Origin of the sequence: Pseudoalteromonas luteoviolacea (assembly GCF_021654285.1) — a bacterium.
Taxonomy (GTDB): domain Bacteria; phylum Pseudomonadota; class Gammaproteobacteria; order Enterobacterales; family Alteromonadaceae; genus Pseudoalteromonas; species Pseudoalteromonas luteoviolacea_J.
In genome coordinates, this window is record NZ_JAKFZS010000001.1 from 288,358 (window position 1) to 328,940 (window position 40,583).

General features: G+C 40.3%; 43 protein-coding genes (1 of these 43 running past the window's edge). 23 read left to right on the forward strand and 20 right to left on the reverse strand.

The window, feature by feature from the left end; all coding sequences use genetic code 11:
* From L1077_RS01075 to ruvX, 6 genes are all read left to right on the forward strand, one after another.
* Nucleotides 1-166, forward strand: partial view of a DUF350 domain-containing protein gene (locus L1077_RS01075; protein WP_237135266.1) — the 3' end only. 728 nt of this gene lie to the left of the window's left edge; the window shows 166 of its 894 coding nt (coding positions 729-894); the start codon falls outside the window, past its left edge; the stop codon is at nucleotides 164-166.
* A 46-nt stretch (nucleotides 167-212) separates the two neighbouring features.
* A complete protein-coding gene (locus L1077_RS01080) occupies nucleotides 213-689 on the forward strand; it encodes a hypothetical protein (protein WP_063360756.1) in 477 nt (158 codons plus the stop codon).
* A 97-nt stretch (nucleotides 690-786) separates the two neighbouring features.
* Nucleotides 787-1,521, forward strand: coding sequence for a 16S rRNA (uracil(1498)-N(3))-methyltransferase (rsmE, locus tag L1077_RS01085; RefSeq protein ID WP_237135267.1), 735 nt, complete (start codon nucleotides 787-789; stop codon nucleotides 1,519-1,521).
* 107 nt (nucleotides 1,522-1,628) lie between these two features.
* On the forward strand, nucleotides 1,629-2,588 hold the full coding sequence (gshB, locus tag L1077_RS01090; protein WP_237135232.1) for a glutathione synthase: 960 nt from the start codon (nucleotides 1,629-1,631) through the stop codon (nucleotides 2,586-2,588).
* 19 nt (nucleotides 2,589-2,607) lie between these two features.
* Entirely contained in the window at nucleotides 2,608-3,165 is a 558-nt protein-coding gene (locus L1077_RS01095) for a YqgE/AlgH family protein (RefSeq protein ID WP_063360759.1), read from the forward strand.
* Between the two features lie 4 nt (nucleotides 3,166-3,169).
* Entirely contained in the window at nucleotides 3,170-3,625 is a 456-nt protein-coding gene (gene ruvX / locus L1077_RS01100; protein WP_237135233.1) for a Holliday junction resolvase RuvX, read from the forward strand.
* Between the two features lies 1 nt (nucleotide 3,626).
* Here the strand turns inward: ruvX and L1077_RS01105 are convergent, their stop codons facing one another.
* From L1077_RS01105 to L1077_RS01115, 3 genes are read right to left on the reverse strand one after another with little or no spacing between them, the layout of a single operon-like run.
* A complete protein-coding gene (locus tag L1077_RS01105) occupies nucleotides 3,627-4,520 on the reverse strand; it encodes a hypothetical protein (protein ID WP_237135234.1) in 894 nt (297 codons plus the stop codon).
* Nucleotides 4,495-5,619 carry a PilT/PilU family type 4a pilus ATPase gene (locus L1077_RS01110; RefSeq protein ID WP_211036195.1) on the reverse strand — a complete coding sequence of 375 codons (1,125 nt, stop codon included), beginning with the start codon at nucleotides 5,617-5,619 and terminating at the stop codon, nucleotides 4,495-4,497. The genes L1077_RS01105 and L1077_RS01110 overlap by 26 nt, the downstream gene beginning before the upstream one ends.
* Before the next feature lie 3 nt (nucleotides 5,620-5,622).
* Nucleotides 5,623-6,672, reverse strand: a complete 1,050-nt coding sequence (locus L1077_RS01115) for a type IV pilus twitching motility protein PilT (protein ID WP_237135235.1) — start codon at nucleotides 6,670-6,672, stop codon at nucleotides 5,623-5,625.
* 2 nt (nucleotides 6,673-6,674) lie between these two features.
* Here L1077_RS01115 and L1077_RS01120 point away from each other — a divergent pair, with 2 nt between their 5' ends.
* The 7 genes from L1077_RS01120 (at nucleotide 6,675) to L1077_RS01150 (ending at nucleotide 12,952) form a co-directional block, all read left to right on the forward strand.
* A complete protein-coding gene (locus tag L1077_RS01120) occupies nucleotides 6,675-7,385 on the forward strand; it encodes a YggS family pyridoxal phosphate-dependent enzyme (protein WP_237135236.1) in 711 nt (236 codons plus the stop codon).
* 16 nt (nucleotides 7,386-7,401) lie between these two features.
* Nucleotides 7,402-8,223, forward strand: a complete 822-nt coding sequence (proC, locus tag L1077_RS01125; RefSeq protein WP_237135237.1) for a pyrroline-5-carboxylate reductase — start codon at nucleotides 7,402-7,404, stop codon at nucleotides 8,221-8,223.
* Nucleotides 8,224-8,234: 11 nt separating this feature from the next.
* Nucleotides 8,235-8,768, forward strand: coding sequence for a YggT family protein (locus L1077_RS01130; RefSeq protein WP_237135238.1), 534 nt, complete (start codon nucleotides 8,235-8,237; stop codon nucleotides 8,766-8,768).
* A 20-nt stretch (nucleotides 8,769-8,788) separates the two neighbouring features.
* The gene (locus L1077_RS01135) at nucleotides 8,789-9,229 is read left to right on the forward strand and encodes a DUF4426 domain-containing protein (protein ID WP_237135239.1); all 441 of its coding nucleotides are present in this window, start codon (nucleotides 8,789-8,791) and stop codon (nucleotides 9,227-9,229) included.
* Nucleotides 9,230-9,234: 5 nt separating this feature from the next.
* Nucleotides 9,235-9,828 carry an XTP/dITP diphosphatase gene (locus L1077_RS01140; RefSeq protein ID WP_237135240.1) on the forward strand — a complete coding sequence of 198 codons (594 nt, stop codon included), beginning with the start codon at nucleotides 9,235-9,237 and terminating at the stop codon, nucleotides 9,826-9,828.
* Complete coding sequence (hemW, locus tag L1077_RS01145; protein WP_237135241.1) at nucleotides 9,825-10,961, forward strand: radical SAM family heme chaperone HemW; 1,137 nt, start codon at nucleotides 9,825-9,827, stop codon at nucleotides 10,959-10,961. Before L1077_RS01140 ends, hemW begins: the two co-directional genes overlap by 4 nt.
* A gap of 161 nt (nucleotides 10,962-11,122) precedes the next feature.
* Complete coding sequence (locus L1077_RS01150; protein WP_237135242.1) at nucleotides 11,123-12,952, forward strand: DUF885 domain-containing protein; 1,830 nt, start codon at nucleotides 11,123-11,125, stop codon at nucleotides 12,950-12,952.
* On the opposite strand, the gene L1077_RS27535 is transcribed toward L1077_RS01150, so the two are convergent.
* Nucleotides 12,949-14,757: a sensor histidine kinase gene (locus L1077_RS27535; RefSeq protein WP_237135243.1), complete on the reverse strand. Its 1,809-nt coding sequence runs from the start codon at nucleotides 14,755-14,757 to the stop codon at nucleotides 12,949-12,951. The genes L1077_RS01150 and L1077_RS27535 overlap by 4 nt on opposite strands.
* 175 nt (nucleotides 14,758-14,932) lie before the next feature.
* Between L1077_RS27535 and L1077_RS01160 the strand changes: the two genes are divergently transcribed.
* Together L1077_RS01160 and L1077_RS01165 are read left to right on the forward strand one after the other, a co-directional pair.
* Nucleotides 14,933-15,175: a hypothetical protein gene (locus tag L1077_RS01160; protein ID WP_063360770.1), complete on the forward strand. Its 243-nt coding sequence runs from the start codon at nucleotides 14,933-14,935 to the stop codon at nucleotides 15,173-15,175.
* Between the two features lie 280 nt (nucleotides 15,176-15,455).
* On the forward strand, nucleotides 15,456-16,820 hold the full coding sequence (locus tag L1077_RS01165) for a tyrosine-type recombinase/integrase (protein WP_237135244.1): 1,365 nt from the start codon (nucleotides 15,456-15,458) through the stop codon (nucleotides 16,818-16,820).
* A gap of 109 nt (nucleotides 16,821-16,929) precedes the next feature.
* Here L1077_RS01165 and L1077_RS01170 read toward each other — a convergent pair whose 3' ends face one another.
* Both L1077_RS01170 and L1077_RS01175 read right to left on the reverse strand, forming a co-directional pair.
* Nucleotides 16,930-17,415: a hypothetical protein gene (locus tag L1077_RS01170; protein WP_237135245.1), complete on the reverse strand. Its 486-nt coding sequence runs from the start codon at nucleotides 17,413-17,415 to the stop codon at nucleotides 16,930-16,932.
* A complete protein-coding gene (locus tag L1077_RS01175; RefSeq protein ID WP_237135246.1) occupies nucleotides 17,412-18,125 on the reverse strand; it encodes a hypothetical protein in 714 nt (237 codons plus the stop codon). The genes L1077_RS01170 and L1077_RS01175 overlap by 4 nt, the downstream gene beginning before the upstream one ends.
* Nucleotides 18,126-18,611: 486 nt before the next feature.
* Between L1077_RS01175 and L1077_RS01180 the strand changes: the two genes are divergently transcribed.
* Entirely contained in the window at nucleotides 18,612-19,355 is a 744-nt protein-coding gene (locus L1077_RS01180) for a replication/maintenance protein RepL (protein ID WP_237135247.1), read from the forward strand.
* 129 nt (nucleotides 19,356-19,484) lie between these two features.
* Here L1077_RS01180 and L1077_RS01185 read toward each other — a convergent pair whose 3' ends face one another.
* Together L1077_RS01185 and L1077_RS01190 are read right to left on the reverse strand one after the other, a co-directional pair.
* Nucleotides 19,485-20,228: a SinI family restriction endonuclease gene (locus tag L1077_RS01185; RefSeq protein ID WP_237135248.1), complete on the reverse strand. Its 744-nt coding sequence runs from the start codon at nucleotides 20,226-20,228 to the stop codon at nucleotides 19,485-19,487.
* Between the two features lie 74 nt (nucleotides 20,229-20,302).
* A complete protein-coding gene (locus tag L1077_RS01190; protein WP_237135249.1) occupies nucleotides 20,303-21,727 on the reverse strand; it encodes a DNA cytosine methyltransferase in 1,425 nt (474 codons plus the stop codon).
* Between the two features lie 1,032 nt (nucleotides 21,728-22,759).
* Between L1077_RS01190 and L1077_RS01195 the strand changes: the two genes are divergently transcribed.
* A complete protein-coding gene (locus L1077_RS01195) occupies nucleotides 22,760-23,257 on the forward strand; it encodes an RDD family protein (protein WP_237135250.1) in 498 nt (165 codons plus the stop codon).
* A gap of 30 nt (nucleotides 23,258-23,287) precedes the next feature.
* Here L1077_RS01195 and lptG read toward each other — a convergent pair whose 3' ends face one another.
* Complete coding sequence (gene lptG, locus L1077_RS01200; protein ID WP_237135251.1) at nucleotides 23,288-24,355, reverse strand: LPS export ABC transporter permease LptG; 1,068 nt, start codon at nucleotides 24,353-24,355, stop codon at nucleotides 23,288-23,290.
* Nucleotides 24,352-25,464, reverse strand: a complete 1,113-nt coding sequence (gene lptF, locus L1077_RS01205) for an LPS export ABC transporter permease LptF (protein ID WP_237135252.1) — start codon at nucleotides 25,462-25,464, stop codon at nucleotides 24,352-24,354. Before lptF ends, lptG begins: the two co-directional genes overlap by 4 nt.
* 195 nt (nucleotides 25,465-25,659) lie before the next feature.
* Here lptF and pepA point away from each other — a divergent pair, with 195 nt between their 5' ends.
* The 3 genes from pepA (at nucleotide 25,660) to L1077_RS01220 (ending at nucleotide 30,669) form a co-directional block, all read left to right on the forward strand.
* A complete protein-coding gene (gene pepA, locus L1077_RS01210) occupies nucleotides 25,660-27,171 on the forward strand; it encodes a leucyl aminopeptidase (protein WP_063360774.1) in 1,512 nt (503 codons plus the stop codon).
* 181 nt (nucleotides 27,172-27,352) lie between these two features.
* Nucleotides 27,353-27,799 (forward strand): DNA polymerase III subunit chi, encoded by a 447-nt coding sequence (locus L1077_RS01215; RefSeq protein ID WP_063360802.1) that lies wholly within the window; start codon nucleotides 27,353-27,355, stop codon nucleotides 27,797-27,799.
* 23 nt (nucleotides 27,800-27,822) lie between these two features.
* Entirely contained in the window at nucleotides 27,823-30,669 is a 2,847-nt protein-coding gene (locus L1077_RS01220) for a valine--tRNA ligase (protein WP_237135253.1), read from the forward strand.
* 164 nt (nucleotides 30,670-30,833) lie between these two features.
* On the opposite strand, the gene rpoS is transcribed toward L1077_RS01220, so the two are convergent.
* From rpoS to L1077_RS01270, 10 genes are all read right to left on the reverse strand, one after another.
* Nucleotides 30,834-31,817 carry an RNA polymerase sigma factor RpoS gene (gene rpoS, locus L1077_RS01225; RefSeq protein ID WP_211036168.1) on the reverse strand — a complete coding sequence of 328 codons (984 nt, stop codon included), beginning with the start codon at nucleotides 31,815-31,817 and terminating at the stop codon, nucleotides 30,834-30,836.
* A gap of 52 nt (nucleotides 31,818-31,869) precedes the next feature.
* Nucleotides 31,870-32,697: a peptidoglycan DD-metalloendopeptidase family protein gene (locus L1077_RS01230; protein WP_237135254.1), complete on the reverse strand. Its 828-nt coding sequence runs from the start codon at nucleotides 32,695-32,697 to the stop codon at nucleotides 31,870-31,872.
* 98 nt (nucleotides 32,698-32,795) lie between these two features.
* The gene (locus tag L1077_RS01235) at nucleotides 32,796-33,434 is read right to left on the reverse strand and encodes a protein-L-isoaspartate(D-aspartate) O-methyltransferase (protein ID WP_237135268.1); all 639 of its coding nucleotides are present in this window, start codon (nucleotides 33,432-33,434) and stop codon (nucleotides 32,796-32,798) included.
* A 5-nt stretch (nucleotides 33,435-33,439) separates the two neighbouring features.
* Nucleotides 33,440-34,189, reverse strand: coding sequence for a 5'/3'-nucleotidase SurE (surE, locus tag L1077_RS01240; RefSeq protein WP_063360778.1), 750 nt, complete (start codon nucleotides 34,187-34,189; stop codon nucleotides 33,440-33,442).
* A gap of 2 nt (nucleotides 34,190-34,191) precedes the next feature.
* On the reverse strand, nucleotides 34,192-35,223 hold the full coding sequence (truD, locus tag L1077_RS01245; protein WP_237135269.1) for a tRNA pseudouridine(13) synthase TruD: 1,032 nt from the start codon (nucleotides 35,221-35,223) through the stop codon (nucleotides 34,192-34,194).
* Nucleotides 35,224-35,239: 16 nt separating this feature from the next.
* Nucleotides 35,240-35,716, reverse strand: coding sequence for a 2-C-methyl-D-erythritol 2,4-cyclodiphosphate synthase (ispF, locus tag L1077_RS01250; protein WP_237135255.1), 477 nt, complete (start codon nucleotides 35,714-35,716; stop codon nucleotides 35,240-35,242).
* Nucleotides 35,709-36,413: a 2-C-methyl-D-erythritol 4-phosphate cytidylyltransferase gene (gene ispD / locus L1077_RS01255; RefSeq protein ID WP_237135256.1), complete on the reverse strand. Its 705-nt coding sequence runs from the start codon at nucleotides 36,411-36,413 to the stop codon at nucleotides 35,709-35,711. Before ispD ends, ispF begins: the two co-directional genes overlap by 8 nt.
* The gene (gene ftsB, locus L1077_RS01260) at nucleotides 36,406-36,690 is read right to left on the reverse strand and encodes a cell division protein FtsB (protein ID WP_063369019.1); all 285 of its coding nucleotides are present in this window, start codon (nucleotides 36,688-36,690) and stop codon (nucleotides 36,406-36,408) included. Before ftsB ends, ispD begins: the two co-directional genes overlap by 8 nt.
* 53 nt (nucleotides 36,691-36,743) lie before the next feature.
* A complete protein-coding gene (locus tag L1077_RS01265; RefSeq protein WP_237135257.1) occupies nucleotides 36,744-37,373 on the reverse strand; it encodes a hypothetical protein in 630 nt (209 codons plus the stop codon).
* An 84-nt stretch (nucleotides 37,374-37,457) separates the two neighbouring features.
* The gene (locus L1077_RS01270; RefSeq protein WP_237135258.1) at nucleotides 37,458-37,934 is read right to left on the reverse strand and encodes a DUF2947 family protein; all 477 of its coding nucleotides are present in this window, start codon (nucleotides 37,932-37,934) and stop codon (nucleotides 37,458-37,460) included.
* Between the two features lie 87 nt (nucleotides 37,935-38,021).
* On the opposite strand from L1077_RS01270, the gene L1077_RS01275 reads away from it, so the two are divergent.
* The 3 genes from L1077_RS01275 (at nucleotide 38,022) to L1077_RS01285 (ending at nucleotide 40,326) form a co-directional block, all read left to right on the forward strand.
* Complete coding sequence (locus tag L1077_RS01275) at nucleotides 38,022-38,243, forward strand: DUF1653 domain-containing protein (RefSeq protein ID WP_200890437.1); 222 nt, start codon at nucleotides 38,022-38,024, stop codon at nucleotides 38,241-38,243.
* Between the two features lie 65 nt (nucleotides 38,244-38,308).
* Nucleotides 38,309-39,142: an AAA family ATPase gene (locus L1077_RS01280; protein WP_063360784.1), complete on the forward strand. Its 834-nt coding sequence runs from the start codon at nucleotides 38,309-38,311 to the stop codon at nucleotides 39,140-39,142.
* Nucleotides 39,142-40,326, forward strand: a complete 1,185-nt coding sequence (locus L1077_RS01285; protein ID WP_237135259.1) for a vWA domain-containing protein — start codon at nucleotides 39,142-39,144, stop codon at nucleotides 40,324-40,326. Before L1077_RS01280 ends, L1077_RS01285 begins: the two co-directional genes overlap by 1 nt.
* Nucleotides 40,327-40,583: the final 257 nt, after the last annotated feature.

The following is a 40,583-nucleotide window of genomic DNA, read 5'->3' on the forward strand; positions in this document are numbered from 1 at the left end:
GTGGTTTTTATTGTACGTATTTAGCCGTTTAATGGTCGTCATTGTGCTGCCAAAAGTAGATATAGGTTTAGAGGTTGACCACCAAGATAATATTGGGATTGCCTGCTTAGAATTTGCTGTTTTTTGTAGCATGGGCTATTTACTAATAAACATGTTTTCAATTTAAACGCCTAACTAGATTATGGATATCTTAATTCTGGAGACTTACGTCCTTGAAATTAGATAACTTTTTACTTGTAGACAGCAACTGGGAGTTTAGTCAGGAATTTGTCGAGTTTGTTAAATCTCTCGCCCCTGACACCCCTAGTCAATTAATTATCGCTGGCGACAATACAAAGCAGATGCTCAAAATGATGTTTAAAGATCAAATCAAGGATTACAGTTACTGTGACTTTGACAATGAAATAAGCGTCTCTGAGCTCGCCACCTATTTACATGAACACCACAAAATCCAAGGGGTGCTCATTTATGCGCTCGACTACAATCTAGCAGACGAAAAGCAAAAGTTTATCTTTAATTCACTGCACGCAGAACGTTACACCATTGAACAATTAGCCAATGGCTACGATTATCACCGAGTAAATGACGCGTTTAACAATAACCACCTGACGTGTAATTCTAGTTTAGCGGCAACCAAGCACGATACATTTAGCGAATTTGTTGTATTGAAAACAGATACCACTGATTAACGCTGTGACACCATACTCAATCATCAGTCATGTTTTCTAGACTCATGACCACGAAAACCTTAACATGAGCGCATATTCAATTGAGACGTTCAACACTATGCGAATTCCACATATTTACCAACCATCGGACTTAGTCATTAATCAACCTACGACTTTAGATGAGGATGCTGCAGGGCATATTGCACGTGTACTCAGAATGAAAGAAGGTGAACACGTCAGTCTGTTTAACGGGCAAGGTGGTGAATACTTAGCAAAGATCACCGCTATCTCAAAAAAAACTGTCGAAGTTACCCCTTTCGAATTTGTCGATAAATGCGTCGAGTCACCTCTAAAAGTTCATCTTGGTCAGGGTATTTCTCGTGGTGATAAGATGGACTTTACTATCCAAAAATCAGTGGAGCTTGGTGTCAGTGAAATAACACCATTATTTACCACGCGATGCGGTGTGAAACTCAGTGGCGAACGGCTAGCCAAAAAACATCAGCAATGGCAAAAAATTGCGATTTCTGCGGCCGAACAATCAGGGAGGAACTTCGTTCCCATCGTGCACCCGCCTATCACGTTAGAGCAATGGTTAAGTCAGCAAAGTAAAGAACTCAAACTCACTTTACACCCAAGAGCAGATCACTCTATCAAGACTTTGCCAGCTCCGGAGCAAGGTGTGCGCTTTTTAGTTGGGCCTGAGGGTGGCTTTACTGATGAAGAAATGACTAACACAACAGAGCAAGGGTTTATCGACATAAAAATTGGGCCTAGAGTGCTACGAACTGAGACCGCTGCATTAACTGTTTTAAGTGCTTTACAGTTACAGTTTGGAGATTTGGCCCTTTAAATCCGTTTATAAGCCCTCATATTATAGTAAGTTAGCAGCCAGCCATGGTGATTTGGCTGCTAAGCACTTATTCACTTACATCGAAAATAACACATAAGGTAACGGCGATGGCAGTCAAACTTGGAATAGTTTCAGATCCAATCAGTGGTTTTAATATCAAAAAAGATACCGGTTTTGCCATGATGATGGCAGCTCAACAACGTGGATTTGAGCTGTATTACATGGAAATGGACGACCTGTACATGTACCAAGGTGAAGGTCGAGCAACGGCCGCAAAAGCCCGTGTGTTTAATGATGAAAGCCGTTGGTATGAATTAGAAGATAAGCAAGACATCGCATTAAGTGACCTCGATGTGATTTTGATGCGTAAAGATCCGCCTTTTGACACTGAATATATCTACGCAACCTATATCCTAGAGCGCGCAGAATTAGCTGGTACCCTAGTTGTTAACAAACCGCAAAGCTTAAGAGATGCCAATGAAAAGCTTTTCACAGCTTGGTTCAGTGAGCACACACCTGACACACTCGTTACTCGAAGCGCAGCACAGATCAGAGCCTTTTTAGATAAACATCAAGATATTATTTTAAAACCACTCGACGGTATGGGTGGCGCCTCTATTTTTAGAGTGCAACACAATGACCCTAACATCGGTGTGATCTGTGAAACACTGACAGAGCACGGTAGCAGATTTGCGATGGCGCAAAATTATATCCCTGAAATAAAGCAAGGGGATAAACGCGTATTAGTCGTTAATGGCGAAGTCATTCCTTATTGCTTAGCGCGTATCCCACAAGGTGGCGAGACTCGCGGCAACTTGGCTGCTGGCGGTCGTGGTGAAGCAAGACCTATTAGTGACAGTGATCGCAAAATTGCTGAGGCAGTCGCACCAACTCTAAAAGAAAAAGGGTTGCTATTTGTGGGCTTAGATATCATTGGCGATAAGCTCACCGAGATCAACGTGACCGCACCGACTTGTGTTAAGGAAATTGAAGCTGCGTACGATATATCTATTATGGACAAGTTTTTTGATGCGATTGAAGCAAAACTCAACCATACTGAAAGTTAAATCATAGAAGGGGTCTCGCATGCAATCATTAGCTAATCACTTCCTTATCGCAATGCCTAACTTGCAGGACCCGATGTTCAAACGCTCCGTCACCTACATCTGTGAACATAACGAAGAAGGCGCAATGGGGTTGATAGTAAATCACCCCATTGATGTCACTGTGGGTGAACTACTCGATCAAATTGAAATCGATAATGACAAGGACAGTAGTGCTGCCGAGCAAACGGTTTTTGCTGGTGGACCGGTGCATACGGACAGAGGGTTTGTGTTACATACACCCAAAATAGGCTATGCCTCAAGTAAAGAGCTCAGCTCAGACATCATGATAACGACCTCTAAAGATGTACTTGCATCTCTGACCTATCATGATAGTCCAGATGCTTTTATCATTACGCTCGGTTATTCCGGGTGGGAAAAAGGCCAACTGGAAAAAGAAATCTTAGAGAACTCTTGGCTTATTATTCAAGCCGATCCGGAAATCATATTCAGCACGCCACCAGAAAAAAGATGGGAAAAAGCCGTCAGTATGCTGGGCATAGATATCGCACAGCTTAGCAACCAAGCAGGACACGCATAACAGAATGAGTAACAAAAAACCAAAAACCCCAAAAGGTCAACGCACCGTAATGGGGTTTGATTTTGGTACAAAAAGTATTGGTATGGCCATTGGCCAAGAAGTCACAGGTACAGCCACCAGCCTAGGCGCAGTAAAGGCAAGAGATGGCATTCCAAATTGGCCTGATATTGAGCAGCACGTTAACGACTGGAAACCCGATTTATTAGTGGTTGGCTTGCCACTCAATATGGATGGCACCAATCAACAAGTCACCTTTTCCGCAAAGAAGTTCGCTAATCGTTTGCATAACAATTACCGTCTACCCGTTGAAACACAAGATGAGCGTCTTACAACAACCGATGCCAAAGCTAGATTGTTTGACCAAGGCGGTTATCGCTCTTTAGCAAAAGATAACGTTGATGGTATGTCTGCGGTGATTATTTTAGAGAGCTTTTTTGAGCAGTTGTGGGATGAAGAGTAGTTTACTCTTTACCTTCTAACACATTTAATTGCTTATATTTAGTCAGATCAGGGAGCAATCCAGCTTGACGATATGCATCTTGGATCCTTCCCTGTTTACGCAGCTTTTTTAGACCCTTCTGCAGCGCGTCAAAAGCACGCTCACCATCTGGGTGAAGCCTTGAGACCACAAAATGGCGGCTGCTATCAAGTAACACAACCCATTTGGGATGAGACACTAGATTGATGTTCGCCAATTGAAAGTCGTTTCCTAATACGGGCATCAAGGGGATCAACATAAAATCAGCCCACTGTTTATTCACGATTTGAGCTTGGGAAGACCAGTTAGGCTCATCCACCAGCTCTTTAAGAGGCAACCGACTCAGCGTGTACCAATCGACTGGCCAACGGCTTGACGATACGGCTGTAAGCTGCTGCAAATCACTTGGTCTTTGAATGCGCTTCATTCGTTTATTATCTTTTGCATAGTAGATACCTGCAAAAAACTCGCCTTTGCGGATCACCGGATCGCTGACAAACAATTTATGCGCTTTGAGCTGCGTTTCTTCATACCAATAAGTATCAAAGCTCAATAGCTGCTTACCCTGAACAAGTAAGTTTGAATCTCGGAAATTAACATTTCCGGGGCGGTAACGAAATGGCTTGTTAAAGCCACCTAAAAGAAGTGCTTGATGTAACAGCACCATATCAATGACATCTCGACGAACGAACTGCCCACCAAAATTATCGACTTCAAGTGGTGAGCGCCCAGACAATAATGCCGTGTAATTCATATATACATCATCTCTGATGTAGATATCCACATAGTCTGATTGAGCCCAGCATATATTAACTAGGCTCAAATAATAACAAGCAATAAAGCCCAGCAGCTTAGTTTTTCTTGCTGTCCAGGCCATCAATGGTAACCCCTTGCAAAAACCCTGCACCTTTTTGCTCGTTGTTTTGCAGCTTGATCATCAAGCGTAAGTCATTCGGTGAGTCAGCATGATGTAGCGCATCGGCATAATTTATCCGTTGTGCTTTATACAGCTCAAACAGCGCTTGGTCGAAAGTCTGCATGCCCATCTCTTTAGACTTAGACATAGTTTCCTTAATTGAGCCTATGTCCCCTTTTTTAATTAACTCAGCAACCATAGGAGAATTTAATAAGATTTCAATGGCCGCAACCCTGCCCTCCCCTTTGGAAGTCGGTACCAATTGCTGAGCAACAATCGCTCTCAAATTCAGCGCCAGGTCGTATTTTAATTTATCATGCTTTTCTTTTGGCACGAGATGCATAATACGGTCAATAGCTTGGTTAGCGTTATTAGCATGCAAAGTGGCAACACATAAATGCCCCGTTTCTGCAAAACTCAGTGCATATTCCATGGTTTCTTGTGAACGAATTTCACCGATCAAAATTACGTCCGGTGCTTGACGCAAAGAGCTTTTCAGAGCGGCCTCAAAGCTTTCAGTGTCGAGCCCCACTTCACGCTGCGTAATAATACTTTTGCGGTGTTCATGTACAAACTCAATCGGATCTTCGATGGTCAGAATATGACCCCGTTGATTTCGGTTACGATAACCGAGCAATGCAGCTAAAGACGTCGATTTACCCGTACCCGTACCACCGACAAATAAAACTAAACCGCGCTTAGACATGATCACATCAGTCAATACCGAAGGTAGGCCGAGCTGATTCACATCTGGTATGTCCGTCACGATACGTCGAATGACCATACCTGCGCAATCTCGCTGCCAAAATGCAGACACACGAAAACGACCCGCATCGTTGGCAACTGCAAAGTTACATTCTTTTTCAGCATGGAACTGCTGCCTTTGAGTCTCTGACATGGCAGACTCAACCATCGCCAAAGCGCCATCGCTGTCTAATACGTCCTCATCAAGTGCACGCAACTCACCGTCAATTTTTGCACTGACTGCCAACCCAGATGAGACAAATAAGTCCGAAGCCTCTTTGTCTACCATCAACTGTAAATAATCTATTAAAGCCATACGTTAAAATCCTGCCGCACCAAACTGGTTTTTATCATGCGCTTTCGCGTGCGCATCTTGCGTTGTGATCAAACCGTGATTAACCATATTCATCAAACACTGATCCATCGTTTGCATGCCGTGTAATGCACCCGTTTGAATAGCTGAATACATTTGCGCAATTTTATCTTCACGAATTAAGTTACGAATTGCCGGCACACCGAGCATGATCTCATGAGCAGCGACACGTCCCCCGCCAACTTTCTTAATTAAAGTTTGAGAAATAACCGCTTGCAAGGACTCAGATAACATAGAACGAACCATATCTTTCTCTTCACCAGGGAAAACATCGATAATACGGTCAATAGTTTTAGGTGCTGACGTAGTATGGAGTGTGCCAAACACAAGGTGGCCAGTTTCTGCTGCGGTCATTGCTAAACGAATGGTTTCCAAATCACGTAACTCACCGACTAAGATAACATCTGGGTCTTCACGCAACGCGCTGCGCAGTGCTGCATTAAAACTATGCGTATCTCTGTGAACTTCACGTTGGTTAATTAAGCTCAACTGATTTTGATGCACAAATTCAATCGGGTCTTCAATAGTCAGAATATGGTGATGTTTTGTACTATTGATGTAATCAACCATTGCTGCAAGCGTGGTAGATTTACCTGACCCTGTAGGGCCTGTCACTAATACTAACCCACGCGGATTATCCGATATTTTTTTAAAAATATCCGGCGCACCTAAATCATCCAACGTTAATACCTGACTTGGGATAGTACGGAAGACTGCCGCAGGTCCTCGGCTGGTATTGAAGGCATTGACACGAAATCGTGCTAAATTTGGTACTTCGAACGAAAAATCCACCTCAAGATTTTGCTCATAGTCCTTGCGCTGGTTATCATTCATAATATCGTAAATTAAGCTATTTACGTCTTTCGCTTCTAAAGCGGGAATATTTATGCGACGCACGTCACCATCTACGCGTATCATCGGAGAAACTTCCGAGGAAAGGTGTAGATCCGACGCTTTATGTTGCACACTAAAGGCTAATAATTCAGTAATATCCATCTATGACTCCACTACGAGCAAATAATAATATGGTTACAATAGCAGAACGGCTAAATAACGCCTACGATCGCATCACAAAAGCAGAGCAAAATAATCAGATTTCTGATCCTGTTCAGCTCTTAGCTGTATCTAAAACGAAACCCATTGAGCTGATCCAACAAGCTTATGATGCTGGGCAGCGCTTATTTGGTGAATCTTATGTTCAAGAAGCCGTCGACAAAGTAATACATTTCAAACACTATCGAGACATTGACTGGCACTTTATCGGGCCCATTCAATCAAACAAATCTCGGCACATTGCTGAGCACTTCAGCTGGGTGCAAAGTGTTGACAGGGTAAAGATTGCTAGGCGCTTAAGTGAACAGCGTCCAACCAACTTAAAGCCGTTAAATATATTAATACAGGTAAACATCAGCGGTGATGAGAAAAAATCAGGCTGTATGCTGGGGGAGCTGTCTGAGCTCGCTGAATTTATAGAGAGCTCGAAGCAGTTAACTTTAAGAGGTTTAATGACTATCACCGCTCAAACCGATGACGAAACCCTGCAACTACAATATTTTCAGCAAATGAAAGATTGCTTTGATAAACTAAAGACCCAATATCCTAATATAGATACACTTTCTATGGGTATGAGTGGTGACTTAGAACCAGCCATCGCAGCTGGTGCCAATATGGTAAGAATTGGTACTGATATTTTTGGAAAAAGACAATAAAGGCCAAACACAGAATATGTCTAACAAAACAATTGCATTCATCGGCACAGGTAACATGAGCTATGCCATCATAGGCGGTATGCTCAAAAATGGATTCAGTGCCCAAAATATTATTGCAACTAATCGCAACCAAGCAAAGCTGGATAAAGTTGCAAGCGACTTCGCGGTTCAAACAACCAGTGATAACCTAGACGCCATTGCGCGTGCTGACGTTGTGGTGCTGTCGGTAAAACCGCAGATGATGGAAGCTCTGTGTGACTCTTTCAGGTCAGCAAACCTTGATTTACGCGATAAAATAATCATTTCAGTTGCAGCGGGTATTACTATTTCACGCTTAGAAGACATGTTGCAATGTGACACCAAACTCGTTCGCTGTATGCCAAATACTCCATCACTGGTCGGCCTCGGTGTGTCCGGACTCTTCAGCCAGGATATTGATGATCAGGAAAAAGCATTTGTTGATACGATTTTTAGCGCCACCGGTATCACGACTTGGCTCAAAGAAGAAAATCAGATCAATGACATAATTGCCGTGACAGGCTCTTCTCCTGCCTATTTTTTCCTGTTTATGCAGGCGATTGAGGAAAAAGCCCGCCAGTTAGGATTTGATGAGCAACAAGCGAGACAACTGGTGCAGCAAACTGCACTTGGCGCCGCTCAAATGGCAGTCACACAACCAGAAGTGAGCCTCGAGCAGTTGCGTGCAAACGTTACTTCTAAAGGAGGTACCACTCATGCAGCCATTGAGTCAATGAAAGCCGATCAACTTCCTCAAACCGTGGCAAGCGCGATGGATGCTTGTATTGCCCGTGCTGAAGAAATGGAAACACAAATTTAAGGACCCTCTACATGAGTGCAATGCATTTTTTAATTGAAACCGTTTTTAACCTGTTTTTAATGGTCGTGCTACTGCGTTTTTGGATGCAGTGGGCACGCGTCGACTTTTACAACCCTGTCAGTCAAGCTGTGGTAAAAGCAACCTCATTTGCAGTGAACCCTCTACGTAAAATTATCCCAGGCTTTGCTGGCATTGATGTCGCTTCTTTGGTCCTTGCATTTATCGTCGCAGGTGCCAAGCTGTCTGTATTAATGTTGGTGTTCAGTGGCTACTGGGACCCAGCAACAGCAGCGATTGGCGGACTATTGACCTTACTTAAAGAAGCCTTTAGTTTGGTTTTTTGGATTTTAATTATCCGTGCAATTTTAAGTTGGGTAGTTCAAGGATATAATCCTGCCGCAGCTGTATTCGAACAACTAACAGAGCCACTTTTACGCCCAGTAAGAAAAATCATTCCTCCTTTAGGTGGACTAGACTTATCTATCATGGTGGTGATATTTGGCCTGATGTTCTTACAACGTTTGGTCATGGATTTTATGCATTAAGCATATGTGAGTGAGGTACTATGCGAGTATATCTTTTAGCAGTCTTACTTTTAGTGATTTCCTTTACTGGCCATACTCAAGGCACAGAGTCTGGGGGCCAGTTCAAGAGATTAGGTAATTGGGAAGTGCATTACATTGCCTTTCCATCTACCTTTATCCAACCCAGTGTTGCCAAAGCATATGGTGTTGTGCGCAATGAAAATAAAGCGTTAATCAATATCTCTGTTCTAGCCACAGATAAAGCAAAAACTGCACAACAAGTACAAATATCTGGATTTGCTAAGAACTTACTAGGAAATAAAAAGCCGCTTACCTTTAAGCAGATCGTCGAGGGTGACGCTATTTATTACCTCACTCAACTTGATTATTACAATGAAGATGTTTATCGCTTTGAGCTCAGTATTCAACAAGGCAATGAACATCAAACCTTAAAGTTTCAACAAAAGTTCTACGTAGATTAAACAATATGACAAAACAAATCGTGCTGGCCACAGGCAACCAAGGCAAAGTAAAAGAACTCGGCGGTATGCTTGAGTCTCTAAAAATAGAAATATTACCTCAAAGTCAGTTTGAGGTGTCAGATGTGGAAGAAACCGGTACTACTTTTGTGGAAAATGCCATCATAAAAGCCCGCCATGCAGCCAAAGAAACCGGGCTTCCAGCCATCGCCGATGACTCAGGTTTAGAGGTTGACGTACTCAATGGCGCACCAGGTGTTTATTCAGCTCGTTTTGCAGGTGTAGGTGCAAGCGATCAGCAAAACATTAATAAATTACTCGCAGCTATGGCAAATAGTGACATACGCACCGCTCGATTCTGGTGTGTATTGGTATATATGCGCCATGCTGAAGATCCAACTCCCGTGATCTGCCAAGCAAGCTGGGAAGGCACTATCGCCAACTTGCAACATGGCGACGGTGGTTTTGGTTACGATCCTGTATTTTGGGTCGAGAGTTTGCAAAAAATGGCCGCAGAGCTAACAAAGGAAGAAAAGAACGCAATCAGCCATAGAGGGAAAGCACTGCAACAATTAATGACCCACTTTAAGAGTACCCTGTGAACCTCCCTCCATTAAGCTTATATGTGCACGTGCCTTGGTGCGTGCAAAAATGTCCATATTGCGATTTCAATAGTCACAGCCAAAAAGGCACTATCCCTGAGCAAGAATATATTGGCCATCTTCTTGACGACCTCAAAGCAGATTTACATCTTGTGCAAGGTAGAAAGTTACACAGTATCTTTGTTGGCGGTGGTACACCTAGCCTACTTTCTGGTGCTGCGTATGTGTACTTGCTAGAACAAATCGAAGCATTGATTGGTTTTGAAGATGATATTGAAATTACGTTAGAAGCCAATCCAGGTACCGTCGAAAGCGATCGTTTCAAGCATTATGTTAAAGCCGGTATTAACCGCATCTCAATCGGCGTGCAAAGCTTGCAAAGTGATAAACTCAAAGCGCTAGGGCGTATTCATGGTGAGCAAGAAGCCTTAAATGCAGCAGCAGAGGCACATGACGCAGGTCTAAACAGTTTCAACATGGATTTGATGCACGGTCTACCAAATCAGTCTACTGACGATGCGTTAAGTGATTTGCGACGGGTCATTGAATTAAATCCGCCACATATCTCTTGGTACCAATTAACCATAGAGCCCAATACCCAGTTTGCGTCTAAGCCTCCAAAATTGCCTGAAGATGAAACCCTTTGGGCAATACAAGAAGCTGGCCAAGCATTGTTGGCAGAGCATGGCTATCAGCAATACGAAATATCCGGCTATGCCAAACCCAATTATCGCTGCAAACACAATTTGAATTACTGGCGCTTTGGTGACTATCTGGGAATTGGCTGCGGCGCACACGGTAAAATTACGCTACCAGAACAAAATCAAATTTTACGCACAGTCAAAGTTAAGCACCCAAGGGGCTATATGGATCTCACTAAGCCTTACTTGTATGACAGCTGGCACGTCGCACCAGAGGATAGGCCCTTTGAGTTTTTTATGAATACTTTTCGCCTATTAGAGCCAACACCTAAGTCTAATTTCACGGCGTACACCGGGCTGCAAGAAACTGAAATAGAACAACAATTGAACCATGCAATTCGCTTAGGATTATTAGAAATGCAATGTGATTCATGGTTTGTAACAAATAAAGGGCACAGGTATTTAAATGACCTGTTAGAATTGTTTGTCTAAATTTAGGTGACATGTAGTATGGATATTACGTAGCTATAAAGTTTGCATTAACGCATATTCTAGCTGTCGCTCGCCGCTTAACATATAATGGCCTACACTGAGATTTATCTTCAGTTAGACTAATGATGTCTATAAGATTTAAAAAGAAAAAAGGGTAAAACATGCGTAAACTTACCATCATCGCTGCTGCAATATCAGCAACGTTACTGGCAGGCTGTCAGCAAACAGCTGAGCAACCGAAACCAGTTACTCCTGTGCAACAAGTTGTTCAAAGTGAAGTAGAAAAAGCAAATGCGTTATTTGAAGAGTCATTTAATCGCAGTGTAATGCGTAGTCCTATCTACCAAACCTACCTAGGTATTAAAAAAGACTATGATAAATGGGATGACGGCTCTGAAGCACGTCAACTAGAAGATCTAGCGCTAACGAAACAAGACCTTGCTGCTATTAATGCCATCGACAGAAGTAAGTTAGACCTGCAAACTCAAGTAAGTTATGACCTCTTCAAGCAAGGTTTAGAAGAAGAGATTGAAGACTTTAAATGGCGTCGATACTCTTACCCTGTAAATCAAATGTTTGGCACGCACTCGATGATCCCTGCATTTTTGATTAACCAACACCAGATCTCTGATGTGAAAGATGCGAAAGCTTATATTGCGCGTTTAAATGGTGTACCGAATGTATTTGATCAACTTATTGAAGATTTAGGCAAACGCGCTGACGCTGGCATTATCGCACCTAAGTTTGTATTTCCTCATGTTATCGAGTCCAGCAAAAACATCATTAAAGGCGCGCCATTCGCAGCAGGTGATGACTCTACATTATTAGCTGACTTCAAAAGAAAGGTCGCAAAATTAGAAATTTCTCAGAGCGATAAAGACGCGTTAATTACGCAAGCAAACAATGCTTTAACCTCTGCCGTCAAGCCAGCTTATAGCAAACTGATCAGCTATTTACACAAGCTTGAAAAGCGTGCTGATGACAGAGATGGCGTATGGAAGTTCCCTGAAGGTGAAAAGTTCTTTAATGTGGCGCTTGAGCGCACAACTACGACTCAGCTTTCGGCTGCCGAGATCCATAAAATTGGCTTAGAAGAAGTCGCTCGTATTCATGACGAAATGCGTGAAATCAAAGAAAAGGTTGGCTTTAAAGGTGACCTCAAAGAATTCATGACATTCATGAGAACTGACAAGCAGTTCTATCTGCCAAATACAGAAGAAGGTAAAGCAAAATACCTAGCCGATGCGACTGCTATGATAGACAATATGAAGTCTCGCCTTGATGAGCTCTTCATCGTGAAGCCAAAAGCAGATATGATCGTAAAACGTGTTGAGGCATTCCGTGAAAAGGCTGCTGGTAAAGCATTCTACCAACAACCAACTCCTGATGGCTCTCGCCCTGGTGTTTACTATGCCAACCTATATGATATGGAAGCGATGCCAACATACCAAATGGAGGCACTGGCTTACCATGAAGGTGTTCCCGGCCACCACATGCAGATTGCCATTTCTCAGGAACTAGAAAACATGCCTAAGTTCCGTAAGTTTGGTCGCTATACAGCTTATACAGAAGGATGGGGACTGTACTCTGAACTAGTACCAAAAGAAATGGGCTTATATGAGGACCCATATTCAGATTTTGGCCGTCTAGCGATGGAATTATGGCGTGCATGTCGTTTAGTTGTTGATACTGGTATTCACGCAATGAAGTGGACGCGCCAAGAAGGTATTGATTACTATGTAAACAACACGCCAAATGCCAAGTCTGATGCCGTTAAAATGGTTGAAAGACATATTGTTATGCCTAGCCAAGCTACAGCATACAAAATTGGTATGATCAAAATTGTTGAACTGCGTGAAGCCGCGAAAAAAGAACTGGGTGATAAGTTCGATATCCGCGAATTTCATGATGTTGTACTTAAAAATGGACCAGTTCCACTTAACGTACTTGAACAATTCGTTGATCAGTGGGTTGCGAGCAAAAAAGGCTAATCACCCGCTAATCGAAACGACGTATTAGCTAAAATAATATGCAAACAAGCCCCGCCATGTGCGGGGCTTTGTATTTTCACTTCCCCGCCAAGCTTTTGTGTCACTAAGTTATAAATAATGCTTAAACCTAATCCAATACCACCTTGATTTCTTTGTGTGGTTATAAATGGTTCAAAAATAACTGGTAATAACTCTTTATCTATGCCTTTACCATCATCTTTAATATAGAGGTGTATATAATCGTTCACGACCAAAGCTGAAATTACAATGTTAAGTAATTGCCCTTCCTTTTTTGCATGCTGAATACAGTTACTGAGACTATAGGTAAAAACCTGAACAAAGACATTCGGGTAACTTTTGAGCATTAACTGCTCTGGAATTTCTATCTCCATATGATAATCAGGTGTGCTTAACTCATGCTGATAGCAATCAAGTACGCCACTCACCAGGGCTTTAAGATTAAACTCTTGTATCTCATCATATTCTTGTTGTACCGATACTTTTTTAAAGTCATCGATCAGCGAGGCTGTCCGCAGCAAATTATTTTCTAATAGAGAAAGTGCAGACTCGGCTTCTGCTATCAAGTTCGTTAATGTCTGCTTTTGCAGCTGCCCTGACTCCAAGTCCTTTTTAAGTACCTCAACTTGCTCTTTCAGGTGAGATTGGCTAGTAATTGCCACACCCAACGGCGTATTAAGCTCATGGGCAAAACCGCTGACCATATTACCTAAACTTGCCATTTTCGCCTCTTCAATCAATCTTTGTTGAGCTGCACTGAGACGTTCTAGCAACGTTTCTATAAACGCCAGTAGACTATCCAAATGATGGGCTATTTGAGCAATTTCGTCTTCTCCATCAATATTAACGCGGATCGAAAAATCTTCATGCTGGGCAACGTTTTTGAGGACACGGCTGATAGAAATAATATGTTCAGAAATGCGAGTATTAAGAATGTACAACAATAGCAGGCTAAAACAGCTGATAAGCACAATGATCACAAGACACGTGAGGATTAAGTTTTGCTTCTCAGTCAGATCTTCATTAAACAGTTGTTTTGATACAACCTCAAAGTGGCTTCTGATTGAGAGCTTTAACTGATGCAATTCAGCTCTTACGCCTTGGCTGTGATCTAGCCCTTGCTTTTGTAACACACTAATATAAGTCTTAAAGCCTTGCTGATACTGATTTAGTATAGACATTAAGTCCTGCGACTTGTCGGGAAACTGGGTCGTGATAAGCAGCTCTGTTCGAGCTAATAGATCTTGATGTATCAATAAATAATTAGGGTCTAGTCGCAACAAAAAATCCTTCTCTCGACGCCGTAACTCCAGCAAGAGTATTTCCAATTGCGGATGTGATGTTTGCTTGGCAATATCCTGCAGCGCATGTGCTTGACGCCTAAAATTGCCATAAACACCCTCTTCTTTATCATAGCCCAACAGTGCCTGCATTGAAGCCAGTTGTTCATATTTAAGTGTAAACCGCTTTACTTCTTCATCTAGCTTAAACAACAGATCAAGATCTCGTTGCTGGGCAACTAACATACTGAGCAGCACACTATAGCTTTCTCGATAAGAGAATCTATCATCCTCAATAGAAGCAAGGCTATCTCTTTGGCGCTCGATCAAAAATCGTTCTTCTTGGTCTAGCAAGCGCTGAATTTGTGTTTGTAATTGAAACAAGTGATCATTTAACTGCCTTGTTTGTTGTAATTGAACGTAGAGAAACCAACTTGCAATAATGATCACAATGGCAGATCCTACTGCTGCTGTTTTGAAAAGTAAAAGTGACTGCCTTAACTGCACAAACTGCCCCACACTGAATTTTGCCCCAACTAAAGTTTAGTCGAAGAAAATTATTATGGTATTTATTACACTTTTCCGAGAAAGTGAGTATTTCAAAGTCATAATGTCTTTTTATGAACTATTTTATGTCAACAATTGACATCATTGTTTTTGACTTCTGCCTGCGAGAAATAAAATGGAAATTTTCATAGCCCTATTCGTATTATTAATACTCATAGTACCTGCTGTCATTTATACAACCTATGTGCAAATGTCTACTCGAAATAAAGTACGACTTGCTGATTCTATTATTTACATGATTAAACACGATGAACCTGTCAAAATCGATATGGAAATCCTAGAAGGCCTTAAACTTTCCCCAAAAGAAAAAAGTTATTTATTGAGCGTTTATAAAGCACCAATCAAGCTACAAGAGTAATATTAAGTATAAACTTCAAAACTGCAGGAAGCCTTTTTTATACTGGGTATGAAAGGAAAAAATTGAAGTGAAAATTTTTGAAATACAAATAAAAAAGCCTCAGAAAACTCTGAGGCTATAAAAAGTGGTACCAGTGGGCGGACTTGAACCGCCACGCCCGAAGGCAACGGATTTTGAATCACATCTAGATACTAAAACAGTATAACAATATCATTGACTTACAACCCACCAAAAAGCTACTCTAAAACAAACTCTAAAACTATTTAAGAAAATGTAGGTTATGGATAAGAAAAAAGATTACATACGCCTTGAGAAAGGTTTAGCAATTTACAAAATGGAAAAATCAGCAAATTGGTATATCTACTTGTGGGATAAGGAAACAAAGAAACCTATTCAAAAATCGCTTGAAATTAAAGATAAAACAGAAGCAGAGCATGAAGCAAGATTTTTAAAAAGAGCTAAAGAAAAAGGTTTGGATTGCTCAATTTTATCTCAACCTTCTCAAAAACTTAAAACAATTATAAATTCATTATTAAAATCTTACGAAAAAGAACGAAAAGCTCTCAATACACGAGATAATAAATACAAAGAGCTTGGGCGATATATTAACATTTTTAATGAGCTAAAAGAGGGGTTTGGAGAGATCAATATTAAAGATCTTGATTATGCTCATTTGCTCGCTTTTTATCAAAAATATGAAAATAAGATCAGTAAAACACAACTGAGATATATGAATTTAGCAATTAAAAAATTGTTTAATCACTGCCTAAGTGAAAGATTAATTAATGTTGTTCCTGCAACCCCGAAAATTAAAACAAAAGTTGGTGAAACGGGTACGTACTTCACTAACACTGATTACAATACCATTATTAATAAACTACAAAACAGAAGTAGAAAAAAAGGCATTCAAACAGAAAACAACAAATTACTATTAAATGCTTTTATATTTAGCACACAAAGCGGTATACGAACTGGTAAAGAATTAACAAATATCCAGTGCGGAGATCTGACAGTTGAAGAAATTCAAGGGAATAAGTATTGGATTTGTCAGATAAAAGGCGGAAAAATAGCAGAAAAAGACGGTGTTAAAAGAAAAATTATATTAACCCCACAGGCTATGAATTGTATTAAAGATATATTAAGTGATACAGCTTTAATGGGCGGTATTGTAGACGCTCATTTAATAAGAGTATTAAAGGATAATAAAGACCGTTATTTATTCAGAAGAAAAAAAGGTAAAGAAGTTGATTTTGCAACTCTATTTTCTGATCTTAGAAAAGATATTATTGATAATCTGATAGAAAAAAATCTAAAAATGTATAGTTGCCGTCATACATTTATAACTAATCAGCTAAAGCGTGGAGCAAATATTAATATAGTTGCAAAACATGCGGGAACCAGTTGTGAAATGATTGAAAAACACTATAACCATCTTTTGTCAATCATGAAGCCAACTGAGCTACTAGAAGAAGGTTATAATGTAGAAACTAAATATCAAGTATTACCCAGACCTGATTATGACTTGATGTTCGCCAACATCGAGCTAATGGAAGAAACTAATAAAAAACTATCTAAAATGACACCAGAGGAATCAGAACAGTATTTAAAAGATAATAATATACCAGTAAGTCAAGCACCTATATAACAAGAAGGGGCGACTTAACCTCTATTAAAATAACCACACATTAAAAATGTCAACTTAATTCAAAGGCTAATGTAAAAATACTCGAAATGAGTATACTCAAAATACTAATCTATGGCTTGAATTGTTTCCAACTAGAACCTGAAGTTTTTTTGTCACTTGAACTAAAAAATTTATTTAATTTTAAATTTTTATCAATTAATTTTTTTGAATCGGTACAATCAAACTTCCATCTAATATATTCATCATTATTATATTTATGGTTAAAACAATATTTTAATGCAATGGAAAAAGCTAATCCTGCAATGAGGTAGTTACTTAGTCTTACTTGATGTAAATTTTCCCACTTAATACTCTTTAACCTTGAAAAATATTTGTTTTTATTAATTTTTTTTCTTTTTCTTAACATTTCAAAAAATGCTACAAAAATATCTGATAAAGAAAGTTCTCCTCTATTTTTTCCTATAAACTCGTCCAACTCAGGGTACTTCCCCAATAAGAATGAAATTTCTTTAACCAACCATAATTGTGTATCTTCATATCCAAGTTCCGTTGATAATTCATCAGCTAATGACTGAGCAAATTTCCAGCTACTCATGGTCTTAACCCTTTCATAGCCTTTTGTTTAGTGGGTTTTATTACAGGAGTAGCAGGAACACATATATCTTTTTCCGTATAGTGTTCGTTTTTGGTCATTTCTCTAATAAGCAATTTGTTCTTGCTATAGTAATCTGAGTTGTATCGCTTCGCTCGTTTTGTTACTGGTTTATAATCACTAGGTGAGATCTTAAGTTGCTTTAATACAGCATAATTAAATGTTTTTTTAAGTGCCGAAATGATACTTTTTTTTTGAAGTTCTGTTTTAACTGTATTATTCAAAATTTTTGAAACGACAATGTTCAAATGAGGATTTTTCTGGTCATGTATATTAATAAATACATTTTTTTTAATTTCATCTGCTGAAACACCAGTAAAAGAGATAATCGTATTTAATATTTCTTTTGAGAAATAAACCCAATCTGACTTTTCAGGATGAGCTGGAATATTTTCTGGTAATGTAAATACAAATGACTGAGCAAATGATGATATTGCTCTACCACCTTTTCTTTTCTTAGCTCGTTGAAAATCACGTTCAGCCGCTGCTAAAGTAACTCGTTTGTATAAATCATCAATATTGCCAAACAAGGGCTTTATTTGAGTTTTTCCCTTATGGTTCTGATGGTGTGGATTAGTTAAATAATTTAAGTATCGGGCTAACCCCTTATTCTGATCTTTTATTGGTTTTGCTATTACTGTCCAGTTTTTCAAATCCATTTCCTGTGTAGTTATACTTAATAGATAACACGCAAAAAAATAAAGTCAAACAAGGTGGTGTGAATTTTTTCTGGAGTTACATATTCCAGATAGGACAACCTTCATCAATACTTCGTATTTAGGTTGTCACTGGTTCTGCGAAGCTTAAAAGTAAAAAAAATAAAAATATTTTCACACGATAATTACATAATATTTTTAATATAATAATACTACAAAGCCAGTTATAACTCATTTTGAGTAGCGTCACTACTCAGCAAAAATATTTAAATGATTTTTTCTATTTATCAGAAAGATAAGTGTCGTTAGACACACACAGATTGTTTTTTATTAGCTAACTTTCTGGTTATCTAATAATTTGAAATCACTTAGTGGATAACATCTACTTAATTGATTTTTAAGGGTTTTTCTGATATCACATCTCTTGTAATATTTTATTTATCGGTGTAAGTTTCAATTAGGTCATTAATATAGGAGAACCTAATGAAAAATATATTTACCCCTGAAAAAAAGCAACAATCACTAGCAAGAACCACAAGTAAGTCAGTTCAGGATAAGTCTGGAAACATCATAGAATCACAAACTGTTGATGAATATAAGAGCTATAAAGATTCAGAACCTTCTTTTGTTAAAGAATATCTACAAGATCAAACAAAATTAGATAATTTAAAGAAAGGTACAGTTAAGATCTTTAAAAGACTTTTTCCACTTGTAGTTTTTAATGACAATTTAATCATTCTAAACGCATCAATTAAAAAGGATTTATGTTTAACGCTAGGTATACAACTTAGTACATTAAACAACGCCCTAAATGAGCTAAAAAAGAGTCAATTATTAATTCATATCGACACTGGCGTATATATGCTAAATGTATTTTATTACGCTAAAGGCCATTGGTCAGAAATAAAAAAAATAAGATCACAGATAAGCTGCAACGTGATTCACAGTGATCCTAACGATGAATCAAGTCCAGTTAAAAATATTGAATTTAATTTTGATAAACTAATTATTAACAAAGATAAATATAACTCGGTCAAAAAAAGACAAGTACCTGATACAAGTAAATCAGAAAAACTACCAAAGGGGAAAAATACACAAACACATAAAATTAGTAAAAATAAAAAAACTTTAATAAGCACAATTATTGAGCTTTTCCAATTTAATAAATTAGATAGAAACAACAACACCTATATAAACCAAGATAGGGAGGGACTGAAAAACAGTTGATTTTTAGGGGGAAAACGTAAACTGAGTATAATCAAAATAAGTATTGTTAATCTTTAAATTAATTATTTGCAATACTTATTTTGAGTAAAATATAATTGGGAATCTAAGGTTTTAAAAATAACTTTTGGCTTAAGGGTTCCAAGAGTTATCTTGTTCAACAGCCATTGCAGATGGGTTATTTGTTACCAATTGCAATACAAAGCTTTTAAAGTCATCTTCGCTAAGGGTATTAATGCCAAGTTTTTGATTTAATTCAGGCCAATTGGTAGAACCATTAGTTGCATGAAACCTCCACCATTTTTTTATATCCGTACCTAATCTTATTTTATTACTAGAGCTATTCTCTGTATTATTTCTGGATTTTACCTGTAAGAATTGACCGTCAGAGCTAACAAAATCTACTGCTTTAAGAACAGAACCCCATGCACAATACCAATTGTGAGGAGCTAAACGTACTGATAAATATTCTTCTAAAATAGTACCAAAGATATTTTCAGCAGACATTCCTAACCTATGTGCCCATTTAATACTGTCTAAATCATCATCGGTCAAATGATTTAGCTTGGCTTTGATCACCATATCTAGTGCAGAATCATGTTTTGTACCAGGGGGATTTGAAACTCTTTGGGAGGGTCTATTATTAAAATCACCAAAATGAGCATTAACCCATTTTTCAATGGCTTGCTCATTTGTTAAAATCTTACCTCTAAAGGATGGAGCCAGTTGTTCAATGCTACTTGCTCTGAATATCACTGAACTACCTTCTGTCCAGCTATGTCCTTGTGAATTAGCGAATTGTTGCGCGTAACTTAAAGCGTTATCTATACCTTTTGCTTGTACTGCACTATAAAAATTGATCGATGATCCGCTCATTATATACTCCTATAAAATAATGAGTAGATACGATATCAAAGTAAAAGTTTATGTTCTACATATAGTTAGTTAAATTATGATACTTTAAGTAACTCAAGTTGATCATGATTAATTTCTTCTATGCATTTAGGTAAAGATGCTTTCCACTCAACATCACAAGTATTTTTATATCGAGAATATTTAAAACCTTGATAATTTTTTACTTCTTTACCATTCATCAATTTAATTAAGTGCTTTCCAAGGGCATATCCTAACCCAACAGGTACGGCATTCCCTATTTGCCTATATTTCTCTAATAACTTTCCTTCTATGCTCCAATTGTCAGGAAATTGCTGAATAGCTTTATATTCCTGCACAGACAAAGGTCTATTTTCGACAGGATGAGCAAGATCAGTAGCTGGCATTGCTGGATGAGTTACTACAGTTGGTGTAGGTTTGTCCCATGAAAGTCTTCTTAAGAAGCCACTTTTTCCACCACCAGAATAAAACGACTTACCCATGGCTTCTTTCTGTAAATCTATAGGTAAACTTTTCCAATTTTCCCCAGCCTTTAACTGTCTATAGTATTTTAATCTCTTCTCTGGGAATTCAACATGATCATGCTCTAAACTAGCAAGATCCTTCTCTTGGTACAATTCTTTAAATGTCTTCCAGACAGGTAAATTAAAATCACCCTTTTCACTATGCGTTGGTTCAATATAAGGCGCTTTTGTACCATCTTTGGAGCAAATCATAATCACACGTTCACGACTTTGTGGTACTCCAAAGTTAGCAGCATTATATAGCTCAAAACTAACACCATAGCCATTAGCTTCTAGCTTCTTAATAATATGTAGTAAAGCCCCGCCTTTTTCTTCTTCATAACTTAAAGGAGCATCTTCAATAGTTCTTTCACTATGCGGTCGGTGCTTTAAAGGTGCAGAAAGCAAGCCCCTAACATTTTCAATTACTAGATACTTAGGCTTTATTTCCATTGCAATATCTATATATTTTAAAAATACGTTTCCACGTTCATCTTCAAATGCTTTTCTTTTACCTGCGGTACTAAAAGCTTGGCAAGGTGGGCCCCCACAGATAACATCTATTTCATCACCAACATTTTTACCAATAAAATTCATTATATCTTGTGCAGAATAATCCCTTATATCGCCTAACAAAGCCATTTCTGGTTTATTAGTGTTTATAGTGGAGCGACAATGTTTATCAACCTCACATGCTAATAAGCAATCAAATCCAGATTTTTCGAGACCAAGATCTAATCCCATAGCGCCAGAAAAAAAACTTAATAACTTGGGCTTATGGTTGAAAGTTTTATTTTCTAAAGGGTGATCTTCTATAGCTTTATTTTTCATATAATTATCCAGAGATTTTTTTTCAATTACCCAAGATTTTCCGACTAATTCAGATTCAATAATCTTTTGTCTGCAAAGTGCTCGAATTGATTGTTCAGATGTAGAAAGAAGACTAGCTGCTTCTTTTACAGAATATAGGGACTCCATACGCTTTCCTTAACGAAAGAATTTACAGTCCCTATGATATATATCTATAAATGATCGTCAAGGGATCAAGTCCGATAGATATTAAAATAATTGAAAAAGTTGTTTAAATGAAAAATGTAAAAGGAAATAAATGAGGGAGCTTAATTTAAGCTTAAACCTGAAAATAGATTGATTGACGTTTTTTAAAAAAAATGGTACCAGCGGACGGACTCGAACCGTCACACATTTCTGCGGGGGATTTTGACTTATAAATCAATAACTTACGTTATCGCACGGACTATATCATCAACCAATTAATATTGGTGCTGGACGCTGTTTCACAAAGATATTAACTCTTTGCTAATTCCTGTTATTAAGCCTATTTGCATAAGCTCAGGTAGTCTCTGAACCTTCCCACGCTGTGGGCTTGGCTGCTGATTGGCATTGTATAAATACAAATAGCTTTCCAGCAATTCATCCAGTTTTTCTCACTTGAAATTGCTTCCAAGGGGGACACAATTTTTTAAAGACACAATAGTTTATCCCCTGTGTCTACCAATTCCACCACGCTGGCACTTTGAACAGCTAGAATGTCAAGTTTGGCAGCTCGACAAGCTTGTAGATTTTATACTTATCTACTAAGTTTATCAATGATTTAGAGAACTTAACTTGTAAGCAACTCTAAAACACTCTAAAACAACTTTTCATAGCTAAAACAACTGTTAAACCACTGTTTTTAATGATAAAAACGATTGACCCAAGGTGTATTTTGAATCCGTCATGTCTACCAATTCCATCACACTGGCATCATTTTTCTTTAATCTTCTAACTTTGAGAAGATAAAGAAAAACCACTTTGAGCTTAGGCTTTTTTATTTGCCCTCGTCTCTATGCCCTGCATTATACAAATATGTGACAGCCCCGCAAGCAATTTTTTTAATAAATATGTTCAAGTGCTTTGTATTTGACCAAAATCATAAAATATCGAGGTTTTACCTATAAGTGTCTATATTAAGTGTAAAATATTGCGATTAAATTTTAGATAGGTTTTTAAATGTCAACTTTTCCTCGTGCTGGGTTTAATAGAAGAGTGGCATCATTAATATATGATGCGCTCGTTGTTATCGCTTTTGCAATGCTCACTACCGTGGTTTTTTTGGGCCTAGTTCAAGGCATGTTATCTCTAGGCTGGTATTCATTAGAAGGACATGAAGATGTGTCAGCCCTTATCCAATCAACACCCACTTTATATTACAGCCGTTCAGCATTACTTGTTATTGTGTCAGTCTCTTTCTTTTCTTATTTCTGGACAAAAAGCGGCCAAACAATTGGTATGAGAGCTTGGCGACTGAAAGTGCAAAACCCCGATGGTAAATTGCTAACTTGGCCTCAAGCGATATTAAGAAGCTTGGCAGCTTTATTCGGCTTGGGAAACGTACTTGTGCTCTTCGACATAAAGCACAAGCGCGCATTACAAGATTTACTAAGCGGGACTGAAGTACTGGTACTCAGTAAAGAAGAAAACAAAAGAGTTTATGATAGTTTAGATTAACACGTTCAAAAAGGCGCCACTGGCGCCTTCCTATTGTCTTCTCTGCAAAAAGTACATCGCCACGAGTGTAAAAATAATACTCGGCATGACTGCGCCAACAAACGGCGAAATTTGATACACCATGACAATTGGGCCAAAGACTTCATTACTCAAATGGAAGATCAATCCAGTCACCACGCCCATTATAATTCTTGCCCCCATACTCACTGAACGTAATGGTCCAAAAATAAATGACAAAGCAACTAACAACATCACCGCAATCGTGACTGGCTGCATTACTTTTCGCCATAACGCCAATTCGTAATTGCTGGTATCTTGCTCGTTTTGCTCAAGGTATTTTAAGTACGATAGTAAGCCTGTAAATGACAAAGACTCGGGTTCAAATGAAGCAACTCCTAGCCTATCAATCGTGAGCTGAGAACCATAAAGCTTTGTTTGCGCATAGTAGGTGCTAACTTGTTCGTCACTAATTTGCACTTCTTCTACTGCTTTAAGCATCCACCCTTGTTCAGAGGTGAGTGCAGACTGTGCTCTGGTTATTCTTTCTAAGTTTAAGTCATCCGAAAAGTGATAAATATTGATATTGGTCAGTTCACCTGACTTCTCAACATTGGCTATATTGATAAAGTTATTTCCATCTTTTGCCCATAGCCCCTTCTGCGCATTGTAGACTTCACCACCATAAATTGCCTGATTTCTTAATTGTTTGGCGGTACGCTCTGCTTCCGGCGCCCCCCACTCTCCTAGAGCCATCATACATATTGCTAATATGATGGCGGTTTTCATCACCGACCCAATAATTTGTAGGCGTGACATACCCGCAGCTTGCATCACCACTAACTCACTACTTGAGGCCAACGCCCCCAACCCCGTCAAACCGCCTATCAGCGCAGCCATGGGGAAAAACACCACAATGTCACTTGGCACACTATATAGAGTGAATAATAGTGCATCAGACACTTCATAAGTACCTCGACCGACAGAGCGAAGCTGCTCGATGAACTTAATAAGTGTATTTATGCCGACAAATACTAATAATGCGAAGCTCGTAGTTTGCAAAATACTTCGACCTAAATACCAATCAAGCATTTTCATCATGCGACTGCCTCCCTCTTTCTCAACATAGATCTAAGCCATACCCCAAAAGGTCTGCCTTTGACGATGAGATAAGTCCCGATGAATAAAATTGATAAATGGATCCACCACAATCCCACTGAAGGCGGGATCTTGCCCTCAGCCACCAAATATTTACCAGCATTGAGTAAAATGAAGTACCCCAAATAAATGCCAATTGCAGGTACCAGCTTAGCAAACTTACCTTGGCGCGGATTTACAACACTGAGCGGCACCGCTAATAAGGTTAAAAGCAAAATAGAAATAGGTGTTGCGATCCGCAACTGAAATTGTGCAACTGCTTCTGGTGTATTAAGCTCCAGCAAACGGCTAGAAGGGAGGTCCTCTAGTTCACGTCTTCGACGTTCAATTTCTTGCTCTTGGATCTGAACCTGATAACTGCCAAATTCAGTCTTGTTTAACGCTTGACTAAATCCATCCGTTTCATAGCGTTTGCCGTCTTTCAATATCAGTTGCTGCTCTCCAGATTCCCCTTCAGCCACCTCACCTTGTTGGGCATAGACAATTCGGGCGGCATTGTTGGACTCTTTTTCTGGCAATTGAGCCACAAAAACTTTATTTAAGACAGAGCCCTGCTCGCTGGTATTGTGAATAAACACAACCGCTTTTTCATTGCCTGTTTGCTGAAAACGCCCCGCCCTCAATTGTGTTAGACCGGACTCTGCATTTGCTTGTTCACGTAATTGGTTTTGTTTTTCACCCGCCCATGGCGCAACATATAAACTGACTGTCGCGGCAATTAATGCAACAAAAAAACTCGAAATAAGCGTAACGCGAACAACATACCACTCGCTCACACCGCACGCCTTTAACACCGTCATTTCACTGTCTGCATATATCCGGCTATACGCCAGTATAATGCCTAAAAACACACTCAATGGCAGAATATATACAGCTAATTTTGGTAAATTAAGCGCTAAAAACGACAATACGAGTTTTCCTGGAATTCCTCCACCTGAAGCTTCGGCTAAGATTTTGACAAATTTTTGAGAGAGAAAAATCGTCATTAGAGTAAGGAAAACGGCGACCTGCGATTTTAAAACTTCAGCAGTCAAATATCGAAAAATTAGCAATGTTCGCCCCTATAAAACGTCTCATTTCACTGGAATAGTAGGAAATTTTGAGTAAACTGGTTATTTTAGTCACTTTATTATATGCCATCAAAATCAAATATCCTACTAGTGCAGCTGCACTAAAGTAACTTAGTTAACTTGATGTGGTTTGGCATTTAAAGTTTGAAATGGCATAACTTAGACTTAGGAGTCGCAATGGAATTCAGCGTTAAAAGTGGTAGTCCAGAAAAGCAACGCAGTGCTTGTATTGTTGTTGGGGTGTATGAACCACGACGTTTATCGCCAGTTGGTGAGCAGCTGGATAAAATCAGCGAAGGCTATATTTCCAATTTATTACGCCGTGGTGACCTAGAGGGTAAGCCAGGGCAAGTATTGTTATTACACCATGTACCCAATGTATTAAGTGAACGCGTTTTATTAGTTGGTTGTGGTAAAGAGCGTGAGCTTGATGATAAACAGTACAAACAAATTATCTCAAAAACCATTAATACCTTAAATGAAACAGGTTCAATGGAAGCGGTTTGCTTCTTAACTGAGCAACATGTTAAAGGTCGTGATACTTACTGGAAAGTAAGACAAGCGGTTGAGACCACTCAAGACTGTTTATATACATTCAATCAGCTGAAAAGCAAAAAAAGTGAAGCACGACGCCCGCTACGTAAAATTGTCTTTAATGTACCAACTCGCAGAGAGTTAACCATAGGCGAAAACGCCATTGAACATGGTTTAGCCATTGCTGCAGGTGCAAAGCTATGTAAAGACGTTGCCAATATGCCACCGAATATTTGTAACCCACGTTACCTTGGTGAGCAAGCGGAGCTATTAGCTAAAGAGTTCGATAATGTCACCGTTAACCTCGTCGGTGAAAAGGAAATGGAAGAGCTAGGTATGCATTCGTACCTCGCAGTTGGACGTGGCAGTGAGAATGAGTCTGTCATGTCTGTGATCCATTACAACGGGGCATCAGAAAAACAAGCACCTGTCGTATTTGTCGGTAAAGGCCTAACGTTCGACTCAGGCGGTATTTCACTTAAACCAGGCGAAGGCATGGATGAGATGAAATACGATATGGGCGGTGCCGCTGGTGTACTTGGATTAATGCGTGCGGTTGTAGAAATGCAGCTGCCACTGAATGTCATTGGCGTTTTAGCTGGCTGCGAAAACATGCCAAGTAGCCGAGCATACCGTCCAGGCGACATATTAACGACTATGTCAGGCCAAACTGTTGAAGTACTTAACACCGATGCTGAAGGTCGATTAGTATTGTGTGATGCTTTAACCTATGTTGAAGCGTTTGAACCTGAAACGGTTGTGGATGTTGCGACCTTAACAGGTGCCTGTATTATCGCGCTTGGTCACCATGCTTCAGGTTTACTATCAAACCACAACCCGCTTGCACACGACTTGCTTAAAGCGTCTGAACAAAGTGGCGACAGAGCTTGGCAACTGCCACTGTGGGATGATTATCAAGAACAGCTAAAAAGCCCGTTTGCAGATTTCACTAACTTAGGTGGACGTCCAGCAGGCACTATTACTGCTGCTTGCTTCTTATCTAAATTTACCAAGAAATATAATTGGGCACATATAGATGTTGCGGGCACAGCTTGGAAAAGTGGCGCAAATAAAGGTGCAACAGGCCGTCCAGTGCCAATGCTAATGCAATACTTGCTAAATCGTGCAAACATCACGGATGGTTTACAAGATTAAACTTTTTGAGTAAATACTCACGAGATCTTTGGGTAAGGTTAAATAACTCGCCCTAAGGTCTTCTGTAGATTGATGAGAGCCGTATTCTGTGTCAGAATGCGGCTTTATTTTGAACGCTGGACAGGCACAAAGTATTTTTACTTTGTACGCTATATTCAGTACCGAAGATAAGTCACATGCCATGTCAATCAACGCACAATTTTTAGTGTTAAAGCATGACCAAGAGCCTAGTCATCAAGTTCCGGCTCATTTTGATCTTGCAGCGCGAAGTGCTGCTAAACTGTACCGTGCTGGGCAACGTGTTTTTATATACGTGGATACAGTAGAAAAAGCCCATGCAATTGATGAACATTTGTGGCAGTTCGATGCTGACAGTTTTGTACCGCATAATCTACAAGGAGAAGGCCCAAAAGGTGGCGCTCCTGTGGAAATTGGCCAAATGCCCCCAGTTGGGCGACGTACAATTCTGATAAACCTTGCCACACATATCCCGGATTTTGTCCGACGATTTGAGCAAGTATATGACTTTGTCCCAGTCGAGCCAATGGCCAAACAGGCCGCCCGGGAAAGGTTCAAACAACTGCGCGCTATAGGCGCCAATATTTCAACGAAAGAAATTGATAACTAAAGTATTTTTTAAGGTTCTGTGTAATGGATAAAACCTATAATCCACAAGATATTGAACAGTCTTTATACCAAGACTGGGAAGAAAAAGGCTACTTTAAGCCTTCTGGACAAGGCGACGCATACTCAATCATGATCCCGCCGCCGAATGTCACAGGTAGCCTGCACATGGGCCACGCATTCCAAGACACCATAATGGACACCCTGACCCGCTATCAGCGTATGAAAGGTAAAAATACTTTATGGCAGGTGGGTACAGACCACGCTGGTATCGCAACTCAAATGGTTGTTGAGCGTAAACTTGCAGCTGAAGAAGGCAAAACAAGACACGATCTTGGTCGTGAAGAGTTCATTGACCGTATCTGGAAATGGAAAAATGAATCAGGCGGTACGATTACAAAGCAGCTTAGACGTCTTGGCGCATCTGTAGATTGGGACCGTGAACGCTTTACAATGGATGAAGGTCTATCTGAGGCTGTTAAAGAAGTATTTGTTCGCCTATATAAAGAAGACTTAATTTACCGTGGTAAACGCCTAGTAAACTGGGATCCAAAGTTACACACTGCAATTTCAGATCTCGAAGTTGAAAACAAAGACAAGCAAGGCCACATGTGGAACCTGCGCTACCCACTCGCTGATGGCGTTAAGACCAAAGACGGAAAAGACTATATCATCGTTGCGACAACGCGCCCTGAAACCATGCTGGGTGATACAGGCGTAGCAGTAAACCCAGATGATGAGCGCTATCAAGATCTTATCGGTAAAGAAATTTTACTTCCTATTGTTAATCGTCGTATCCCTATTGTTGCCGATGAGCATGCAGATATGGAAAAAGGCACAGGTTGTGTAAAAATCACGCCAGCACACGACTTTAACGATAATGAAGTTGGTAAACGCCACCAGCTTCCAATGATCAACGTATTCAACAAAGATGCCGCGGTACTAACGCAAGGTGAAAGCTACACCTTTGATGGTAAAGAGCTTACTTTAGATGCACCAATTCCTGAGCGCTTCCATGGTTTAGATCGCTTCGATGCAAGAAAATTGATCATCGAAGAGTTTGAACAGGCAGGTCTATTAGAGAAAATTGACGACCACAGCTTAACCGTGCCATATGGCGACCGTTCAGGTGTTGTCATTGAGCCATTATTGACTGACCAGTGGTATGTACGTGTAGCGCCTCTTGCTGAGCCTGCAATCAAAGCCGTTGAAGACGGTGACATTCAATTTGTACCAAAGCAATACGAAAACATGTACTTCTCTTGGATGCGCGATATTCAAGATTGGTGTATTTCACGCCAACTTTGGTGGGGTCATAGAATTCCAGCTTGGTACGATGCTGATGGTAATGTATACGTAGGGCGTGATGAAGCCGAAGTACGTAAAGAAAATAACCTAGCTGATGACGTTGCACTATCACAAGATGATGACGTGCTTGATACTTGGTTCTCTTCTGCACTTTGGACTTTCTCTACTCAGGGGTGGCCTGAAAACACCGAAGATCTAAAAGTATTCCACCCATCAGATGTACTTGTCACGGGTTTTGACATCATTTTCTTCTGGGTTGCCCGTATGATCATGATGACGATGCACTTTGTGAAGAATGATGATGGCACACCACAGGTTCCATTCAAAACGGTATACGTTACGGGCCTTATCCGCGATGAAAATGGCGATAAGATGTCAAAGTCTAAGGGTAACGTACTAGATCCGCTTGATATGATTGACGGTATTGATCTTGAAAGCCTAGTAACGAAACGTACCGGCAATATGATGCAACCTCAATTAGCGAAAAAGATTGAGAAAAATACGCGTAAAACTTTTGCTGACGGCATCGAAGCGCATGGTACAGATGCACTGAGGTTTACCCTTGCCGCAATGGCTTCAACTGGTCGTGATATCAACTGGGATATGAACCGACTAGAAGGCTACCGTAACTTCTGTAACAAACTATGGAACGCAAGTCGCTATGTTCTGATGAATACTGAAGAGCAAGATTGCGGATTTAACGATGCACCTAAGCAATACTCACTTGCAGATCGCTGGATCTTGGGTCAGTTCCAAAATACTGTTCAAACATTTACAGAGCATTTGGATAACTACCGCTTCGACCTTGCGTCAAATACACTGTATGAGTTCACTTGGAACCAATTCTGTGACTGGTATCTAGAACTAACCAAGCCGGTATTGTTCAAAGGCAATGAAGAACAACAACGTGGTACTCGTCATACTTTGATCACAGTACTAGAAGGCCTATTACGTCTAATGCACCCATTGATGCCTTATATTACTGAAACAATTTGGCAGCGTGTTGCACCACTGGCAGGTATCGAAGCAAATACCATTATGTTGCAGGCTTTCCCTGAATTTGACGCGAACATTGTAGATGAGCAAGCGATGGCTGACCTAGAGTGGGTTAAGCAATTTATTCTTGCGATTCGTAACATTCGTGGTGAAATGGATATTAGCCCGAATAAGCCACTTAACGTACTACTGGCAAATGTCAGCGAGCAAGACCAACGCCGCCTAGACGAGAACCAAGCGTTTTTAAGCTCATTGGCTAAGCTAGAAGCATTTACAGTACTTGCGAATAAAGACGATGCGCCTGCATCAGCAACTGCATTTATCGGCGATTTAGAAATCATGATCCCGATGGCAGGTCTAATTGATGTCGAAGCAGAGCTTGCTCGTATTGCTAAGCAACTTGAAAAAGCAGAAAAAGGCCTTGCCCAGGTAGAGAAAAAGCTAGCAAACGAGAAGTTTGTTAACAACGCTCCAGAGGCTGTGCTTGCAAAAGAAAAAGCGAAGCTTGCTGAATTCAGTGATGCAAAAGCTAAGTTGCTCGAGCAAAAGTCTAAGATTGAGTCGCTATAATTAATAAGCGACTTCATAAAAGCAAAAACCACGCTTATCAGCGTGGTTTTTTTATTAATCACTCAGTCAAAACATGATACAAAGTTTGAAGCAACAACCTCAGCAATGAGATTCAAAAAATATGCAATGACTCATCTGAAAAATCATTATATTAATAATCCAGCCTAAAGCTGCTCAAATAAGCTATCCGTACTGAGCCCTTCATGCTGTAATATATCTTTGAGCCGACGCAACGCCTCAACCTGAATTTGCCTTACCCGCTCCCGTGTCAATCCAATCTCTCGACCAACATCTTCTAAGGTTGAAGGTTCATACCCTAGTAAACCAAATCGTCGTGCTAAGACTTCTCGCTGCTTCGGATTGAGCTCACCAAGCCAATCAACAATATGTCGATTGATATCTTTATTTTGCACTTCACTTTCTGGCTCATAGCCTCTTTCATCTGCAATGATATCCAGTAATGCCTTATCGTTGTCACCACCTATTGGGGTATCAACTGACGTGATCTTCTCGTTCAGGCGCAGCATTTTACTGACATCTTCAACTGGTCTATCTAAGCATTCTGCGATCTCTTCAGCTGTCGGTTCATGATCTAGCTTTTGAGTCAACTCCCTAGCGGTTCTGAGGTATACATTAAGTTCTTTAACAACATGTATAGGTAAGCGAATGGTGCGGGTTTGGTTCATGATGGCACGCTCTATGGTTTGGCGGATCCACCATGTCGCGTATGTAGAAAACCTAAAACCTCTTTCAGGATCAAATTTCTCTACCGCTCTGATTAAGCCTAAATTACCTTCTTCAATTAGGTCAAGCAGTGCTAAACCACGATTGTTGTAACGGCGAGCTATTTTAACGACTAGCCGCAAGTTACTTTCAATCATTCTTTTACGAGAGGCCTCACACCCTTTGAGGGCTTTTCTCGCAAAATATACTTCTTCTTCTGCACTCAATAGTGGAGAAAAACCAATCTCTCCCAAATATAACTGAGTTGCATCTAAGTTCTTGACTGTCTCATCTTTTGCGAAGACCTCTTCATCACTGTCGATATCTTCCAAAAGTTCTTCGTTAGGACCGTCTTCATCCACCCCGTCAAACTTATCGTCTAATTCCGGGTTCACTTTACTTTTCTGTTTTGCTGTTTGAGCCATAAGCATCCTCCCAAGCGAATAAGTGATAGTGTTCCATCAATACGTCGATACGCTATTTTTTAGGCAGATACCTTACAGGGTCTACAGATTTGCCTCGATACCTTACTTCAAAACGTAAAGCCACCGAGCTTGCATCCGAACTCCCCATTTCGGCAATCTTCTGCCCCACTTTAACCTGCTGCTGCTCTCTTACTAGCAATTTGGAATTGTGGGCATAGGCACTAAGATAATCATCTGTGTGCTTCAGAATGATCAAATTACCATAGCCTCGTAATGCACTCCCTGCATAAACAACAATGCCACTTGCCGCAGCTTTTATCGATGTCCCTGTTTTGTTTGTGATCTGTATTCCCTTGTAGCCATTTTCTTTAATAGAAAAGCGTCTTGTCACTTTACCTACTGCGGGCCAACTCCACCGTACCTTTTTATTCAACAAAGTACTGGTGTTATTGGTTTTTTTATTGGCTTGACTTTGAACATACTCTCGTTGCTTGGGTGGATCAAGCTCTTTTTTTGAGACTTTGTTATTTAAAGGTTTATTAGTTGTGTACTTTTTGGTTTTTACTGATGCTGTTTTAGTCTTTTTGTTAGAATTTTTAGGATAGGTTAATAAAATAGTTTGACCAGGGAAAATAGTGTAGGGAGGCTTAATTTTGTTGATTTTGGCAACCGTTCGTACATCTTTATTTGCACTAAATGCAATGGAAAATAATGTGTCACCTTTTTTAACCTTATAGCGGTTATTTTTTATATGAATTTTTTTTGACACCTTGGTCTTACCTTTGGTAAGACTTACTACAGGAGCAGGCTTATGGACAGATGAACAGGCTACTAATGAACTGCACAGTATACCTACTATAAAAAAGTTCGCACTTTTCACCCACACTCCATTAAATCCCATTATTTAATTACATATGCATACTTAAACCACTAATAAAAGACAATTTATCAGGGTTGCAAATATATTTCCTCTATTATTTATGAGATTGGTCCAGCGACAAGCGGGACAAACTTTACAGCAGCAATGTCCTGCCTCGATATTTTTCCTCCTTGATTAACAAAGAGCGTTAATGTCTGCTCATCCACTCCGAGGGGAATGATCATAGCACCGCCATCTGCTAATTGTGCTAACAGTGACTCAGGAACAACAGACGCGGCCGCCGTCACTATAATGCCATAAAAAGGCGCCTTCGAATGCCACCCCTGCCAGCCATCGCCATGCTTCATAGAAACATTATATAAATCGAGTTGATGAAGTCGCCTTTTAGCTTGCCATTGAAGGGCTTTTATTCTCTCTATACTAAACACCTTATCAAACAGCTGCGCTAATATAGCGGTTTGATATCCAGAGCCCGTTCCTACTTCTAAAACATTGTCATGAACACCAACCTGACGCAACACCTCTGTCATTTTAGCTACTATGTATGGCTGAGATATTGTCTGCCCCTGACCAATAGGTAATGCAGTATTCTCGTATGACTTGTGCTTTAGTACATCATCAATAAATAGGTGTCTTGGGGTGTTGAGCATTGCCTGCAAAACGGCTTCATCTCGAACCCCTTGCTCTCTCAAGCTGTTAACTAATTTATCAGCACTGCGTTGATAGTTATTAAGCAAAATCATTACTCCTGAGACGATAGCCAAGTAGCCAAACGCTCAAGACTCTCATGGGCAGTCATATCAACAGTTAATGGTGTAATAGCGGCGTAACCCTGCTTCACAGCATAAAAGTCCGTCCCTTCACCTGCGTCACTTTCTGAACCCAAAGTGCCATACCAGTATATATCCCGATTCCAAGGATCTGTTTGCTTAGTCATTGTATCGGCTTTATGTCGTGCGCCAAGGCGAGTGACTTGAATGCCCTTTAACTCAGAAAGTGGGATATCAGGCACATTAATATTTAATATTTGATCTTGTGGCAATGGGTGGCTATCCAGCGCCTTAATTATTTTTAATGTCACTGCCGCAGCAGTTTCATAATGCGCTTCTTTTTTAGAGCATAAAGAGACAGCTATCGCAGGTAACCCCAAATGACGACCTTCAGCAGCGGCGGCAACCGTGCCTGAATACAGCGTATCATCGCCTAAATTGGCACCATTGTTTATCCCTGCCACCACCAATGCTGGAGGTTCATCAAATAATTGGTTCACCCCAAGGTGCACACAATCTGTAGGCGTACCATTGACTGAAATAAACCCATTTTCCAATGTACTCGTACGCAGTGGGTTCATGAGTGTTAAAGAGTTGCTCGCGCCACTGCAATTCCTGTCAGGCGCAATCACGGTCACATCAGCTAATTCACTGAGCGCTTTGTAAAGCACCTCTATTCCTTTTGCACTTACACCATCATCATTGCTCAGTAATATCTTCACACTTATTGCTCCCCAGATTCTTGTTTATCTCTCAAACTCACGTCTTTATGTTTGATCAGCTCTCTTAGTACAGAAGTCGCATAACACCCTTTTGGTAAATCAAAGCTCAGCTGCAAGGTTTGATTGTCTATGGTTTTAACACTGAGCGATTGAGGAATGACTCTTAAGCTTCTTCGCTCATTTTTCAAGCCCAGTTCCGCAAGCCCTTGATGCCAAGACGTATGCTCCTTTAACCAGGACTTCTCCATTTCAGTAAGCCCCTTCTCTCCTTTGCCAACCAGTGGCGCAGATAAAAGAATATCACCTTGGTTTAAACGCTCAACAACATCGTCGTTTAAGTCATCTTCAAAAAAAGCATTGCTACCTGACAATAAAAAGACTTCTCTATGCCAAGTTTTAGCTAAACCATGCTCTTTCACTCTTTTAGACACGATTTGATTGAAAATATACGACCTAGCAGCTGAGATCACTATGCCTCTGAGCTTTTTGTCACGTATATGTTCACCATTAAATAACCGCTCTGCCATCGACAAATTATGGCCATCATGACCAAATCGCTGCTCTGCAAAATAATTTGGCACCCCTTGCCTAACGGCATTTATGCGAGAAAGCACATCCAAGTGGTTGGTCACATTCCTGAGCGTGATCACAAAGCGATTTCCACGGTGGCAGCCCGTTTTTAATTTGCGATTATGACGCACTTGTTTAATCACAACCATAGAGTCAGAGTTTAACTGAGAAAAATCTATGTGCTTTTTGATTGGGACCGGTACGCTAAACCACTGTGTACAGACACCATGACGATCTTTTAGTCCAGCATAACTCACTTCTCTTGGGGCGACGCCTGCAAATTTAGCAATTTGCTTGGCCAAATACGCAGTATTTTCTCCGCGTTTAATGATCTGTAAGCAAACATGCTCGCCTTCACCGGTGAACTCAATATCCAGTATTTCTTCAACTACAAAGTCTTCTGCTGTTTGCTTAAAGTCACCTTGAGACAGAGGCTCTCCATAAAGGTAATTTAGCGAAGCTATAGCATCAATCACTTAACTACCCCTTCATAAGTAGTACGACGGCATGACTTGAAATACCTTCTTTGCGGCCTTCAAACCCAAGCTTTTCAGTTGTTGTTGCTTTGACATTAACTTGATCGAGCTCAACTTGACAATCAGCAGCCAAATTTGTTCTCATTGCATCAATATGTGGTCGCATTTTAGGCGCCTGAGCAACAATGGTGACATCGATATTTCCTACTGTGTAGCCCATTGTCGTTACCTGCTCAATCACTCTTCTCAATAAAATACGGCTATCTATGTTTTCAAACTCGCTATCCGTATCAGGGAAGTGCTTTCCTATATCCCCTAACGCAAGTGCCCCTAACAATGCATCGCAAAGAGCATGAACCGCAACATCACCATCGGAGTGTGCAATAAAACCTTGCTCAAATTCTATTTTTTCGCCACAAATTACTAAAGGCCCTTCGCCGCCAAATTTGTGTACGTCAAAGCCATGACCAATTCTAAACATTCTCAATACTCTTTTGCTGTTGTGCCATTAGAAAACATGCCAACGCATGGTCTTCTGGCGTGGTAATCTTTATATTGTCTGAGCGACCAGAAACTAATGCCACAGGCTGCCCAACTCTTTCCATTGCTGAAGCTTCATCGGTGACCACAGCCCCTTCATTCAACGCACTGTCCAGTGCATTCAAAAGCGCTTGATAAGGAAAAAGTTGAGGAGTTAAAGCCTGCCATAGCTGCTCTCTAGGCACAGTCTCTTCTATGTACTTGTCACCTTTTTTAATTGTGTCTTTCACTTTGCTTGCAAGTATTCCGCCCTCACCAGTATCTATACATGAAGTAATAAGCTTGTCGATATCTTTAATATCGACAAGCGGTCTGGCGGCATCATGCACTAAAACCCATTCAGGTGGGTCTGCTTGCATCGACTTCAAAGCATTAAGGACTGAATCAGCTCTTTCCTTGCCCCCTGCTACACGAGTTGTATTTAGCTTAGTTAAGTCTAAACCATCGAAGTAGCCATCGTCTTTGCTAACCGCGACATAGATATGATTTATATGTTCAACAGTAGATAACTTTATTAACGTATGCTCTAGGATGGTCTTTTCGCCAATTTTTAGATATTGCTTTGGATGGTTAAGCCCCATTCTGGAACCCACACCAGCAGCAGGCACAACTGCAGCTAATGATATTGCTTTATTCATAATGCTTCTTAGGTAGTACGCGGATAAAAGTTTCATTAGGCTTGATCATGCCTAGTTCATGTCGAGCTCGTTCTTCAACGCCTTCTAAGCCCAGTTTTAGGTCTTCAATATCTGCTTTAAGTAATTTATTTCTTTTCAGTAATTCGGCATTCATTTGCTGATGGGTATTTACTGTTTCGGTGATCCTCCGATAGTCCTGCAAACCATGATGGCCAAACCACAGCTTATACTGTATGTAGGCACACAGGCAAAATAGCGCTAACTGAAACAAACGCATAAAATATACCCTAATAAATGAATGATGTAGTCATGTCGACAACAGGATAATTGTCAGCCTGATACTAGTTTCTTTTTTGCTACATTGCGCCAATTGATACTACTTGCAAGTAGCATCTCTCTTAGGCCAAGTAATCTCGGTGTTATCATTTTATGATATTGCCACCGATGACCACAACAGGCGGCTGTCATTAAAGCTTTCGTCGGTTTGAGTACGCTTATATGAGCATTGTCTAAGCCATGTCCCTCATTGGCAAACCAACCATATTGATTGCAATGTATTTGTGATTGATTCACTTGATCTATCATATCAATGCAAAGAATGGTTTCATGGTCCTGATTGATAACAACTGGCACAACCAGCCCCACTTCAGCGTGTTTTTCGAAATATAATCGAATTTTATCAGGTGTTTGCGATGGAACCCGTCTTTGCGTTGCCACCCAACACCCATTATGACTGTCTAACTGAAGCGGCACCTCCCCTAATACAATATGCGTTGCCGCACGTTCAACGTAATAAGGTAAGCTGCTTAATACTCTTTTCAGTCTGTTCGGATCTGCTTCTATAGATAAACGCGAAATTTCACGAGTATAAAATACATTAACAAGCTCAGCGTAGACAAGCCGTAAAGCCTCATCTTGCCAAATAGTCGTCTGTTGCTTGCCTGTATTATGCTCTCTCAAAATCCCTCCCAATAAAGGGTTTTATATCACGGCGTCATACCTGAATACAGTCAGTCTATTAAATATTATAAGCGGGGTCTATTTTCATTTTGGACGTTGGCCCAGTTTAGCTTCGCCAGTCTCTAAAAACTGCACTGCCGCATCTCGTTTCTTACCAAGTAATAAGCTGCCATCAACTAAAAACATAAAGTTTTGCCAGCAGCGTTTAAATACACCAAACTGTGTCTCGATAACGTGATCTCTAGAGAGACAAAAATAGACAGTTGTATTATCTTCCCACTGCAAATATTCAGTGATCTCTGCAGGTAATAGAGGCTCGCCTTCTTCCCACTTGCCTTCCCAATCTACCACTTCCTCCCAGTTATCTTCTTTACCGGCCCAGTCTGTCGGTGTAAAAAAGTCAGGGTGATCTTGCTCTCGGCTAACCATTGTACTCCAAAGAACAGCTGCACGCTGCGCTGTCATCGGCTTAATCTGGGCCAAATCTGCGTTGTCAATCGGGAGGTCCTTATGCCTGAAAACCCATGCTTTCTTGAAATCGCCAAGCGCAATATAATTCATGTATTAAAACCTTATTTCATAGATAAACGAGCATCTGTACTCGTCTTTTAATAAGACAATTATACCCAGTCATATGAGGACTCAACAATGCCTATCGAACTTAAAAAAGGGATATACCGCCATTACAAGGGTAAAGAATACCAAGTGTTGTTTATTGCAACCCACAGTGAAAGCGAAGAAGCCCTCGTGATCTATAAAACGCTCTACGGTAATTATGACCACTGGGCAAGGCCTCTGAGCATGTTTGTTGAAGATGTCACTATTGATGGTAAAACACAGCCTAGATTTCAATTTGTGCGAGAAGAATGATACTTGGTAGTGGAAATGGAAGTGTGGCAAACTGGTAGCATGATCTCCTCAGACCACAAGAAACAATGTTCACAGGTACAAGCAAATATATAGCAACAGCAGCACTACAACAGGCGGTTAATGCCGCCATTCTGTTAGAGAAACCACTACTAATAAAAGGTGAACCAGGTACTGGTAAAACCCTATTGGCGGAAGAACTCGCTCAAAGCTTAGAGACTGAACTGATCCAATGGCACATAAAATCTACCACTAAAGCTCAGCAAGGGCTTTATGAATACGATGCCGTATCACGACTTCGCGATAGCCAACTGGGCGACGAACGTGTTCATGATGTAAACAACTACATAATAAAAGGCAAATTGTGGCAGGCATTTTCAGCGAACAAGCGTCCCGTTCTTCTTATAGATGAAATAGACAAAGCCGATATCGAGTTTCCTAATGACCTGCTGCTCGAACTAGATAAAATGGAGTTTCATGTTTATGAAACGCAACAGCAAGTAAAAGCAGATACCCGACCTATCGTGATCATTACGTCAAATAATGAAAAAGAGCTGCCAGACGCGTTTTTGCGCAGGTGCTTTTTCCATTACATCGACTTTCCATCGATTGAAGAGATGAAAGCCATAGTGGATGTTCACTTCCCTGATATAAAAGCAACACTACTTAATCAAGCATTGGAGGTATTCTTTAATTTACGAGAAATTAGAGGCCTTAAGAAAAAACCCAGTACCAGTGAGTTACTCGATTGGTTAAAGCTATTACTTGCCGAAGATATTGATGCCACAACATTACATGACAAAACACACCAAGGCGGCCTTATGCCATTATTTGGAGCTTTGTTAAAAAATGAGCAAGATGTGACCTTGATTGAAAAACTCGCTTTTATGAGTAAAAGATAATGCTCATTGAGTTTCTGTTTACTCTTAGGCGACATGGTATTAAAGCAAGTCTCAGGGAGCTGCTAGATTGTCTTTCGGCGCTAGAACAAGGGCTCTGCTTTGGTAGCATCGATGATTTTTATACGCTCAGCAAAGTGATATTTGTCAAAGATGAAACTTTGTTTGATAAATTTGACCGCGCGTTTGCTGACTATTTTCAGGGTGTAGCACAAGTAGACCTTGCCAGTGCAATACAGCAGCAAGCTTTACCTGCAGAATGGTTAAGAAAAGACTTTGAAAAGCATCTTAGCGAAGAAGAAAAAGCCAAACTGAAAGCCCTAGGTGGGCTAGACAAACTTATGGAAACACTTAAGCGTCGCCTTGAAGAGCAGCAAAAAAGACACGCTGGTGGTAACAAATGGGTAGGCACAGGCGGCACATCTCCTTTTGGGGCATATGGATATAACCCTGAAGGCGTAAGAATTGGCCAACACGAAAGTCGCCATAGGCAGGCTGTCAAGGTATGGGATAAGAGGCAATATAAAAACCTCGACAAAGATGCAGATCTCAGCAGCCGAAATATGAAATTGGCAATCAAGCAATTGAGAAAATTCGCTCGCAGTCATGAGAGTGAAGAGCTTGATCTCAACAACACCATAGAAGCAACAGCAAAACAAGGCGGTCTACTCGATGTTAAAATGGCCCCACAAAGACACAATGCCATTAGCGTACTCATGTTGTTCGATATTGGAGGCTCTATGGATGACCATATCCAAATATGCGAACAGTTGTTCAGTGCTGCTCACTCGGAGTTTAAACACTTAGAGTTTTACTATTTTCACAATTGTGTATATGAACACGTCTGGAAAGACAATGAGCGCTTAAACGACTCCCTGCTTGATACGTATCAACTCATTCATAAATTCGGCAAAGATTACCGCTTAATATTTGTTGGTGATGCGACAATGGGCCCTTATGAAATTACCTACCCAGGGGGCAGTGTAGAACATTGGAATCAAGAACCTGGTAGCGAGTGGTTAAATCGGCTTACAGACCATTTCGATAAAGTTGCATGGCTGAACCCACAGCCGAAAGATTACTGGCCGTATTACCAGTCAATAGGACAAATTGATAAATTGATGGAAGGTAGAATGTATCCGCTCACCTTAGAAGGTATCTCCCAAGCCGTTAAAACTCTTACTTAGTTCGGTGTTTTTATAATTGAAAAGCCCATGCAGTTCGATCTCTCATGGGTTCAATTTCGTGTAACGCCCCAATTTGGCATTGTCCTTTTTAAAAAGTAGGGAAGTATTAATAATAATGAGCAAGGTGAATATCGTGCAAAAGGCTAGCGACAGCGAACGAAGTGAGAGCGCTCTTTTTGCGCAAGGTGAAATAAGCGAGTTTAACCGCTGCTGAGGGACTTAAACGCAAAAAACCCGTCGCATTTCTGCAACGGGTC

Excerpts from the sequence above, each read along its gene's own strand:
- rpoS (WP_211036168.1), bottom strand. The coding sequence starts at position 31,817 with ATGGCTCAAACAGCAAAACAGAAAAGTAAAGTGAACCCGGAATTAGAC.
- rsmE (WP_237135267.1), top strand. The coding sequence starts at position 787 with ATGCGAATTCCACATATTTACCAACCATCGGACTTAGTCATTAATCAA.
- L1077_RS01095 (WP_063360759.1), top strand. The coding sequence starts at position 2,608 with ATGCAATCATTAGCTAATCACTTCCTTATCGCAATGCCTAACTTGCAG.
- L1077_RS01110 (WP_211036195.1), bottom strand. The coding sequence starts at position 5,619 with ATGGCTTTAATAGATTATTTACAGTTGATGGTAGACAAAGAGGCTTCG.
- L1077_RS01135 (WP_237135239.1), top strand. The coding sequence starts at position 8,789 with ATGCGAGTATATCTTTTAGCAGTCTTACTTTTAGTGATTTCCTTTACT.
- L1077_RS01190 (WP_237135249.1), bottom strand. The coding sequence starts at position 21,727 with ATGGAGTCCCTATATTCTGTAAAAGAAGCAGCTAGTCTTCTTTCTACA.
- L1077_RS01140 (WP_237135240.1), top strand. The coding sequence starts at position 9,235 with ATGACAAAACAAATCGTGCTGGCCACAGGCAACCAAGGCAAAGTAAAA.
- L1077_RS01160 (WP_063360770.1), top strand. The coding sequence starts at position 14,933 with ATGGAAATTTTCATAGCCCTATTCGTATTATTAATACTCATAGTACCT.
- L1077_RS01105 (WP_237135234.1), bottom strand. The coding sequence starts at position 4,520 with ATGGCCTGGACAGCAAGAAAAACTAAGCTGCTGGGCTTTATTGCTTGT.
- L1077_RS01170 (WP_237135245.1), bottom strand. The coding sequence starts at position 17,415 with ATGAGTAGCTGGAAATTTGCTCAGTCATTAGCTGATGAATTATCAACG.
- L1077_RS01120 (WP_237135236.1), top strand. The coding sequence starts at position 6,675 with ATGACTCCACTACGAGCAAATAATAATATGGTTACAATAGCAGAACGG.
- L1077_RS01185 (WP_237135248.1), bottom strand. The coding sequence starts at position 20,228 with ATGAGCGGATCATCGATCAATTTTTATAGTGCAGTACAAGCAAAAGGT.
- L1077_RS01180 (WP_237135247.1), top strand. The coding sequence starts at position 18,612 with ATGAAAAATATATTTACCCCTGAAAAAAAGCAACAATCACTAGCAAGA.
- L1077_RS01280 (WP_063360784.1), top strand. The coding sequence starts at position 38,309 with ATGTTCACAGGTACAAGCAAATATATAGCAACAGCAGCACTACAACAG.
- L1077_RS01275 (WP_200890437.1), top strand. The coding sequence starts at position 38,022 with ATGCCTATCGAACTTAAAAAAGGGATATACCGCCATTACAAGGGTAAA.
- L1077_RS01130 (WP_237135238.1), top strand. The coding sequence starts at position 8,235 with ATGAGTGCAATGCATTTTTTAATTGAAACCGTTTTTAACCTGTTTTTA.
- lptG (WP_237135251.1), bottom strand. The coding sequence starts at position 24,355 with ATGATGAAAATGCTTGATTGGTATTTAGGTCGAAGTATTTTGCAAACT.
- L1077_RS01150 (WP_237135242.1), top strand. The coding sequence starts at position 11,123 with ATGCGTAAACTTACCATCATCGCTGCTGCAATATCAGCAACGTTACTG.
- proC (WP_237135237.1), top strand. The coding sequence starts at position 7,402 with ATGTCTAACAAAACAATTGCATTCATCGGCACAGGTAACATGAGCTAT.
- L1077_RS01215 (WP_063360802.1), top strand. The coding sequence starts at position 27,353 with ATGTCAATCAACGCACAATTTTTAGTGTTAAAGCATGACCAAGAGCCT.
- ftsB (WP_063369019.1), bottom strand. The coding sequence starts at position 36,690 with ATGCGTTTGTTTCAGTTAGCGCTATTTTGCCTGTGTGCCTACATACAG.
- L1077_RS01165 (WP_237135244.1), top strand. The coding sequence starts at position 15,456 with ATGGATAAGAAAAAAGATTACATACGCCTTGAGAAAGGTTTAGCAATT.
- ruvX (WP_237135233.1), top strand. The coding sequence starts at position 3,170 with ATGAGTAACAAAAAACCAAAAACCCCAAAAGGTCAACGCACCGTAATG.
- L1077_RS01115 (WP_237135235.1), bottom strand. The coding sequence starts at position 6,672 with ATGGATATTACTGAATTATTAGCCTTTAGTGTGCAACATAAAGCGTCG.
- L1077_RS01220 (WP_237135253.1), top strand. The coding sequence starts at position 27,823 with ATGGATAAAACCTATAATCCACAAGATATTGAACAGTCTTTATACCAA.
- gshB (WP_237135232.1), top strand. The coding sequence starts at position 1,629 with ATGGCAGTCAAACTTGGAATAGTTTCAGATCCAATCAGTGGTTTTAAT.
- L1077_RS01195 (WP_237135250.1), top strand. The coding sequence starts at position 22,760 with ATGTCAACTTTTCCTCGTGCTGGGTTTAATAGAAGAGTGGCATCATTA.
- pepA (WP_063360774.1), top strand. The coding sequence starts at position 25,660 with ATGGAATTCAGCGTTAAAAGTGGTAGTCCAGAAAAGCAACGCAGTGCT.
- ispF (WP_237135255.1), bottom strand. The coding sequence starts at position 35,716 with ATGTTTAGAATTGGTCATGGCTTTGACGTACACAAATTTGGCGGCGAA.
- L1077_RS01270 (WP_237135258.1), bottom strand. The coding sequence starts at position 37,934 with ATGAATTATATTGCGCTTGGCGATTTCAAGAAAGCATGGGTTTTCAGG.
- L1077_RS01285 (WP_237135259.1), top strand. The coding sequence starts at position 39,142 with ATGCTCATTGAGTTTCTGTTTACTCTTAGGCGACATGGTATTAAAGCA.
- ispD (WP_237135256.1), bottom strand. The coding sequence starts at position 36,413 with ATGAATAAAGCAATATCATTAGCTGCAGTTGTGCCTGCTGCTGGTGTG.